The 57,671-nt window shown below is 53.5% G+C and carries 46 protein-coding genes and 1 tRNA gene (1 of these 47 cut by a window edge); 42 read left to right on the top strand and 5 right to left on the bottom strand.

From position 1 onward, the window contains the following. Positions 1-190 precede the first annotated feature (190 nt). From QZR17_RS01175 to QZR17_RS01135, 9 genes are all read left to right on the top strand, one after another. The gene (locus QZR17_RS01175) at positions 191-613 is read left to right on the top strand and encodes a hypothetical protein (protein WP_297126587.1); all 423 of its coding nucleotides are present in this window, start codon (positions 191-193) and stop codon (positions 611-613) included. A gap of 8 nt (positions 614-621) precedes the next feature. Then, positions 622-1,752, top strand: a complete 1,131-nt coding sequence (gene tgt, locus QZR17_RS01170) for a tRNA guanosine(34) transglycosylase Tgt (protein WP_297127135.1) — start codon at positions 622-624, stop codon at positions 1,750-1,752. A gap of 6 nt (positions 1,753-1,758) precedes the next feature. Further along, complete coding sequence (locus tag QZR17_RS01165; RefSeq protein ID WP_297126586.1) at positions 1,759-2,892, top strand: LptF/LptG family permease; 1,134 nt, start codon at positions 1,759-1,761, stop codon at positions 2,890-2,892. A 1-nt stretch (position 2,893) separates the two neighbouring features. Next, the gene (locus QZR17_RS01160; RefSeq protein WP_297126584.1) at positions 2,894-5,263 is read left to right on the top strand and encodes a hypothetical protein; all 2,370 of its coding nucleotides are present in this window, start codon (positions 2,894-2,896) and stop codon (positions 5,261-5,263) included. A 238-nt stretch (positions 5,264-5,501) separates the two neighbouring features. Beyond that, entirely contained in the window at positions 5,502-6,425 is a 924-nt protein-coding gene (locus QZR17_RS01155) for a transcription antitermination protein NusB (RefSeq protein ID WP_297126580.1), read from the top strand. Positions 6,426-6,460: 35 nt separating this feature from the next. Continuing rightward, positions 6,461-6,787: a preprotein translocase subunit YajC gene (yajC, locus tag QZR17_RS01150; protein WP_297126577.1), complete on the top strand. Its 327-nt coding sequence runs from the start codon at positions 6,461-6,463 to the stop codon at positions 6,785-6,787. 30 nt (positions 6,788-6,817) lie between these two features. Further along, positions 6,818-7,879: a hypothetical protein gene (locus QZR17_RS01145; protein WP_296164588.1), complete on the top strand. Its 1,062-nt coding sequence runs from the start codon at positions 6,818-6,820 to the stop codon at positions 7,877-7,879. Between the two features lies 1 nt (position 7,880). Beyond that, positions 7,881-8,480, top strand: a complete 600-nt coding sequence (locus tag QZR17_RS01140; protein WP_296164589.1) for a dephospho-CoA kinase — start codon at positions 7,881-7,883, stop codon at positions 8,478-8,480. Between the two features lie 2 nt (positions 8,481-8,482). Next, the gene (locus QZR17_RS01135; protein ID WP_070464379.1) at positions 8,483-8,902 is read left to right on the top strand and encodes a DUF5606 domain-containing protein; all 420 of its coding nucleotides are present in this window, start codon (positions 8,483-8,485) and stop codon (positions 8,900-8,902) included. A 66-nt stretch (positions 8,903-8,968) separates the two neighbouring features. On the opposite strand, the gene fmt is transcribed toward QZR17_RS01135, so the two are convergent. The 5 genes from fmt to alaS all read right to left on the bottom strand — a co-directional run bounded on the left by fmt (position 8,969) and on the right by alaS (position 16,044). Beyond that, the gene (gene fmt / locus QZR17_RS01130) at positions 8,969-9,949 is read right to left on the bottom strand and encodes a methionyl-tRNA formyltransferase (protein ID WP_297126572.1); all 981 of its coding nucleotides are present in this window, start codon (positions 9,947-9,949) and stop codon (positions 8,969-8,971) included. Positions 9,950-9,953: 4 nt separating this feature from the next. Continuing rightward, a complete protein-coding gene (locus QZR17_RS01125) occupies positions 9,954-11,678 on the bottom strand; it encodes a chloride channel protein (protein WP_297126569.1) in 1,725 nt (574 codons plus the stop codon). Between the two features lie 75 nt (positions 11,679-11,753). After that, complete coding sequence (locus tag QZR17_RS01120) at positions 11,754-12,359, bottom strand: L-threonylcarbamoyladenylate synthase (protein WP_297126566.1); 606 nt, start codon at positions 12,357-12,359, stop codon at positions 11,754-11,756. A 2-nt stretch (positions 12,360-12,361) separates the two neighbouring features. Continuing rightward, entirely contained in the window at positions 12,362-13,402 is a 1,041-nt protein-coding gene (locus QZR17_RS01115) for a 3-dehydroquinate synthase family protein (RefSeq protein ID WP_296158854.1), read from the bottom strand. 5 nt (positions 13,403-13,407) lie between these two features. Next, complete coding sequence (gene alaS, locus QZR17_RS01110; RefSeq protein ID WP_297126563.1) at positions 13,408-16,044, bottom strand: alanine--tRNA ligase; 2,637 nt, start codon at positions 16,042-16,044, stop codon at positions 13,408-13,410. A gap of 421 nt (positions 16,045-16,465) precedes the next feature. Here alaS and QZR17_RS01105 point away from each other — a divergent pair, with 421 nt between their 5' ends. The 33 genes from QZR17_RS01105 to QZR17_RS00945 all read left to right on the top strand — a co-directional run. Then, on the top strand, positions 16,466-18,349 hold the full coding sequence (locus QZR17_RS01105) for an amidophosphoribosyltransferase (protein ID WP_297126560.1): 1,884 nt from the start codon (positions 16,466-16,468) through the stop codon (positions 18,347-18,349). A 26-nt stretch (positions 18,350-18,375) separates the two neighbouring features. Next, entirely contained in the window at positions 18,376-19,458 is a 1,083-nt protein-coding gene (carA, locus tag QZR17_RS01100; RefSeq protein WP_297126557.1) for a glutamine-hydrolyzing carbamoyl-phosphate synthase small subunit, read from the top strand. Next, positions 19,455-22,682, top strand: a complete 3,228-nt coding sequence (carB, locus tag QZR17_RS01095) for a carbamoyl-phosphate synthase (glutamine-hydrolyzing) large subunit (protein ID WP_297126554.1) — start codon at positions 19,455-19,457, stop codon at positions 22,680-22,682. Before carA ends, carB begins: the two co-directional genes overlap by 4 nt. A gap of 269 nt (positions 22,683-22,951) precedes the next feature. Further along, entirely contained in the window at positions 22,952-24,559 is a 1,608-nt protein-coding gene (gene pckA, locus QZR17_RS01090; RefSeq protein WP_296120371.1) for a phosphoenolpyruvate carboxykinase (ATP), read from the top strand. Positions 24,560-24,849: 290 nt separating this feature from the next. Continuing rightward, positions 24,850-24,922, top strand: a tRNA-Pro gene (locus QZR17_RS01085). Between the two features lie 375 nt (positions 24,923-25,297). Further along, complete coding sequence (locus QZR17_RS01080) at positions 25,298-26,593, top strand: L-serine ammonia-lyase, iron-sulfur-dependent, subunit alpha (RefSeq protein ID WP_296164133.1); 1,296 nt, start codon at positions 25,298-25,300, stop codon at positions 26,591-26,593. Between the two features lie 39 nt (positions 26,594-26,632). Beyond that, positions 26,633-28,207 (top strand): bifunctional phosphoribosylaminoimidazolecarboxamide formyltransferase/IMP cyclohydrolase, encoded by a 1,575-nt coding sequence (purH, locus tag QZR17_RS01075; protein ID WP_297126551.1) that lies wholly within the window; start codon positions 26,633-26,635, stop codon positions 28,205-28,207. 19 nt (positions 28,208-28,226) lie between these two features. Beyond that, positions 28,227-29,246: a rod shape-determining protein gene (locus tag QZR17_RS01070; protein ID WP_296164137.1), complete on the top strand. Its 1,020-nt coding sequence runs from the start codon at positions 28,227-28,229 to the stop codon at positions 29,244-29,246. 69 nt (positions 29,247-29,315) lie between these two features. Next, positions 29,316-30,179, top strand: coding sequence for a rod shape-determining protein MreC (mreC, locus tag QZR17_RS01065; protein ID WP_297126548.1), 864 nt, complete (start codon positions 29,316-29,318; stop codon positions 30,177-30,179). Continuing rightward, the gene (mreD, locus tag QZR17_RS01060; RefSeq protein ID WP_297126546.1) at positions 30,176-30,703 is read left to right on the top strand and encodes a rod shape-determining protein MreD; all 528 of its coding nucleotides are present in this window, start codon (positions 30,176-30,178) and stop codon (positions 30,701-30,703) included. The genes mreC and mreD overlap by 4 nt, the downstream gene beginning before the upstream one ends. Continuing rightward, the gene (gene mrdA / locus QZR17_RS01055; RefSeq protein WP_297126544.1) at positions 30,700-32,541 is read left to right on the top strand and encodes a penicillin-binding protein 2; all 1,842 of its coding nucleotides are present in this window, start codon (positions 30,700-30,702) and stop codon (positions 32,539-32,541) included. The genes mreD and mrdA overlap by 4 nt, the downstream gene beginning before the upstream one ends. A gap of 4 nt (positions 32,542-32,545) precedes the next feature. Beyond that, complete coding sequence (rodA, locus tag QZR17_RS01050; RefSeq protein ID WP_297126542.1) at positions 32,546-34,024, top strand: rod shape-determining protein RodA; 1,479 nt, start codon at positions 32,546-32,548, stop codon at positions 34,022-34,024. Between the two features lies 1 nt (position 34,025). Then, positions 34,026-35,312, top strand: a complete 1,287-nt coding sequence (locus tag QZR17_RS01045) for an MFS transporter (RefSeq protein ID WP_297126540.1) — start codon at positions 34,026-34,028, stop codon at positions 35,310-35,312. 6 nt (positions 35,313-35,318) lie between these two features. Next, on the top strand, positions 35,319-36,317 hold the full coding sequence (locus QZR17_RS01040) for a glycoside hydrolase family 130 protein (RefSeq protein WP_297126539.1): 999 nt from the start codon (positions 35,319-35,321) through the stop codon (positions 36,315-36,317). Positions 36,318-36,401: 84 nt separating this feature from the next. Beyond that, entirely contained in the window at positions 36,402-36,596 is a 195-nt protein-coding gene (rpsU, locus tag QZR17_RS01035) for a 30S ribosomal protein S21 (RefSeq protein ID WP_296165370.1), read from the top strand. Positions 36,597-36,943: 347 nt separating this feature from the next. Then, positions 36,944-37,558, top strand: a complete 615-nt coding sequence (locus tag QZR17_RS01030) for a hypothetical protein (RefSeq protein WP_297126536.1) — start codon at positions 36,944-36,946, stop codon at positions 37,556-37,558. Positions 37,559-37,564: 6 nt separating this feature from the next. Beyond that, positions 37,565-38,479: a DUF2764 family protein gene (locus QZR17_RS01025; RefSeq protein ID WP_297126534.1), complete on the top strand. Its 915-nt coding sequence runs from the start codon at positions 37,565-37,567 to the stop codon at positions 38,477-38,479. Between the two features lie 36 nt (positions 38,480-38,515). After that, on the top strand, positions 38,516-40,309 hold the full coding sequence (locus QZR17_RS01020; protein ID WP_297126532.1) for a V-type ATP synthase subunit A: 1,794 nt from the start codon (positions 38,516-38,518) through the stop codon (positions 40,307-40,309). Positions 40,310-40,322: 13 nt separating this feature from the next. Continuing rightward, entirely contained in the window at positions 40,323-41,678 is a 1,356-nt protein-coding gene (locus QZR17_RS01015; RefSeq protein WP_296161762.1) for a V-type ATP synthase subunit B, read from the top strand. A gap of 22 nt (positions 41,679-41,700) precedes the next feature. Continuing rightward, entirely contained in the window at positions 41,701-42,345 is a 645-nt protein-coding gene (locus QZR17_RS01010; protein WP_288965379.1) for a V-type ATP synthase subunit D, read from the top strand. Positions 42,346-42,353: 8 nt separating this feature from the next. Next, entirely contained in the window at positions 42,354-44,198 is a 1,845-nt protein-coding gene (locus QZR17_RS01005) for a V-type ATPase 116kDa subunit family protein (protein ID WP_297126529.1), read from the top strand. Positions 44,199-44,247: 49 nt separating this feature from the next. After that, entirely contained in the window at positions 44,248-44,697 is a 450-nt protein-coding gene (locus QZR17_RS01000; RefSeq protein WP_297126528.1) for an ATPase, read from the top strand. 692 nt (positions 44,698-45,389) lie between these two features. Next, positions 45,390-47,483 carry a glycogen debranching enzyme N-terminal domain-containing protein gene (locus QZR17_RS00995; protein WP_297126526.1) on the top strand — a complete coding sequence of 698 codons (2,094 nt, stop codon included), beginning with the start codon at positions 45,390-45,392 and terminating at the stop codon, positions 47,481-47,483. 28 nt (positions 47,484-47,511) lie between these two features. Then, positions 47,512-48,774 carry a glycosyltransferase family 4 protein gene (locus QZR17_RS00990; protein WP_297126524.1) on the top strand — a complete coding sequence of 421 codons (1,263 nt, stop codon included), beginning with the start codon at positions 47,512-47,514 and terminating at the stop codon, positions 48,772-48,774. Positions 48,775-48,828: 54 nt separating this feature from the next. Continuing rightward, entirely contained in the window at positions 48,829-50,163 is a 1,335-nt protein-coding gene (locus QZR17_RS00985) for a glycoside hydrolase family 57 protein (RefSeq protein ID WP_297126523.1), read from the top strand. Positions 50,164-50,181: 18 nt separating this feature from the next. Next, positions 50,182-51,222, top strand: coding sequence for a branched-chain amino acid aminotransferase (locus tag QZR17_RS00980; protein WP_297126522.1), 1,041 nt, complete (start codon positions 50,182-50,184; stop codon positions 51,220-51,222). Between the two features lie 260 nt (positions 51,223-51,482). Further along, positions 51,483-52,313 carry an orotidine-5'-phosphate decarboxylase gene (pyrF, locus tag QZR17_RS00975; RefSeq protein WP_297126521.1) on the top strand — a complete coding sequence of 277 codons (831 nt, stop codon included), beginning with the start codon at positions 51,483-51,485 and terminating at the stop codon, positions 52,311-52,313. 12 nt (positions 52,314-52,325) lie between these two features. Continuing rightward, on the top strand, positions 52,326-53,402 hold the full coding sequence (lpxD, locus tag QZR17_RS00970) for a UDP-3-O-(3-hydroxymyristoyl)glucosamine N-acyltransferase (RefSeq protein WP_297126520.1): 1,077 nt from the start codon (positions 52,326-52,328) through the stop codon (positions 53,400-53,402). Positions 53,403-53,407: 5 nt separating this feature from the next. Beyond that, positions 53,408-54,802, top strand: coding sequence for a bifunctional UDP-3-O-[3-hydroxymyristoyl] N-acetylglucosamine deacetylase/3-hydroxyacyl-ACP dehydratase (locus tag QZR17_RS00965; protein ID WP_297126519.1), 1,395 nt, complete (start codon positions 53,408-53,410; stop codon positions 54,800-54,802). 7 nt (positions 54,803-54,809) lie between these two features. After that, positions 54,810-55,601: an acyl-ACP--UDP-N-acetylglucosamine O-acyltransferase gene (lpxA, locus tag QZR17_RS00960; protein ID WP_297126518.1), complete on the top strand. Its 792-nt coding sequence runs from the start codon at positions 54,810-54,812 to the stop codon at positions 55,599-55,601. Between the two features lie 10 nt (positions 55,602-55,611). Next, positions 55,612-56,235 (top strand): hypothetical protein, encoded by a 624-nt coding sequence (locus QZR17_RS00955; protein ID WP_296163092.1) that lies wholly within the window; start codon positions 55,612-55,614, stop codon positions 56,233-56,235. Continuing rightward, positions 56,232-57,110 carry a tRNA (adenosine(37)-N6)-dimethylallyltransferase MiaA gene (gene miaA / locus QZR17_RS00950; protein WP_297126517.1) on the top strand — a complete coding sequence of 293 codons (879 nt, stop codon included), beginning with the start codon at positions 56,232-56,234 and terminating at the stop codon, positions 57,108-57,110. Before QZR17_RS00955 ends, miaA begins: the two co-directional genes overlap by 4 nt. An 18-nt stretch (positions 57,111-57,128) precedes the next feature. Beyond that, positions 57,129-57,671 carry the 5' portion of an amidinotransferase gene (locus tag QZR17_RS00945; RefSeq protein ID WP_297126516.1) on the top strand. It continues 378 nt past the right edge of the window, so the window shows 543 of its 921 coding nt (coding positions 1-543); it begins with the start codon at positions 57,129-57,131; its stop codon lies beyond the right edge, outside the window.

The following is a 57,671-nucleotide window of genomic DNA, read 5'->3' as shown; positions in this document are numbered from 1 at the left end:
CGTGGCACTCAGAGTCATAACCCGCTTCCTCAAAATATCCGTTCCGAGAGGGAGGAGTTTTTAGTACCTTTGTGCTAGTAATAATAGCTCTGATCATCCTATGTGTCCAAATCATCCCACAGAGCAGTCGAGGGATATTGCTCCTGCTCTGAAGTATATCTGTGAGTCCTTGCACTGCGAGGCTAGGCTAATGTCGAGACGGCTCCTGCTCAGCGATGCTGAGTGCGAAACGTTGACGTCCGGTCCTCAGGAGCAGCTTCCTGAGGGAGCTTCCGGAGCGTTACTCTCTGTCGCAGTGGAGTCCGATCGACTCCGGAGCTTAGTAGACAAGTCTCAGGACCCATACAACCTTCATCTCATCCCATACTCCTTCCGGAGCAGCGGGGATGCGACGCTCCGCTCGGCGCTCTCGTGTGCTGAGCTGATCGCTGCTATGGAGCAGGGAGAGCTGGACCCGAGGGACGAGGGAGTGATAAAGGAAGTGAAGGGCTCGTTGGACGCCCTACGGGAGACAGTGGCGGTGGCTTCGATGACCGGACTGCCGATGCCGGTGATGTCAGCTGCACTGCACTTCTTCCTACAGATAGCGTATCGAGAGGAGAGACAGAAGTAAGGATGAGTATTTCACTGGATCTGCAGGCTCAGGACACAGGATCAGACGCACGTGCCGGTGTACTGCACACGCCACACGGAGACATACACACACCGATATTTATGCCGGTGGGTACGGTCGGCTCCGTCAAGGCGGTCCATATGCGGGAGCTTAGAGAGGAAGTGGGTGCGGAGATTATCCTCGGCAATACCTATCACCTCTACCTGAGACCCGGGACGGATGTGCTGAGGGCTGCCGGAGGGCTACAGAAGTTTAATGGCTGGGGAGGACCGATACTGACGGATAGTGGAGGCTTCCAAGTCTTCTCGCTCACCGATACGAGGAAGATGACGGAGGAGGGTGTCACCTTCCGTAGCCACATTGATGGGAGCAAGCACCTCTTTACTCCCGAGCGGGTGATGGACATAGAGCGACTGATAGGGGGCGACATCATGATGGCCTTTGATGAGTGTCCTCCCGGGACTGCTGATCGTCGCTATGCCAAGGAGTCGCTGGATCGCACCTTGGGATGGCTGGAGCGATGCTTCCGTCGCTTCCGGAGTACTGAGCCGCTCTATGGCTATGGGCAGGCACTTTTCCCGATCGTGCAGGGGGTCGTATACCCCGAGCTAAGACGCGAGGCGGCAGAGCGCGTTATTGAGTACGATGCTGATGGGTATGCCATCGGTGGGCTGAGCGTAGGGGAGTCCAAGGACGATATGCGCGCCATGATTGAGGTGGTCAATGAGGTACTCCCCAAGGATCGCCCTCGCTACTTGATGGGCGTAGGTACACCGCAGGACATACTTGATGCCATCGAGCGGGGGATAGATATGATGGACTGTATCATGCCTACCCGGGATGGTCGCAATGCAAGGCTCTACACCTGGAAGGGGACTATGAATATGCGTAATGCGAAGTGGAAGGACGACTTCTCTCCACTTGACCCCTATGGCACCTCTTCCGTGGATAGAGATTACACCAAGGCTTACGTTCGTCATCTCTTTGCAGCTGACGAGCTCCTGGCCCTGCAGATAGCGAGCATACACAACCTCGCCTTTTACCTCGACCTCGTACGGACTGCAAGGAAGCATATCTTGCAAGGAGACTTCAGCAGCTGGAAGTCGAGCGTATACGAGGACTTAGATCGTCGGCTATAAGCATATATGGGACGCAAAACCCGTGATAGGAGTGCCTGGTACTCTTTCCTGTCCAGGATGGGGATCCTGAGGATCGATCGCTATATCATTTGGCGCTTCCTCTCTACCTTCCTCTTCACCCTCGCCCTCATTATGGCGATTATTGTCGTGGTGGACGTGCAGGAGAAGCTGGATAACTTTATGAATCCTCTCCTGACGATGCGTGAGATCGTCGTCTACTATATTGCGCTGATCCCGTACTTTGCCATTCTGCTGGCGCCGCTATTCATCTTCATTGCGTGTGTCTTCGTGACGAGTAAGCTGGCAGCACGGTCGGAGATCATTGCGATGTCATCGGCGGGGATGAGCTTTAATAGGCTCCTTCGCCCCTATATGATTGCGGCGGCCATTTTGTCAGCCTGCTTTTTTATCCTCTCCAGTGAGGTGATCCCCTATCTCAATAGGACACGCATCGCCTTCACCAACCAGTGGGTGTACAATAAGGAAGTGAAGCAGGGGGACAATGTCCAACTGGCTGTCCAGCCTGGTGTAAACGCTTTCTTCAGCACTTACGACAAAGACAGCTATACCGGCTACAATTTCTCGCTCGAGCAATTTGAGGACAATACGCTCAGCAGTCGCTTGACCGCTCGACGCATCGAGTATCACCCTGACAGCGTCTATCACTGGACTGTCTACGACTATCACATAAGAGACTTTCATGGACTGGTAGAGAAGGATACGATGGGTGACCAGCTCGATACTCTGCTGATGATCACCCCGCAGGATATCCTCATCTCCCCTGAGGATGGGGAAAAGCTTACGACCGGTCAGCTCTATACTTATATCCAGGCGCAGGAGAAGAGGGGTATGGGGAATATTAAAAACTTTCAGGTCGAGTATCACAGGCGATTTGCCAGCATCCCTGCTGCATTCATCCTCACGCTGATCGGTGTCTGTCTCTCCGCACGTAAGGTGAAGGGGGGCATCGGACTCAACGTTGCCCTGGGACTTCTGATGGCTTTTGCCTACATCCTCTTCTACACCATCTCAGCCTCTTACGCCATCAGCGGGGCTATGTCTCCCTTTATGGCCGCTTGGCTCCCCAACCTGATCTTTATTCCCATTGCAATCTTCCTCTACTGGCGCGCCCCGAGGTGAGATGAAAAAGGGCACCTACAGGTACTATGGGGTGCTGCTTGGGCTCCCTCTTGGCACACCGATATTTACCTATAGGTGTGAGGAAGATGGTGCGTCTCCGGACGAATTGCTCGGCAGAGTGGTCCTGGTACCGCTGGGGGCAGGGAAGATCGTCTCCGGTGTGGTCTGGAGCTATCAGGGTATGGTCTCTCCTCTTCCGACCGGCAAGGTAAAGAGTATCCGAAAGGTGCTCCCCCATCCGACCATACCCTTGTCGGTGCGAAGGTTTTGGAACTGGGTCGCTTCCTACTATATGTGTAGCCTTGGAGATGTGCTTCGGGCTGCCCTGCCGGCTCCCTTCCGACCGGAGGGAGGACAGCGCTATGTGCTGCTGGATAGTACCACAGGAGACGAAGCCGAAGTCGTGCGAAAGGAGCTGGGGCGGTCATGCTTCTCACTGAAGGAGCTCAAGCAACTCTTTCCTCACGACTATACCGATCTCTACTCTTTGTGGTCTGAGGAGGGGAGTGTGATCCCATACGATAAGGGCATCGCAGGAAGCGGAGCCCCTGTTAGCGAAAGAGGGTGGGGCGTCGGTCCTCTTATCCATCAGCCCGAGACTTTAGAAGTGGTGAGGAAGTCGGTTAAGCGTAGTCCCCAAGTGCTTGAGGCACTCGATCGCTTAGCATTCGACCCAAATGGGAGCGATATCTTCTTCACTACTCTCGCTGAGGTCTCAGACTATCTTGGGGTATCAGCGTATGTAGTCGGGAGACTGAGAGAGTGCGGAGCCATTGAGGAGAAAGAGCGTGCTGAGGAGGGCTTCTCCGGTGAGACACCGGGCAGGGGATCATACCGAAATGGGATAATGCCCGACCTGACGGGGCATCAGATCCTGCTGCTCCATATGCCTCACTCCAGAGCTTGTGAGCGAGTGCCACTACGCCATCTCCACGAGGAGGTCACTCAGTCGAGAGGGCAGGTGTTGCTCCTCTTCCCTACACTAGAGAGGCTAAGAGAGGTTGAGGGAGAGATAAAGGAGGTCTTTGGGGCATCATACTATCCCTACCACAGCGGTGTCTCTCAGTCTGTTCGACAGCGATCCTACCTAGCGGCATGGCGCCAGCGATCCGGGCTCTTTGTGGGACTCCGGTCGGCAGTTTGGCTCCCTCTGGGATCTCTTAGCGAGGTGGTGGTGATAGATAGTGAGCATCGTGGGTATAGGCAATGGGAGCCGGCGCCACGCTTTACCGCCTCCGATGCGGTGCTGGTGCTTGCTGCTCTGTCCGGGGCTAAGTCCTTGATTGTCTCAGCTACACCCTCGGTGGAGTGTATGGCTCAGGTGCTGAGGGGAAAGTATGCCCTCCAGACGATAGCCCCCGAAGCAACGGGGGATAGGGTGTTGCTACAGACTATCAGTATGAGGGTCGCTTTTGATGACAATCAGGTCCAGGCCCGACTCCTCTCTGACTTGATGGTGAGCGCCATTAGGGACACAATAGCAATGAGAGGGAAGGTACTTCTGCTTTATCAGCGTACCGGGTATGCCCGATCCATCGAGTGCAGTTACTGTGGCGAGCAGATCCTCTGTCCCCGTTGCCACACTGCCTTAAGGCTCTCGTCAGATGCCAAGGTCATGGAGTGTCCTCTCTGCGGCTACAAGTCACCGCTCCCCACGAGTTGCCCTCACTGTGATCAACCCTCTCTCAGACCTATCGGGACAGGCATTGATCGACTGCAGGAGGCTGTGAGTCATTACTTCACCGGAGTACAGGTCGCTTTGGTGGAGTCTGGAGATAGGGTGCCGAGGGCAGATATTTTGCTCTGCCCGGACTACGACCCCCCTATCGGTCTCCTACACAAGGTCTCTATGGTGGGAGTAATCCAGCTTGATCTGCTCCTTACTCTTCCGGATCATCGGGCTGCAGAGCGAGCTTATCGGATGCTGACCACCTGTAGGGATGAGCTGCGAGATCGGAGCAAGCTGATCATCCAGTACTTCTCCAAGTCCCCCGCACTGGATGCGTTCTTAGAGGACGACTACGAGACCTTTATGGAGCACGAGATGGAGGAGCGCCATCAGCTGCTCTTCCCTCCCTTCTGTCGCATCACGGACATTGTGCTTGAGTCAAATAGTCAGGCTCTGGTCAGCAGGTTTGCGGAGCGTGTGGCAAGGGAGCTGTCCCGACTGCTTCCTGATATCCAGATCTTAGGTCCCACTCCACTGCCCGTCAATAAGCGAGGCGTATCATTTGGCTACCGGGTGACACTATTGATCCCCTTAGAGGTTGCGCTGTCTCCTCTCCGCACTTTCCTGAGTAGCACTGTGGAGAGCTGGGTAAGGTCCTCCGGCATCCGCTCCCTTCACTATTACTACGATGTAGATCCATAGTAGCTCATTTCTTTTACTGGTATTAGTGATCTCTAATACCGGTAAAAGAATTGACTAATATCGGTATTAGAGAAAGCTAATACCGATATTAGTTTCGAGACACTTTTGATCAGACCATCTTAGCGAAGGTCTTATAATAGTGAAAAGTGGTAACTTTGTCTCAATAAGAGATAGGACAAGAGATCGGAGGGGTCTCGCTTATCTCCCAGCTTGATTTTGGAACTAATAAGTTAGTGGAATGATCAATCGATCGCTCATTCGTGTCAAGGTACTACAGGTACTCTATAATTTTTATCATACGGAGTCGATGTCGATCTCGACTGCCCAGGAGACGCTGGAGGCTGCTATGGAGAGCGACTATAGGGTCTATCTCTACCTCTGCGGGTTACCACTGGACTTCTCAGACTTGGCTCGCAAGCTTATTGGGATCGAGGAGGGGAAGTTTTCCCCTGATCCGGATCGTCTCGCCCTGCTGAGGGCATTAGAGACCAATCCTGTGGTGGAGTACCTCGAGGGTGATCAAGACTTCGTCGTGCGACGGATGGCTACCTCTATCTTCCACAATCCCGATCTGAGTGAGCTCCATGAGATGGTGCTCTCAGAGACACTTGGCGAGCAGGCAGTGAGCGCTTCTCAGCTGGAGACCTTTGATGGAGCGCGCCAGTTCTATCGCGATCTGTATGGTACCAAGTATCGGCAGTCGGATAGAGTCTACGACATTCTGGAGACGACAGATGCCTTTGTCACCGATGCTGATCTGCCGGTGGTTTTCTCTTTCGTCACCAAGTTTTATAACGGACTGGATCCTGATAAGGAGGTCTCTAAGCTACTGCGTCCTAAGTTTGCCTCCAAGAGCGATGGTGAGTTTGGTCCGACTCTGCTGAGAGCTGCCATAGACAATAAAGAGGCCTACCGGGAGAAGATCAGTAAGTACTTCAAGGGCTGGGACGCCGAGCGGGTGAGCGAAGTGGACTACCTGCTTATGCAGATGGCAGTGGCTGAGGCCATCGCCTTCCCCACCATTGCCACGACCGTGACGATCAATGAGTATCTCAATCTTGCTCACTCCTTTAGCTCCGAAAACTCTTATGTCTTCATCAATGGCATCCTCTTTAAGCTCTTCACAGACCTAAAGGAAGAGGGTAAGATCATTGGAGACTAATGGCGGACTGTTTTTTAATCAATATATAGGATAATATGTTACAAGCAATACTTCTTCAGGCTCAAGCGCCTCAGGGAAATGCCTTTATGAGCATCATCATGATCGTTCTGATGATCGTGATCTTCTACTTCTTTATGATCCGCCCACAGACAAAGCGGCAGAAGGAGCTACAGAAAGCACGCGAGGCTATGAAGGCAGGCGACAAGGTGATCACCAGCGGAGGCATGTACGGCATCATCCGCGAGATCAATAAGCCCAGTGGTCAGGTCACCCTCGAGGTGTGGGATGGTGTCAAGGTCAAGGTGGATATCAATAATATCTTCTCTCTCGAGGAGGCAGGTAAGGACAAGGACGCAAAGTAAAGCCCTACCGGTATCACTTAGTCACCGATCATGAGAGGACTTAGACGCAGGCTGAGAGAGGGGCGCTTCACCGCCTACTTTATGCGAGATAGGCGGTGGGTGGCACTCTCTATCTGTCTGCTCATCTCTGTCTTCTTCTGGATCGTTGCAGCGATCGATGACCCGAGAGGCTATACCAAGGAGGTTGCTGTCCAGCTGGATAAGCCTATCCTCCCTACGAACTACCGGATGACAGACCTCTCTCAGTATCCTGAGGTGGTCTATGTCAAGGTCCATGCTAAGGGTGGCGCTCTGCTGAGGTATACCATCAATCAGGTCGGTCGATCCTCCTATAGAGTGCGCCCTACTGTGGATACTACTCAGCTGCTACCTGAGGGCGGTCAGTATCGCCTGAGAGAGGCGGACCTCAAGCGGCTACTCCTGAGCAAGCCTCTACACGATATCTCACGGATGGATCTCAATACCGCGACTGACGTCACGATCTTCCCGGAGGACATCTACTTCTCGTACGAGCCTCTCAGTGAGGGTAAGGCAGAGGTGCTATTTGGCAGCCAGATCGACTTTGGTGGTCATCGGAATTTTAAGCTCGCTGACACCATCAGCCTTGTCCCCTCATCGGTACGGGTATTTGGTGTCAAGAGTGATCTCAAGGACTTTATGGCTGCTGGGGGTGTCCTCACGACGGATACGATCGGGCTGAGGATAGACAACCCCGGGCGTGATACTATACGTGTTGCCGTAGTGACGCCATCCGGTATCGATGCGCGTCCCGACTCCGTCGACGTTATCCTGAAGACCAACGAGCTGGTTTACAACAGCTATACTACTTCCGACATCGAGATCCGCAATCTTCCATCCGGCTATGACCTGACTCTCCTTCCTATGCAGGTCACGGTGACCTATTTGGTGCCAAAGGACAAGGCGGGAGAGAAGACACTATTTGACCCAGGGCTCTATATCGATGCTCGCGATGCATTTGATGGAGCCAACAGAAAGTCCTTAGTGCTCCACGTCGACAAGGTCCCATCTCAGGTAGATATGATCCAGGTGGTACCTGACCGGCTCGACTTTATCCTCCGTGAGAGGAAGTGATATGAGTGAGCGACCTTTTGTCATAGGCGTCTGTGGTGGCATAGGCTCCGGTAAGAGTGTGGTGAGAAGAGTGCTGGGACTGCTCCTGGGTGCTCCCACCTACGACTGCGACGCCCGCGCCAAAGCACTCTACAGAGACCCCGTGGTCCGGTCTGAGATCACCTCACTTCTGCATGAGGACCCCATTGATCAGAGTGGCAAGCTCAATAAGGAGCTCCTCTCACAAGCTCTCCATAGCGAGCATCTCAGACCACTTCTTGAGTCAATCGTTCATCAGGCTGTCAAGGACGACTTTGCCCACTGGCTTAGACAGTCTGCGGAGCCTTATGCGGTACTGGAGTCGGGGATCCTTTTCTCCTCAGGACTGGATCAGAGTGTGGACTGCTCTATCGAGGTGGCTGCTGACGAATCCTTGCGGTCCATGCGAACCCGTCTCAGGGACCGGGACAATGGTGCCACTCAGTACAAGTCTATGAATAGTCTGCAACATAAGGAAGCTGATCTCAGAAGCCGTCTGGCAGACTGCACAATCTATAACAATGGATCTGACTCGCTAATCCATCAGTGCGAGCGGATCCTCACAGAAATCAATCATCGTTAGATATGAAACTATCAGAAATCGTCTCTATCTCAGGCAAGCCTGGACTTTTCCTCTTTATCAATAGCTCCCGAGTGCCCTACACTGTGGAGGAATTGGAGACCGGACGTCGGATGCCGGTCTTTGGCCGGGAAAAGATGAGCCTGCTCAGCAATATCTCTATGTACACTACCGAGGGGGAGAAGCCCCTAGCCGAGGTGATGCAGGGGATGTACGAGACCTTTGGAGAGGAGATCCCGGATGCACAGACTGTCTCTGAGAGTGCTGAGACACTCAAGACCTTTATGGATAAAGCTCTCCCCAATTGGGATCGGGAGCGGATCCATCAGAGCGATATCAAGAAGCTGGCTAAGTGGTATCAGATCCTGCGACAGAAGGGTATGGACTCCTTCCTGCTCACAGAGGAGGAAGAGAAAGAGGACTGAAGTACCTCTACATCGTTATACAAAAAAGCGGAGCACTCATCAGGAGCGCTCCGCTTTTTTGTATAACTATAGGAAAGTCCCGTGTGGGAAAGGCGAGTGGCCGAGGAGGAAAGCCCGTGTGGGCATCACCTTGCTGGAAGGCCACTGTAGCTCGAGTAGCTCTATGGTCCCCTTAGTGGTGCCTACAAATAGTCTCTTGCCGTCTGTCTCGAGGGGCTCACCAGGTGCGAGATCACGGCTAATCTGCCTCTCACCGATAGGGCTCACGCTTAAGATCTTGATCTCCACCTCTTCATCGGAGGTCTCATTATGGAATAGGGCTACTGCCTTAGGGTAGGGCGCCATAGCCCGCACACGTCTATCGATCTCCTCTGCAGACATCGTGGTGAAGCGGATGGTCTGCTCCTCCTTAAATATCTTTGGTGCCATCGGCAGATGAGAGACGTCCTCCGGCTGTGGCCGACCGAGCTGCTTCTTTGGCTCCCGAGACTGCTCTATTAGGTCGATCGTCTCCTCAATCACCTTTGCCCCAACGACCATAAGTTTGTCATGCAGGGTCCCCCCTGTCTCATCTGCTGATATCGGTACATGCTCCTGGAGAAGTACTCGCCCGGTGTCGATCTCCTTATCAAGTAGAAATGTGGTGACACCGGTCTCCCGCTCGCCATTGATCAGCGCCCACTGGATCGGTGCTGCTCCACGGTACTTAGGCAGGAGGGCAGCGTGGAGATTGATTGTCCCACGCGAGGGCATATCCCAGACCTCCTCGGGGAGCATCCTAAAGGCGACGACAATAAATAGGTCAGCGTCAATCTCTCGTAGGCGCTCTAGAAACTCCTCGTCGCGCAACCGCTCCGGCTGGAGAATCGGTACCTCGGGCAAGAGCTCCTGTGCGGTACGCTTGACGTCTGAGGGCTGGAGCTTATGGCCACGCCCCTTGGGCTTATCGGGCATCGTGACTACAGCAACCACCTCTCGATGGTGCTCTACGATCGATCGGAGAGAGTATGCGGCAAATTCGGGTGTGCCGAAAAATACGATTTTCATTTTCTTATTCGTCACCAAAGTTGAGGTTGAGTACCCTCCGATAGACGTTGAGGATAGCCGACTTAGAGATGAAGCCGACATACTTACCCTCTGGGGTCTCCACCGGGAGATTCCATAGTCCGGAGTCGTCAAAGATGGTCATCACATCCTCCATCTGCATATTCGTTTTGATTCGGATCCTTGGCTCTACCATAAACTTCTTCACACGGAGCCTCTCGTATAGGTCGGGGCGGAACATGATATTTCGGATGTTGTCGAGCATCACAATGCCCACTAAGTGGTCGTCATCGTCCAGCACCGGGAAGATATTGCGTTGGCTCTCCGTGAAGGTCTTCACCGTCTCACCGAGAGTCTCTTCCGGATGCAAGGTCTTGAATTTCTTCTCCACCACATCCTCCACGTCCATCAGTGTCAGCACTGCTCGGTCTTTCTCATGCGTAACCAGCTGCCCCTCTTCACCCAGTCGCATCGCGTAGATATTGTACTTCGTGAAGATCCGCATAAAGCCGTAGGAGATTAGCGACACCACCAAGAGTGGGAGGAAGAGATTGTACTGCCCTGAGAGCTCCGCAATGAGGAAGGTCCCGGTTAGCGGAGCATGCATCACGCCCGCCATCAGTCCCGCCATCCCCATGAGGGTGAAGTTTTGGTGGGGAAGGTAGGTCTCTATGCCGAGCTCACCGCATAGGTAGGAGAAGAAGAAGCCAAGGAAAGCACCCACAAAGAGGGTAGGGGCAAAGGTTCCCCCGCACCCGCCACCGGAATTGGTAGCCACTGTGGCGAAGATCTTCAGCAGCATAGCTGCTAGGAGGAAGAGGATAAAGCTCCGATGAGATGGGTCGGAGACATTCTCCAGCAGTGACCCCTCCAAGATACTCTCCGGATGATCGCTCATCAGCATCGAGATGATGTCGTACCCCTCCCCATAGAGAGGTGGGAGGAGGAAGATGAGGCTACTCAGGATCAGAGACGCAATCACAAAGCGGACGCTCCAGGTACTGATACCGCCAAGCTTACGCTCCAGCCAGGAGGAGCAACGGGTGAAGTAGAGTGACAGACCACCGCAACAGAGCCCGAGCAGAACCACGTATGGTAGTCTGTTGAGGGTAAATGCCTCCTCCGCCATCACCGGGAAGAGGGCACCCATACCGAAGATCAGGTAGCTAACCGTCGCTGCTGTCACGGATGAGATCATCAGAGGCATCACGCTGGTGAGGGTGAAGTCCATCATCAACACCTCGATGACAAATAGTAGCCCTGTGATCGGAGCCTTGAAGATCCCCGCAATCGCTCCAGCAGCACCGCACCCCACGAGGAGCATAAGGTTTCTGTGCTCCAGATGGAAGAGCCGACCTATATTGCTCCCTATGGCGGCCCCGGTAAGCACGATCGGTGCCTCAGCTCCCACAGAGCCTCCCAGCCCGATGGTGATAGACGAGGCAACGACAGAGGTCCAAGTGTTGTGGGGCTTCAGTCTACTCTGACGTCGGCTAATCGCATAGAGCACTCTCGTGATCCCATGTGAGATATTGTCTCTGACGATGTACTTCACGAAGAGGCCACAGAGGAAGATCCCCACCACGGGTGTGATGAGGTAGGAGAGATAAAGGTCGGTATGGGTATTCAGCCCGATCACAAAGTGCTGTATCGTGCTGACAAACCACTTCAGCAGAGCTGAGACGAGCGCACAAGCGACACCGGTAAGCAACGCCAATGCTGTTACCGGCATACCCCCAGGGAGATGCTTATGGAGCCAGTCGGAGAATGGCTTGCTTGGTCGTGACTTTACCTCTGTCGCCTGCATTTACCGGATCACCTTTACCTCGCCTCTCAGCCCCAGCTTGATGATGTTGGAGGCTACATGCTTCGTCTGCTCCTCCTGGCGATACCTCACGACATAGTCCACACCATTCCGCACTTCGTCACTGATATCCGCGAAGGCAGTAGGCGATGGCTCGCCAGAGATATTTGCCGAGGTACTTACGATGGGTCCGCCAAGTCGCTCACACATTTTCTTACAGAAGGGATCTCCCACCACTCGGATACCGGCGCTGCCATCCTCAGCGAGGAGGTTAGGAGCGAGACCAACAGCATCGGGATAGATGATCGTCAGAGGCTTCGTCGCCGTATCCATCATATCGTAGGCAATGTCTGGGATGGTCCGGACCACTTGTGCCAGCATCCCATCGCTTGACACGATAGAGAGGAGTGCCTTAGCATCATCTCTCTGCTTGAGGGCAAAGATACGGCTCACCGCCTCAGCATTTGTCGCATCGCAACCAATGCCCCAGATGGTGTCTGTGGGGTAAAGGATCAGACCACCGCGCTTCAGCGTGGCGACTGCCTCACTCAGGTCCTCCAGATCCCAGCGGGGCATTTCTTCTTGCTCTTCGTCTATTCTCTTCTTCATATCTATATCTGCATAAAGTCTCTGTAAAAGTCGATCGCCTCATCTAGCTCCTTTGGTGTAAAAAGCTCTGCGGGCGCAGGCTTACCGATGCCATCCAGCATCACCACCGGCACCCCATCCTCAGCTGAGCGGAGCTTCTTGTCCTGACGGGCAAGGGTGTGGATCTGCTCGTACTCTGTACAGAGGACGGAGACGGGAGTGAAGTGGTCTCGCACAACTCTCGCCAGCTGCATCAGCTCATTCTGGGGCAGCCGCTCCCTACGGAGCGATAGGTACCCCTCCATCACCAGACCAGCAGCCACGGCAATGCCATGAGGCACCGGCTCGCCTTTGCTTAGATGAAGCGCCTCCAAAGCATGCCCGAGGGTGTGTCCGAGGTTGAGGAACTGTCGTCTGCCACCCTTGTCCAGCGGGTCCGAGGCGACCACCTCTGTCTTGTAGTCTATACAGCGTCGGATGAGCGAAGGGGCTACCTCAGCTGTCCCCAACAAGTCATCATTCACGGAGAAGCCCGCCAGCAAGGAATACTTTAGGATCTCGCCCCAACCGGAGAGCAACTCCAGCTCAGGTAGTGTGGAGAGAAAAGCTGGCGCTATCAGTACCTCCTCGGGAGTGTAAAAGGTCCCGATGCCATTCTTCACGCCCTCAAAGTCTATCGCCGTCTTACCGCCAATAGAGGCATCCACATCTGCCAGCAGGGTGGTCGGGACATAGACCAGCCCCATCCCCCGCTTGTAGGTCGCAGCGGAGAGTCCCGCCACATCCAGCAGCGCTCCGCCTCCGATTGCTATCATTAGGTCTCCTCGGGTCGCACCCAGGTCTGTAAGTCCACTCCATAGTCGGAGCAGTTGCTCGGTCGTCTTCGCTTCCTCTCCGGGAGGAAGCTCAATGTCAGCAGGCGCTATCCCGATCCGATCAAGGCAAAGGTCGGCACAATTGCTCTCGGTTACCCAGATCGCTCGACGACCTGACGTCAGTGACCGAAGCCGGGTGCTAAGCTCCTCAAGGCTGTCGAAGAGTGTATGGTGGAGCGGAGACTCCATCGCATTTACTTCTTCTTAAGTCCCAGTTCTTCTAGGACAAAGTCAACCGCTTCAGGCAGTCCCTCAGGTCTCTTCCCGCCCGCTGTAGCAAGGGAGGGCTGACCACCGCCACCTCCTTGGATAAATTGACCGGCAGCCTTGACCAACTTACCGGCGTTGTATCCCTTCTTCACGAGGCCATCACTGATCAGCACAGTAAGGAGTGCCTTGCCCTCATCCTTGGACCCGCTCACGAAGACATAGTCGCCATCCAGCACCTGCTTGAGCCCAAAGGCAATGTCCTTCGCAAGAGCAGACGGGATTGCCACGTCGGGGCGGATTACCTTCACGCCGTCCACCAGCTCGTAGTGCTCCCGCAGACGACTGATCAGGCTCCCCTTCTCCCGATCGTAGGCCTGCTTCACCTCAGCAGAGAGGGTGTGATTCTCCTCCAGCACCTTCTTGATGGCCGAGATCAGATTGCCCCCACCGAAGTAGCTCTTCACGCTCTCGATCGTGTCCTCCAGCTCATGCACATAGTCGAGGGCAGCGGGGCCGGTGACAGCAAAGATACGACGTACTCCAGCTGCCACGGAGGTCTCCTGGGTGATGTGGAAGCTCCCCAGTACCCCGGTCGACGGGGCGTGGCAGCCACCACAGAGCTCGATACTGTCGCCGAATTGCATTACCCGGACGTACTCCCCGTATTTCTCTCCGAAGAGGGCAATGGCTCCCATCTCCTTTGCCTTAGAGATCGGCACATCGCGATGCTCAATCCGCTTGTAGTCTGCTTGGATCGCCTCATTGACCATCCGCTCCACCTCTCGGATCTCCTCCTTCGTCAGCTTCTCAAAGTGGGCGAAGTCGTACCGGAGTACACGATCGCTCACGAGGGAGCCCTTCTGCTCCGTCGTGTCCCCGAAGAGTGTCCTCAGTGCATGGTCCAGTAGGTGGGTGGCAGTGTGGTTGCGCTCAATATTATACCTACGCTCGCTGTCAATGGAGGCAAGAAAATCCTGATGGGGATCGGAAGGCAGCTTATCCACGAGAAGCATCGGCAGGTTATTCTCCTGGATCGTGTCGAGGACCTTGATCCTCTCCTGATCCACCTCCCCGATGAGAGTACCGGTGTCGCCCACCTGACCGCCCATCTCAGCGTAGAAGGGAGTCGTCTCGAGGACCACCTGATAGCTCTTCTTCCCATTCTGAGTCACTTGGCGGTAGCGGACAATCCGAGTCTGCGCCTCGTGCATCTCGTAGCCGACGAAGGTGGTCTCTGTCTCCTGGTCACCGATCCACTGCCAGTCGCCGGTCTCGGTGTGCTGAGCCTTACGGGCGCGCTCTTTCTGCTTCGCCATCTCGCTGTCGAAGCCCTTTAGGTCGGCCTCCATACCCTGCTCCTCGAGGATTAGCTCCGTGAGGTCTGCAGGGAAGCCATAAGTGTCGTAGAGCTCGAAGATGATCTCGCCGGGTAGCGTCTTCTCTCCCTTCTTCTTCGACTCATCGATATGAGACTGGAGCATCTCGATACCAGTGGAGAGGGTCCTAAGGAAGGCGCTCTCCTCCTGCTTCGTCACACGGGTGATCAGCTCTTGCTGAGCCACCAGCTCGGTGTAGTGTCCACCCATGCTCTCCACGAGGGTGGGGATGAGGCGGTACATAAAGGGCTCCTTAAGATTGAGGAAAGTGTAGCCGTACCGAACCGCACGCCTGAGGATCCTACGGATGACGTAGCCCGCTCTTGTACTTGAGGGCAGCTGCCCGTCAGTAATGGCAAAGGCTATCGCCCTTATGTGGTCAGCGATCACGCGCATAGCCACATCGGTTTTCTCCGACGAGCCGTAGGCCACACCGGAGATCTCTGCCACCTTGCCGATTAGAGGCTGGAAGACATCGGTGTCGTAATTGGACTTCTTCCCCTGCATAGCCATACAGAGGCGCTCCAGTCCCATACCGGTATCGATGACGTGGTGGGGAAGAGCCTCGAGGTGACCATCTGCCATACGATTGTACTGCATGAAGACGAGATTCCAGATCTCGATCACGAGTGGGTCGTCCTGATTGACGAGGTCCCTGCCGGGTATGCGAGCGATCTCTTCCTCGCTACGCAGGTCGATGTGGATCTCTGAGCAGGGACCGCAGGGACCGGTCTCGCCCATCTCCCAGAAGTTGTCGTGCTTGTCCCCATTGAGGATCCTCTTCTCAGGTAGTAGCTTTGCCCAAGCATCATATGCCTCCTGGTCCCGCTCCAGACCCTCCTGAGGCGCTCCCTCAAAGATGGTGACATAGAGCCGATCTTTAGGAAGCTGGTACACCTCCGTCAGTAGTTCCCACGCCCAAGGGATGATCTCTTGCTTGAAGTAATCACCGAAGGACCAGTTACCCAGCATCTCAAACATAGTGTGGTGATAGGTGTCGTGTCCCACAGCGGAGAGGTCGTTGTGCTTACCGCTCACGCGCAAGCACTTCTGAGAGTCGGTTACTCGCGGATACTTCCTCGGTGCATTCCCGAGAATGATGTCCTTGAATTGGTTCATCCCCGCATTGGTAAACATAAGGGTCGGATCCCCCTGCAGGACCATCGGAGCGGAGGGAACGATATGATGTCCTCGCTCTGCAAAGAAGTCAAGGTACATCTGACGGATTTCATTAACCGTTTTCATATCTACTAAGAAGTGTATCGGTGAGACCCCGTTCTTTACATTGGGGTCATTAGTTTCTATCTCACAAAGGTACTAATGAAAATGGATGCAAAGAAATGCACGACACACGTCCTAGGACTGCAGACCATAAGAGCGTTCATTTTCCTAATAATAAGTCCTTCATAAGCCCTGAAAGAATGAGCTGAATTCTTACAAAAAGTGATATGGATTTCCTTGGTCTCGGATTGCTCTCAACATTGGGTGGATCCACTCCCATCCCTAAAGGTTTACATGTGAAAATTGCTGCCGGTTCTTAGGTGTGCAAACTCAGGTGCTAGACTTTGGGGAATAGAGGCATTAAACCAGCACAATGGCATTATTTTCTCTACCTTTGCAGCGTAATCAGTAGTCTAAAATAATCAAGCGCCTCACATATATAGGTATGGAGCAACTAAAGCACGAGTGTGGAGTGGTACTCATCCGACTTCGAAAGCCTCTCGAGTATTATTGGGAAAAATATGGCACCAGACGCTATGGTCTCAATAAGCTCTACCTGATGATGGAGAAGCAGCACAATCGTGGACAGGATGGGGCTGGTGTCGCCTGTGTCAAGCTTCAGGCTCCTGTAGGTACAGAGTACCTATACAGAGAGCGTGCCCTCGGCTCAGGCGCCATTGCTGAGATCTTCAATACCATCCATCACTCCATTGATGAGGTCATCGCTGAGGAAGAGGCTGACGACCGCTTCTATGCTGAGTCGGCTCCCTATATTGGTGAGTGCTATATGGGGCATCTCCGCTATTCCACGACTGGGAAGTCCGGCTTGCAGTATCTCCAGCCGGCGCTGAGACGTAATAACTGGCGGGCTAAGACGCTCGCTATGTGTGGGAATTTTAATCTCACCACTGTCAAGGATATATTCAAGTACATTACCGCCCGCGGACAGCATCCTCGTGACACCTCCGATACGCGAGTGCTGATGGAGCTCCTCGGCCATCGTCTCGATCGTGAGGTGGAGCGGCGCTATGCGGATAGTAAGGCGAAGGGGCTCGAGGGGATGGACATCACGGAGGATATTGAGGATCATATCGATGCTCTGCAGCCTCTCAGGGAGTGTGGACCAATGTTTGACGGGGGATACGTCCTCTGTGGCATGACCGGTAGTGGCGAGATGTACGCGTTTCGTGACCCCTGGGGCATCCGTCCTGCCTACTACTACTACGATGACGAGATCTTCGTGGTCGCCTCTGAGCGACCGGTGATCCAGACGACACTCAACCTTACCTTCGACAAGGTGCATCAGCTCCAGAGAGGGCAAGCCATTGCTATCGACCGGAGTGGGGAAAAAGTTCATCTGGAGCAGGTGCTTGAGCCGGAGGAAAATAAGGCGTGCTCCTTTGAGCGGATCTACTTCTCCCGCGGAAGTGACATTGATATCTACCATGAGCGAAAGGCTCTCGGCAGCTATGTGGTTCCGGAGATCCTCAAGAAGGTGGATTACGACTTAGACAATACCGTCTTCTCCTTTATCCCCAATACGGCAGAGGTGGCTTACCAAGGGATGCTTCAGGGACTCGAGGACTACCTCGACCGGCGGAAGCAAGAGCTGCTGGAGATGCCGGAGAATAGGAGCTCGGAGAGGATCCACGACATACTCCGGAAGCGTATACGCTCGGAGAAAGTGGCGATCAAGGACATCAAGATGCGGACCTTCATCACCGAGGGGGCATCACGCAATGAGCTGGCGGCTCACGTGTACGATGTCACCTACGGGTCTATACGCAGGGGTGAAGACAATCTCGTCGTGATTGATGACAGCATCGTCCGGGGTACGACTCTCAAGGAGAGTGTCATCCGCATCCTCAATCGACTCGGTCCGCGTAAGATGGTGATCGTCAGCTCGGCTCCCCAGATACGCTACCCCGACTGGTATGGTATCGCTATGAGCCGGATGGATGAGTTTGTCGCTTTCCGCGCCGCCATATCACTCCTTAAGGAGCGGGGTATGGAGGATCGGATCACCGAGCTCTATGAGAGGATTAAGTCCCTTATGGGGAGCGAGGAGGTACGACGGACCAATTTTGTTAAGGAGATCTACGAGCCCTTCACTGTCGAGGAGCTCAATCAGCAGATGATTAAGCTGATGAGACCCGCCGAGGTCACTTGCCCGATAGAGATTGTCTTCCAGAGCATCGAGGGTCTCCACAAGGCGATCCCGGATAATCCGGGGGACTGGTATTTTACCGGAGACTACCCGACACCGGGCGGTATGCGCTTAGTTAATCAAGCCTTCCTCGACTATTACGAAGAGGACTACAGAAAATAAGAGATACACGAAACCATATAGCGACCATGAAAAAGAAAGGTAAGCTCATCTTACAGGACGGGACCTGCTACGAGGGGACACTCTTCGGTGCCACTGATAAGAGTGTCAGCGGGGAGGTTGTCTTCAATACCAGTATGACTGGCTACCCCGAGGCCCTGACGGATCCCTCATATATGGGTCAGATGCTTGTCTGTACATACCCGATCATAGGCAATTACGGATTCCCTCCAGAGGATGTAGACCCCGCCACCAATCTGGCTCTCTACCTCGAGAGCCGGAAGCTCCATCCACTCGCACTTATCGTGCACGACTATACCGATGACTACTCTCACTGGAATGCCGCAGAGTCTCTCTCAGAGGCTCTCGAGCGCCATGGCGTGGTCGGACTCTCCGGTGTTGACACGCGGGAGCTTACCAAGGATATCCGTGATCATGGTCCGCTCATCGGTAAGCTGGTGGTGGACGATCAGGATATAGACTTCTTCCAGACCGACGAGGTAAACCTCGTCGCTGAGGTCTCCACACCGGAGGTGATCCACTTACCTAAGAGTGGTGCCAAGCGAGTGGTCCTCGTGGACTGTGGCGCGAAGGAGAATATTGTCCGGATGCTCCTCGACCGCGATGTTGACCTCACGATCGTCCCCTGGGACTACGACTTTACCGAGATGGATTATGATGGTCTCTTCATCAGTAACGGTCCGGGTAATCCGATGCAGTGCACCGCCCTCATTGACCATATACGACAGGTCATTGAGAGCGGTGCAAAGCCTATAGGAGGGATCTGTATGGGAAATCAGATTATGGCTCTTGCCATTGGTGCCAAGGTGAAAAAGATGAAGTTTGGTCACCGCTCAGCAAATCAGCCAGTACGTCTCTGTGGCACAGATAAGTGCTTTATTACCAGCCAAAATCATGGATTTGCCGTTGATAGTGACACTCTCCCTGCCGGCTGGCGTCCCTACTTCGAGAATCTCAATGATGGCTCCAACGAAGGTATCATCCACGAGTCAGGGAGGTACTTCGCAGTCCAGTTCCACCCCGAGTGCCACGGAGGCCCGATGGATACCGAATTCTTTTTTGATGACTTTATTAAGCTCCTAAACTCGTGAACGTAAAGAAATACAAGAAGATCCTCCTCCTCGGATCCGGTGCCCTCAAGATCGGTGAGGCGGGCGAATTTGATTACTCAGGATCTCAAGCCCTCAAGGCTCTCAAGGAAGAGGGAATACACACCGTCCTCGTCAACCCCAATATCGCCACAGTACAGACGTCTGAGGGTATTGCTGATACGATCTACTTCCTCCCCGTCACCCCGTACTTTATTGAGCGAGTGATCAAGAAGGAGCGCCCCGATGGCATTATGCTCTCATTCGGAGGACAGACTGCCCTCAACTGTGGTGTCGCCCTCTACGAGAAAGGGGTCCTCCGGGACTATAATATAGAGGTCCTCGGGACTCCCGTCCAGGCCATTATGGATACCGAGGACAGGGAGCTCTTCAGCGAGCGTATGCACGAGATCGGGGTCCACACCATCTCCAGTGAGGCATGTGAGGATATAAAGCATGCCCGCGAGGCAGCTAAGGAGCTCGGCTATCCAGTCATCATCCGTGCGGCCTACGCCCTCGGTGGTATGGGGAGTGGCTTTTGCGACAACGAGGAGGAGCTAAATGCTCTCTGCGAGCGAGCTTTCTCCTTCTCCCCTCAGGTACTGGTCGAGAAGAGTCTCAAGGGGTGGAAAGAGATTGAGTACGAGGTCGTGCGCGATAAGTATGACAATTGCATAACGGTCTGCAATATGGAGAACTTCGATCCGCTCGGCATCCATACCGGTGAGAGTATCGTCGTCGCTCCCTCTCAGACCTTGACTAACTCGGAGTTTCAGAAGCTCCGCGACATCGCCATCCGTATCGTCCGCCACATAGGCATTGTGGGGGAGTGCAATGTCCAGTACGCCTTGGACACCCAGAGCGAGGACTATCGTGTCATCGAGGTCAATGCTCGTCTGAGCCGCTCCTCAGCACTCGCCTCCAAGGCCACCGGCTATCCGCTCGCCTTTGTGGCTGCCAAGCTCGGTATGGGATATGGTCTTCATGAGCTGAAGAATAGCGTCACTCAGACCACTTCTGCCTTCTTTGAGCCGGCACTCGATTACGTCGTCTGCAAGATCCCCAGATGGGATCTCAGCAAGTTTGCCGGTGTATCGCGTGAGATCGGCTCCAGCATGAAGTCAGTAGGCGAGATTATGGCCATCGGTCGCACCATTGAGGAGGCTATACAGAAGGGGCTCCGGATGATCGGCCAGGGAATGCACGGCTTCGTCGAGAATAAGGAACTGGTCATCTCGGATATAGATAAGTCTCTACGGGAGCCTACCGACAACCGCATTTTTGTCATCAGTAAGGCTTTCCGAGCAGGGTATACGATCGATCAGATCCACGACCTGACAAAGATCGACAAATTCTTCCTCCACAAACTGCACAATATCATCGATACGGCTGAGGAGCTGGAGACCCTGTCACAGATCAGCGACATCTCGCCTGAGCTGATGAGGAGGGCAAAGGTACAGGGCTTCTCCGACTTCCAGATCGCCCGCGCGGTGCTCAAGCACACGATCAAGGATATGGATGCGGCTCAGCTGGAGGTCCGAGAGCTTCGAAAGAGTATGGGTATCACTCCGGTGGTGCGCCAGATAGATACTCTTGCTGCAGAGTACCCTGCCAAGACCAATTACCTCTACCTGACCTACGATGGTCATCGTCACGATGTCTCCTTTGAGGATGGGGACAAGAGTGTGATCGTGCTTGGCTCAGGGGCGTACCACATCGGTAGCTCGGTCGAGTTTGACTGGTGTGGCGTCTCTGCCCTCAATACAATCAAGGAGGAGGGCTACCACTCCATCATGATCAATTACAACCCCGAGACCGTCAGCACCGACTACGACATGTCAGATAGGCTTTACTTTGATGAGCTGACTCTGGAGCGGGTGCTTGACATCATTGACCTGGAGCAGCCTCATGGCACGATCCTATCCACTGGTGGTCAGATCCCCAATAACCTCGCTATGAGGCTCCACCGCTGTGGCTGCAAGGTCCTCGGCACTCAGCCGGAGGATGTCGACCATGCGGAGGATAGATACAAGTTCTCCGAGATGTGCGACAGCTTGGGCATTGATCAGCCTGCATGGAGCGAGCTCACCTCATTTGACGACGTCAAGAGCTTTGTCGATAAAGTGGGCTATCCGGTGCTAGTGCGTCCCTCCTATGTCCTCAGTGGTGCAGCGATGAATGTCTGCTCCAACGAGGAGGAGCTTCAGCGCTTCCTCCGTCTTGCCTCGGATGTCTCCCAGGAGCACCCAGTGGTGATCTCCGCCTTTATGGAGAATACGAAGGAGATCGAGATGGATGCCGTTGCAGACAAGGGCGAACTGGTCGCCTATGCGATCAGTGAGCATATAGAGTTTGCCGGTGTGCACTCCGGAGACGCCACTATCCAATTCCCTGGACAGAAGATCTACATCGAGACAGTGCGCCGCATCAAGCGCATCACCCGTCAGATCGCCAAGGCACTTAATATCTCCGGACCATTCAACGTACAGTACCTCGCCCGTGGAAATGAGATCAAGGTGATCGAGTGCAACCTCCGAGCCTCGCGCTCATTCCCCTTCGTCTCCAAGGTGCTCAAGATGAATCTCATCACTCTGGCAACGAAGATCATGCTGGGCAAGCCGTACGACAAGCCTGAGAAGAGTGTCTTTGATCTCGACTATGTCGGTGTCAAGGCATCTCAATTCTCCTTCTCTCGTCTCCAGAGGGCTGATCCTGTCCTAGGAGTGGATATGATGTCCACCGGAGAGGTAGGCTGTATCTCCTACAGCCCCTCCGAGGCACTCCTCGAGTCGATGCTTGCCGTGGGGCAGAAGATCCCCGAGAGAGGCGTGCTGATGTCCACAGGTGGAGCTAAGCAAAAGGTCGATCTCCTCGAACCGGCTCGCCTACTGATCAAGCGCGGACTCAAGATCTACGCCACCGAGGGCACCTGCCGCTTCCTTAATGAGAATGGTGTCCCTGCTGAGCTCTGCCACTGGCCAAGCGAGGAAGGGAAGGAGCCACAGGCCCTTGATCTGGTGCGAGATCACAAGGTAGATCTGGTGGTGAATATCAATAAAAACCTCACCCCGAGAGAGCTGACCAACGGCTACAAGCTACGTCGTGCAGCCATCGACCACAATATCTCCTTGGTGACTAACGCCCGTCTCGCTGCTTCCTTCATCGAGGCATTCTGTGCCAAGGACGTGGACGACATCGAGATTATGAGCTGGGACGAATTCAAGTAACGAAAGGTCTAGAATACTGATTGCAAAGGGCATCTAATCGCTGATTAGTGCCCTTTGCTTCATATGGAGACGGAGGTAATAAAAGAGTAAATTAAATGCAACCGGATTGTATTGATGAAATAATTCGCTAAATCCTTGGTTAAGCTACTATTTTAGATTATCTTTGTCGTGCAATAAGGGGATGCGAGTGGAGTGCCGGTTGCTCCCCCTGCTGCTATCAATAGAGTGTAAGAAAGAAGATAAACTTTATACGAACACAACATTAAATTATGGCAAACATCGACTTAAGCAAGTACGGCATCAAGGGTGTCAAGGAGATCATCCACAACCCATCATATGACCGTCTCTTCAAGGATGAGACCGATCCGTCTCTCGAGGGTTACGAGAAGGGACAGGTGAGCGAGCTGGGCGCTGTCAACGTAATGACAGGCATCTACACCGGTCGCTCTCCTAAGGATAAGTTCTTCGTCGTAGACGAGACCTCCAAGGATACCATCTGGTGGGATAGCGAGGAGTATCACAATGACAACCACCCCTGCTCCAAGGAGACTTGGGATGTAGTGCGCAAGCTTGCCACCGACGAGCTCTCTGACAAGAAGCTCTACGTCGTGGACGCTTTCTGCGGTGCCAATGAGGACACCCGCGTCAAGATCCGCTTCATCGTCGAGGTGGCTTGGCAGGCACACTTTGTCACCAATATGTTCATCCGTCCCTCCAAGGAGGAGCTGGAGAACTTTGGTGAGCCGGACTTCGTAGTCTACAATGCATCCAAGGCAAAGGTGGACAACTGGAAGGAGCTCGGCCTCCACTCCGAGACCGCTGTTGTCTTCAACCTCACCAGCCGCGAGCAGGTGATCCTCAACACCTGGTATGGTGGTGAGATGAAGAAGGGGATGTTCAGCTACATGAATTACCTCAATCCTCGTCGTGGTATGGCCTCGATGCACTCCTCTGCCAATACGGATATGAATGGCGAGCATACCGCCATCTTCTTTGGTCTCTCCGGTACCGGTAAGACCACCCTCTCCGCTGACCCCAAGCGTCTCCTGATCGGTGACGATGAGCACGGATGGGATGACGATGGTGTCTTCAATTACGAGGGTGGCTGCTACGCTAAGGTGATCAACCTGAGCAAGGAGGGTGAGCCTGCCATCTATGGAGCCATCCGTCGTGATGCACTCCTCGAGAACGTTGCTGTAGACAAGGAGGGTAAGATCGACTTCGCAGACAAGTCTGTCACTGAGAACACTCGTGTCTCATACCCGATCTACCACATCGACAACATCGTGAAGCCGATCTCCAAGGCCGGTCACGCTGAGCGCGTCATCTTCCTGACCGCTGATGCCTTCGGTGTACTGCCTCCTGTATCTCTCCTTGATGACGCTCAGACTCAGTACTACTTCCTCAGCGGATTTACCGCTAAGCTCGCTGGTACAGAGCGTGGCATCACCGAGCCCACCCCCACCTTCTCAGCATGCTTCGGCGCAGCCTTCCTGACTCTGCACCCCACCAAGTACGCCCAGGAGCTGGTCAAGAAGATGAAGGCTCACAATACCAAGGCCTATCTCGTCAATACGGGATGGAATGGTACCGGTAAGCGTATCTCTCTGAAGCAGACCCGTGCAATGGTAGACGCTATCCTCGATGGCTCTATCGAGAATGCACCCACGAAGAAGATCCCTTACTTCAATCTCACGATCCCCACAGAGCTGCCCAACGTAGACTCTAATATCCTCGATCCGCGCAGCACCTACGATAGTGAGGCTGCATGGGAGGAGAAGGCTAAGGACCTCGCTGCTCGCTTCATTAAGAACTTCAAGAAGTTTGAGACCAACGACCACGGTAAGTCTCTTGTACCTGCCGGTCCCCAGCTCTAAGCAGCTTGCATCACAATAGCCTGAGGCGCTACATCATCGCGTCTCTCGCCTAAGCACTGAGAGATCCCAGCACCATATATCGGTGCCGGGATCTCTTTTTTTTATACCACTATGTCCTAAGGCGACACCCGAAGTCTCCTTACGATCCGAGACCATGCCCATTATCCCGGAGAGGGTGGGCGATAGGGTGGGCGATAGGGTGAGCAAAATCGTGAGGATCCGGGTGAAATAGACTGCTTGGGGCTTGAAGTGTGAGGAAAAAAGTGTACCTTTGCCACCACTTAAGAGTACGGGATGTAGCACAGTTGGTAGCGCGCCACGTTCGGGACGTGGAGGTCGACAGTTCGAGTCTGTTCATCCCGACAGATTTCTTGGTCGAGAAAGTATGTCCGCACACTTTCTCGACCTTTGTTTTCTTGACCCTATCCCTTCAGAGAGAAGTCTAATACCGATATTAGTTCGACCTAATACCGGTATTAGACTTCTCTAATATCGGTATTAGTGATGAGGGTAAGCTCTGAGAGGTGAGACAGGTGCTTTATGAACCTTCTTCTTATTGGCAACCAGTCTATTAATGCTGTAAATACCCAGCTCCTTTGCGAAGCCAGGATTACTATGGTCGGACTTGATGCATACAGCTAGATTATGTATCACAGCTGATCCATTAAGTCGTTTAATTGGGCTATCTTTGTAAGGTCATAGAGGGTGTAATCCTTCTCTCATAAGCAACTATCACTCATGGAGACAATTAAATCAATATATAAGATAGGTAAAGGTCCCTCGAGCAGCCACACAATGGGCCCGAGACGGGCTGCACTGATGTTCCTAGATCGCCTGAGTGGAGGCACGCCGGCGAGGTTTAGGGTCACTCTCTACGGATCCCTTGCAGCCACAGGTAAGGGGCATATGACAGATGTAGCCATCCTCGAGGTGCTGGAGCCCGTTGCCCCTACTGAGATCGTATGGGAGCCACAGACGGTTAAGCGCTTCCACACGAATGGTATGTACTATGAGGCGCTGGATAAGGAGGATAAGCTCATCGACTCTTGGACTGTCTACAGTGTCGGCGGTGGAGACTTGGCTAATGAGGAGTTTGATGAGAGTAGGGCGAGTGAGGTCTACCCCCACAACCGTATGACGGATATCCTGGCTTACTGCTTCGATGAGCACTTGTCACTCTGGGAGTATGTGGAGCGTTTTGAGGACTCATCGATATGGGATCACTTGGGGGAGGCTTGGCAGGTGATGCGATCTGCAGTAGAGCGGGGTCTCGACAATGACAGCATCCTCCCCGGAGGGCTCAATCTCCGCCGTAAGGCCGGCGAGTACTATGTGCAGGCCAATAACTACAGCTACTCTACCAAGTCTCGCGGACTAGTGTACGCCTACGCCCTGGCTGCAAGTGAGGAGAATGCGGGTGGTGGTCAGGTATGCACCGGTCCCACCTGCGGCTCGTCGGGGGTGATGCCGGGAGTACTCTATCACCTCAAGGTATCCAAGGAGATACCGGACAAGATGATCCTGAGGGCTATGGCTACGGCGGGGCTCTTCGGCGCTATCTGTCGCACAAATGCCTCTATTTCCGGAGCGGAGGTGGGCTGCCAGGGTGAGGTGGGCGTTGCCTGCTCGATGGCTGCTGCCGCTGCCAATCAGCTCTTTGGAGGCAGTCTCAATCAGGTAGAGTATGCAGCCGAGATGGGGCTTGAGCACCACTTGGGACTGACCTGTGATCCCATCTGTGGTCTCGTGCAGATCCCCTGCATCGAGCGTAACGCCTTTGCAGCGGCAAGAGCACTGGATGCGAATGTCTACGCTTCGTTCTCCAATGGATTTCACCGAGTGTCTTTTGACCAAGTGGTAGAGGTGATGCGACAGACGGGTCACGACCTCCCGAGCCTCTACAAGGAGACCTCCACCGGCGGTCTCGCTACCAGCTACAGAAATCCCATCGCTCGGCTCGGTAAGGAGATATCGTACAATAGAGAGGAGGCGGAGAAGTCAGAGGAGGGCCCCAAGTTGTCCTTTTTTATGTAAGTTTGTCTGCTTCTGAGAAAGAATAATCACAATCCACATATGACGAGATCATCAGAGAGTCGCAAGCCTATCCGCAGAGCGCTTGTATCGGTATACCATAAAGAGGGGCTGGAGAAGCTCCTGAGACAACTGGGGCAGAGTGGAGTGGAGATCCTCTCCACGGGTGGCACCTATGACTATGTCACCAGCCTTGACCTTCCCTGTACCAAGGTGGAGGACCGCACCGGTCTTCCCTCCATCTTGGGTGGGAGAGTCAAGACCCTCCATCCGGTGGTCTTTGGCGGGATCCTTACTCGCCGAGGTAACGAGCAGGATGATAAGGACTGTCATCGCTTTGACATTGATCCGATAGACCTTGTGATCGTCGATCTGTACCCCTTTGAGGCTACTGTCGCCTCTGGTGCTTCTCATGAGGATATCATAGAGAAGATCGATATCGGTGGTATCTCTCTGATCCGTGCAGCCGCCAAGAATTACTCCGATGTGGTGATCATCCCCTCAGCTAAGTATTACGATGAACTCACTGCCATACTCAGCGAGCAGGCCGGTGAGACAACGCTGGAGCAGAGGCGACACTTTGCACGTGCTGCCTTTGAGGAGTCCTCATCCTACGACACTGCGATCCATAATTACTTCCTCTCCATGGACGATCCGGCAGACGAGTCGGAGGATCTCCTCCCTGAGGAGCGTTTCTCTCTCTCTATGGAGGGATGTCAGCCCATGAGGTATGGCGAAAACCCTCATCAGCGGGCTGCTTACTATGGTAAGGGCTTTGATGAGCGCTTTGACTACCTCCACGGCAAGCAGATCAGCTACAATAACCTGCTGGATGTGGATGCTGCAGTGCATATGATCGAAGAGATGGATGAGCCCGCCTGTGGCATCGTCAAGCACAATACGCCCTGTGGACTGGCAGTCCGAGAGACCATACGTGACGCCTATTTGGCTGCTCTTGCGTGTGACACTGAGTCGGCCTTTGGTGGCATCGTAGTGCTCAATAGACCGGTCGATATGGAGACTGCGGAGGAGCTACATAAGCTCTTCATCGAAGTCCTCATTGCTCCCGAGTATAGCAGGGAGGCACTGGAGCTACTGACACAAAAGAAAAATAGGATCATCCTGAGAGACAAGATCGGCAAGGACAAGTATCCTCTACAGTACCGATCTGCCCTGGGTGGCGTACTGGTGCAGGAGCGTGATACGCTTGTGGACCAAGCTAAGGATCTCACTGTGGTCACTCGTACGTCTCCCTCCGAGAGCGAGACGAAAGATCTCCTCTTTGCGATGCAGGCGGTAAAGTACTGCAAGAGCAACGCTATAGTCCTCGCCAAGGATCGTCAGATCTTGGGTGCCGGCTACGGTCAGACCTCTCGGGTGGAGGCGCTGAGGCAAGCGATCAGCAAGGCAGCAGCGATGGGCTTCTCTCTCGAGGGATCCGTCATGGCTTCTGATGCTTTCTTCCCCTTCCCCGACTGCGTAGAGATAGCTCATGAGGCGGGCGTGGTTTCCGTCATCCAGCCGGGCGGGTCTATACGCGATCAGGAGAGTATAAGTTATTGCGATGAGCACGGTATGTCCATGGTGACCACCGGTCATCGTCACTTTAGACACTAACTTTTTTACTAAATACAGGATGGGCTTTTTCTCACTGACAAGGAAATTAGCCGTAGACTTAGGTACTGCTAATACGGTCATCATAGAGGATGGCAAGATCATCATCGATCAGCCAAGCTATGTGACGCTCAATAAGAAGACTGACAAGGTAGAGTGGGTCGGTGCTGAGGCGTATCGTCGCTTCGAGAAGGAGAATAATGATCTCTCCACTGTCCGTCCACTTAAGGATGGCGTGGTCGCTGACCTGGATGCCTGCGAGTATATGATCCGCGGGATGATCCGGATGGCTACGACTAAGAAGCACTTCTTCCCCACCTCACTGAAGGTCGTTGTCTGTGTTCCCTCTGGTAGCACGGATGTAGAGATACGTGCCGTGCGCGATGCGGCTGAGAAGGCCGGGGCCAACGAGGTGTACCTCATCCATGAGCCAATGGCTGCAGCGATCGGTATTGGCATCGATGTGATGGAGCCTACCGGCAACGTGATCGTAGATATCGGCGGTGGCACGACGGAGATCGCTGTGATCTCACTGGGTGGCATTGTCAATAATAAGTCGATCAAGGTGGCGGGAGACGAATTCACCAACGATATCGTTGACTATATGAAGGTCGAGCATAGTATCCGCATCGGTGAGCGCACCGCTGAGGAGATCAAGAAAAATGTCGGCTCTGCTCTCGATCAACTGGACAATGAGCCTGATCCCTATACAGTCGTAGGGCAGGACTTGGCGAGCATCCTGCCTAAGACGGTGGATGTCAATTACCATGAGATCTCTACATGCCTCGATAAGTCGATCACCAAGATCGAGACAGCTATAGGAAACGCTCTAGACGACACTGCCCCCGAGCTGTATGCAGATATTTTCAATAACGGTATCTACCTTGCTGGGGGAGGTGCACAGCTGAAGGGGCTTGATAAGAGACTTCAGGCTAAGTTTCAGATCCCCTTCAAGATCGCTGATGACCCCTTATACTCCGTCGCCAACGGCACTTTCATTGCTCTTCAGAACTCCGATAAGTACACTCTGCTCTTTAAGTAACTCATACGGCACCTCCCTGACTACTAGATTAGGTAGGGTGGGTTGCCTCTCAAGCCGTGCATCGTCTTAATGGATCGCCTCGTCGAATTTCTCCGGTCCAAGAGACATCTCCTGATTTTCCTACTCCTCGAGGTGGTTGCCTTGGCACTCCTCTTTAGTGGCAGTAGGTACCGGTCTAGTGTCATGCTGAGCTCTGCCAATGACCTTACTGGTAGGGTGATGGAGACGGCACAGACTGTCCGTGCTTACACCGGACTTGAGGAGGCAAATGTGGAGCTGCTCCATAGGAATGCGATACTGGAGCGGGAGGTACTCCGGTTGCACAACCAGCTGGAGCGTCTCTCCGTCGACTCCCTCTCCTGGCAGCGCCTGGGGCGTGACACACTGGAGAGACCCTTTCCTTACCACTACATAGTAGGCAGGGTTGTGGGGATGGTGCTCTTTGACAAGAGCAATTATCTGACCTTGGACATCGGCAAGCAGGATGGCGTAGCAGTAGATATGGGGGTCGTAAGCACAGATGGAGTGGTCGGTATCGTGCAGGCGGTGAGCGACCATTACTCGAGAGTGGTACCGGTGATCAATAGTACCTTTGGGATCAGCTGCAAGGTGGATGGCTCTGACCTTGTGAGTGTACTGAAGTGGGATGGACAGGATATCAATCACTCTCTGCTGACTAATATCCCCAAGCATCAGTCGCTGGAGCCGGGGAGATCGGTCTTTACGAGTGGGTACTCTGCTTCTTTCCCCTCCGGCTTGTCTGTAGGGACAGTGGTAGGTCCGGGGAAGTCACCTGACGATAGTTTCTTTGCTTACCGAGTGGAGCTATCCACGCACTTTGCCTCTCTGAAGTACGTCTATGTGCTACAGTATGAGAATCGTCAGGAGAGAAGTGTGGTTGAAGATCCAGTCCCAGATAGACGATCTCTATGAGTAAGTACACCCTACGACTTGGTATCCTCTCCCTCGTGCTGATACTCTTGCAGGTGGTACTCTTTAACCACCTGCTACTCTTCCAGTACTTCTTGCCGATCCTCTACCTCTACCCTCTTATCAAGATGCCGTACCGGTCGGAGCCGTGGGTACTGACCCTCCTTGCCGCTTGCATAGGACTATTTATTGACCTGATGATGAATACACCAGGACTCAATATGGCCTCCTCCGCACTAACGCTCTACCTTCGCCCTAAGCTGCTGGGGGCGCTGGTGGATAAGGACGATCTTGACAATTCGGACGAGGAAAATCCGCTAATCACTCCCCGCCTGATGAGAGCAGGAGCTTACCTACTCTTTATCCTGACCCTCACACTGGTGCAGATCAGCTCGATATTCCTCCTTGAGTTTTTCTCCACCGGACTCTTGGTGCACACATTACCCTACATTGGCGGATCCGTTGTGATAACGGTGCTGCTTTTTATGATCTTTGATGCACTCTTGATGCCGCGTAGGAGGGGATGAGACCATCACATAGTAGGTATAGTGAGCGTAGCTTTATCATCGTAGGGGTGATGACGCTGGTGGTTATTGTATATGTGGCGAGACTCTTCTATGTCCAGGTGCTCTCTCCGGAGTATAAGCTAGCAGCGGAGAATATTGCCTTTTACCACCGAACCCTCTATCCGTCACGCGGTCTGATGCGTGATCGCAACGACAGTCTCGTCGTCTATAATACCGCTACGGCAGATGCCAAGGTCATTATGCGACAGATGGAGGACTTCGATAGTCTTGCCTTTTGCCATATCCTGGACATAGATATCCAAGACCTACGTGAGCGTCTGGAGCAGGTGAAGGATCGGGAGTCCAATAAAGGGTACTCTCCCTTTGTACCGCAGACTATTTTCTCCCAGATAACCTCAGTGGAGGCAGGACTATTAGAGGAGCAGCTATACAAGTTTCCCGGTCTACTCATCGAGCACCATACCTCTCGGGCGTATACATACTCTGCAGGGGCTCTTCTGCTGGGCAATATCGGTGAAGTCGGTCCGGGTGACATAAAGCGAGATCCCTATTACACGCCCGGAGACTACGCCGGCACGACCGGTCTGGAGAAGAGCTATGAGCGATTCTTGAGAGGAAATAAAGGGACCTCTATCCTCCTCAGGGATGTCCATGGTCGGGTGCAGGGTCAGTACGAGGAGGGAAAGTATGATCAGGAGCTCACCTCCGGGCATAATCTCAAGTTGAGCATTGACATCAAGCTACAGGCCTATGGTGAGCAGCTGATGCAAGGCAAGAGTGGAGCGATCGTCATGATAGAGCCGAGTACAGGAGAGGTACTAGCTCTGGTTTCCTCCCCCACCTTTGATCCATCTCGCTTATTGGGAAAGGAGCGGGGAAAGAACTACCAGTCTCTCGCCACTGATCCTCTCAAGCCTCTCTACAACAGAGCTATACAGGCCGCCTATCCCCCCGGATCGACCTTCAAGACCGTGCAGTCAGCAGCCTATCTGCAGGAGGGATGCATTACTCCGGGTACTATGTACTCCTGTCATCGTGGCTACCCACTGCTCGGGGGGCGCCCCCGATGTCATGGCCACGGATCTCCACTGGATCTCAGGCACGCCATTGCCACCTCTTGCAATGCCTATTTTTGCTGGGGTCTGAGGGCTTTTTTAGACGATAGATCCCGCTACGCTACCGTGGAGGAGGCTTTTGATCACTGGCGAGACTATATCGTCAAGATGGGCTTCGGGCATAAGACCGGTGTGGATCTGCCGGGAGAGAGCCGTGGCTATATCCCAAGCTCTGCCGTATACAATAAGCTCCATAATGGGCGCTGGACATCGAGCTCAATAGTCTCCATAGCGATCGGTCAGGGTGAGATCCTTGCCACACCGTTACAGATAGCCAACTTCGGTGCTGTGGTAGCTAATAGGGGTCACTACTATACCCCTCACTTGGTGAAGGAGATCGATGGTATGCCTCAGGACTCGCTCTATATCGAGCGTATGGAAACAGGGATCAGGCCTGAGTATTTCCGAGTGATCGCCGAAGGAATGCGTATGGCGGTGATAGGCGGGACCTGTCGTAAGGCAAATCTATCCGACTTTGCCATCTGTGGTAAAACCGGTACGGCTGAGAACCCTCACGGCAAAGACCACTCCCTCTTCCTTGGCTTTGGTCCCATGGAGGAGCCCAAGGTCTCCATCGCTGTCATGGTGGAGAATGGAGGCTTCGGTGCCACCTATGCTGTTCCGATCGGTAGACTTATGCTCGATTACTATCTCCATGGTGACTCTATTACTCCTTCGTCGATTAGCTACGAGAAGGCGATGTTGTCCTCAGTAATTAGATGAGCGTATGACTAAGAGACTATCCTCCGGGACTTCGATGGGACTGAGGCACCGGGCTGACTGGTTGGCTATCTTGCTTTACCTAACCTTAGTAGTGATCGGATGGCTCACCATCTATGCAGCCGATGGCACTTATACCATCACCGATACTTCCTTTAGTATTGAGGGTAGGGCACTGTCTCAACTGATATGGATCGGGATCTCTGCCGGCGCAGCGATTGCCATACTGCTTATAGACACCTTCTTCCTGAAGCAGTCTGCCCCTGTATTCTACTTCGCCATGATCGGTCTCTTGATCGTGACAATCTTCATCGCTCCGGACATCAAGGGATCACGGTCGTGGTTGGTGATCACCGACTCTGTGAGGCTACAGCCGGCGGAGTTCTCTAAGCTCACCACCGCCCTAATGCTGGCATGGTGGATGTCGAAGTATAACTTTAGCCTCGAGCGCACTCGTGATCTGGCGATCGCTTTTGCCATCATCATTGCCCCGATGCTGATCATCGTACTTCAGTCAGAGACAGGATCCGCATTGGTCTACGCTGCATTCATCATCATCCTCTACAGAGAGGGGCTGAGTAGTGCTGTCCCGCTCTTTGGCGTTTTCTGCGCTCTGCTTTTCGTGCTGGAGCTCAGGTTTGCCGAGTCGGTTTGGGGCGTTACCCCGGCCGGGCGATTGGTTGTCCCGCTACTGATCTATCTCGGTGTGGTGCTCTCGGCACAGGCTTACTGCGAGCTTGACCGAGCTTGGTTGGTCGGCTTGGTAATTGCCCCCTCGCTGATGATTATGGCTGCAATCCTCTCCCTGTGGATGAGTGTTGACTTCTCGATCTTTGCCATCCTTGCGCTGGTGCTTCTGCTGGTATGGGTGGTCTTACAGGCTTATGGTCATAGAGGTCGACATATCGGTCGGCTGATCACCTTTGCCGGGGTGAGTGTGGCTATGTACGCCGGGGTGGGTTACTTTTTTGACAATATCCTCCAGCCCCACCAGCAGACCCGTATCCTCGTCTCTCTAGGACTTAAGGACGATCCTGCCGGTGCCGGCTACAATGTGCATCAGAGTCTTATTGCGATCGGCTCCGGAGGCCTGCTCGGTAAGGGGTACCTGCAGGGGACTCAGACTAAGCTCTCCTACGTGCCCGAGCAGACAACGGACTTCATATTCTGTACCATCGGGGAGGAGGAGGGCTTCATCGGCTGCTTAGTTGTGTTACTCCTCTTCCTCGCCCTGATCTGCCGTATCATTTACATTGCAGAGCGCCAGCCAGAGACCTTTGCTCGCGTATACGGCTATGCGGTGGCATCTATACTCTTCTTCCACCTCTTGGTGAATGTGGGGATGGTGATCGGTCTCGTCCCAGTGATCGGCATCCCGCTCCCCTACATCAGCTATGGCGGATCATCGTTGCTAAGCTTTACCCTGCTCTTATTTGTACTCTTGAGACTGGATGCCTCGCGTATGCCGGTCTCCACTCTCCGATAATATGAGGAAAACGGACACCAAACTCAATCCTATCTCGTGGGTCTCCACAGTCTACTTCGCCATGGGGCTCCCGATGGTCATGCTCTCGGACGTCTCGCTGCTGCTCTTCAAGGACATGGGCATCCCGGATAAGGAAATCACCTTCTGGGCTTCACTTCTGATCCTTCCGTGGAGCCTAAAGCCTTTCTTCAGCCCGGTAATGGAGCTCTTCGGGAGTAAGCGGCAGTACGTCTTTATCTCTGAGATTATCTCAGCGCTTATGCTTGGCCTGATCGCGGCATCACTTGGCTTGGAGGAGTCTTTTCCGCTACTGCTCTTACTGATGGCTGTGATGGCACTCTCAGGGTCGGTGCATGACATAGCAGGGGATGGGATCTATATGGAAGCGCTCACGCCTACGCTTCAGAGCAAGTTTGTCGGGTGGCAGGGTGCCTTCTACAACATCGCCAAGGTGCTGGCCAAGGGCGGACTGGTCTATCTCGTGGGCTACCTCACTACCTCTATTGGGATTGTCCGCTCTTGGCAGAGTATGGTACTGGTGGCAGGCGGGCTGATGCTGTTACTCGGAGTGTGGCATATGGCAGTATTACCCCATAGTGAAGCCCCTGTAACGGATGAGAAGCGATCTCTCAGGGCGACTCTGCAAGGGGTATGGGAGATCTTCGTTAGTTTCTTTGAGAAGAAGCACATCTGGTTTTACCTGCTTTTTATTTTCCTCTACCGCTTTACTGAGGGGCTGGCCATTAAGGTGGCGCCTCTCTTCCTGAAGGCCGGCACCGAGCTCGGAGGACTGGGGCTGACAAATAAGGACTTTGGACTCATATACGGGACGCTGGGGACGATAGCCTTTATAGGAGGAAGCATATTGGCCGGGTACTACATAGGTCACTATGGTCTACGGAAGGTACTTTTCACTCTGGCAGTGATCTTCAATCTCCCCTTCATCATCTTTTTCCTCCTTGCGTTCTTCCACCCGACCAATCTAGTATGGCCAGCGGTGGGGATCGTTGTGGAGCAATTTGGCTATGGTTTCGGATTCGTCGGTCTAACGCTCTTCATGATGCAGCAGGTGGCACCAGGACCACATCGCATGGCACACTATGCCATTGCCAATAGCTTGATGAATCTCAGCTACATGATTCCCGGTCTAGTCAGTGGCACGATCAGCGATGCGGTAGGGTACAGCTCATTCTTCCTCATTGCGGTCATAGTGTCCATACCTGGGCTGATATGCGCAAAAATAGTACCTTTCTCCTATGATGGAGATGGTAATAAACTCACTAAATAAATGAATATGGATAATATCAAAATTGCCGGGAGGTCTCTCCCCAATATGCCTTGGGAGGATCGCCCTCAAGGATGTCATGCTCCACTCTGGAGATACAGCAAAAACCCCATCATCGGTCGGCATGAGACACCGACAAGTAACAGTATATTCAATAGTGCAGTCGTCCCATTCAAGGACGGGTATGCCGGGGTCTTCCGCTGCGACGACACCAATCGAAGGATGCGTCTCCACGTGGGATTTAGTCAGGATGGTCTCTTATGGGACATCTCCCCGGATAAGATTGTTTTCGACTGTGATATCCCTGAGGTGGGGGAGTGGGTCTATGGATATGACCCTCGGGTGACAGAGATTGATGGTCGCTACTTTGTCTCGTGGTGCAATGGCTATCATGGACCCACCATCGGGGTGGCTTGGACGGACGACTTCCGGACCTTCCATCAGCTGGAGAATGCATTTCTGCCATTCAATCGCAATGGCGTCTTCTTCCCACGTAAGATCAATGGCCGCTATGCTATGCTCAGCCGGCCGAGCGACAATGGTCATACCGCCTTCGGGGACATATTCTACAGCGAGTCACCGGATCTGGAGTTTTGGGGACACCACCGCCATGTGATGTCACCGGCTGACTTTGAGGTAAGCGCATGGCAGTGTCTCAAGATCGGAGCTGGACCTATCCCTATCGAGACTTCGGAGGGATGGTTGCTCATATACCATGGTGTGCTCAGGAGCGCCAATGGGTATGTGTACGCCTTCGGCTCAGCACTCCTTGATAAGGATCAGCCCTGGAAGGTGACTGCACGGAGTGGGGCATACCTTATCTCTCCACAGGAGCTGTATGAGTGTGTCGGGGATGTACCCAACGTCTGCTTCCCCTGTGCTGCACTCCACGATCCGGATAGCGGACGCATTGCCATTTACTATGGATGCGCCGACTCTGTCACCGGCATCGCCTTTGGGTATATCCCTGAGATAATCGATTTTACGCGGAGGACAAACATCCTATAGTATTGGGAATACCAATTAAATAGGTTACCTTTGCAGGCGAAGCGGGGACATATGGATCCTCGTGGACATTGAAAATATTACTATATGATCATTGTACCGGTAAGCCAGGGCGAAAATATCGAGCGTGCCCTGAAGAGATTCAAGAGGAAGTTTGACCGCACAGGCACTATGCGTCGTCTGCGCGATAATCGCAACTTCCGTAAGCCCTCCGATATTCGCCGTCGTAAGATGGAGAAGGCTCGCTACGTAGAGAATATGCGTAGGGAGATGACGGAGTGATACTCTCTGTCGACAGACAAGGAGAGTAGACCATGTAGAATACATATAACACTGAGGAGGTGTAAATACATAGAGAGGCAACGGCTATTTTCCGTTGTCTCTCTTTTTATTGCATCTTATCTCGAGAAGCACTGTAGAAAAACCTGCAAGACTGGGCATTCATCTCCTTCACGACCATTGCAAAATGGCCCAAAACAGGAATTCTATGCAAAGTCGCATCAATAAGATAAAACGAGGGTAGCTATCATAGGAATTATTTGTAGGTTTGCCGATATTATGCGTGAAGTCGTTCACGTGTAGTCATAAAGTAGGATAATAAGATTAGCAACTATATCGAGTGAGTTCGTATGGACGACAAAGTACAAGAACTGGCGAGTAAGATCTACAAGGATGGTATCGCCAAGGCTGACTCTCGCGCAGAGGAGATCGTAGCAGTAGCAGAGGAGAAGAGAGACAAGATCCTTGCTGAGGCTGAGGCAAAGGCTAAGGAGATTTTATCCAGAGCAGACAGCGAAGTGGCCGGGCTACGTGAACGCTCCCTTAGGGAGCTTCAGCTCTCGGCTGATCGTGCCTCGGATGCACTGAGGACGGAGATCGGTGATATGATCAATGATCGTGCTGTCAGCGAGGGTGTTGACCAAGCATTTGCCGACCCTGAGAGGCTCTACGATGTAGTACTCAGGCTATGCCAAAAGCTTTTTGACGAGGGGAGCAATAGCGTCACTGTCTCTACAGAGGATGGTGAGGCTCTCAGGAAGTACTTTATGAACCATGCCTCCGGGATCCTTGCGAAAGGACTTGACATCAAAAGTGTCCAGGGTAGGGCGGCATCATTTGCCATCTCACCAGCCGATAAGGGCTACGAGGTCGTGGTAAGCAAGGAGGCCCTGACGGAGTACTTCAAGGACTTTATGCGGCCTCAGCTTCGGGAGGCTCTCTTCACGGCACCTGACAAAGAGTGACCCTCTATGGCTGAGTATTATGCCTTAGGAGCAGGTCTGCCGACACTGAGACCGGAGATAGGGAAGAATCCCCCACTCACTCTGAGGGAGTTTGTGGAGACTCTTCGCGGGCAGCTTACCCGCCGAGATGGTCAGCTCCTGGACCTGTTGCTCCTCAGTGAGGACAACAGAGCGCTCGTGGCTCTACTCTATGATCGACCGATCCCCGAGCCGCAGGTCCCATACGTAGTAGGGCCCGACAGGCTACGCAAGTTGGTCGCTGCTGCAGAGAGAGGTATGATTACCTCAGAGATGGTGGGAGAGGAGCTACACTTTGATCCGAAGACCTATCCCTCCTATCTGGTGGACTTCATGTACGAGTATCGCCACGATCAAGAGATTGACCGTCCAGCAGAGCATTTCTACGAGGATATCTTAGATAATTATTACTTCCGCTACGTAATGAAGCGGGGGGATGAGTTTGTCCGCACCTGGGTTAGCTTTGATCGCTCCATACGCCTTGTGCTGGCAGCTATTACGATCAAGCGCCACGACCTTGACGCTCGTAGGCTGATCGTCGGTGATAGTGAGCTGGTGCGGCTCCTCAGGAGTGGCAACTGGCATGATATAAGCTTCCTCGAGGAGGGAGAGGTGGTGCAGAAGGTGCTACAGATCTCCGAGGAGGAGGATCTCTCCGTCAGGGAGCATCGCATTGATCAGCTGAAGTGGGATTACTTGGATAGTCTCACCTTTGCTGACACTTTCTCCATAGATACCATGCTTGCCTACCTGCTTAAGCTGCAGATGCTGAGTCGCTGGAGCTCTCTCGATGCAGAGATAGGCAAGAGTCGCTTCAGAGAGATCATCGATCAGCTCAATCACGAGAGCCGGTCAGACCTTGAGAAGTTTCGGGCAGAGGCCAAGAGACATAACCGCCTCTAAGCTTAGGGATAGACAACAATATAAAACGATATACAGATGAAAACTACAGGTAAGGTGGTAGGGTTGGTCTCCAACCTAGTGACTGTAGAGGTAAATGGTCCTGTCGCACAAAACGAGATCTGCTTTGTCATCCTCGAGGATGGCTCAGAGCTGATGTCTGAGGTCATCAAGATCGAGGGGATCTTGGTGGATGTGCAGGTCTATGAGAGTACCCGCGGACTAAAGATCGGCGACCAGGTCCGGTTTGAGCAACATATGCTTGAGGTGACCCTCGGTCCAGGACTGCTCTCTAAGAACTTTGATGGTCTCCAGAATGATCTGGATAAAATGACTGGGCTCTTCCTCAAGCGTGGAGAGTATACCGATCCTCTCGATCGGGACAAGAAGTGGGACTACGAGCCGACTGCTAAGGTAGGCGACACTGTCGAGGCTGGATCCTGGATAGGTCTTGTGGAGGAGAATCATCAGCCCCACCGGATCATGGTTCCCTTTACCTTCAAGGGGATGTATACGGTCAAGAAGCTTACCCCGAAGGGCCAGTACACCGTGGACGATGAGATGGCTGTGCTGACGGATGAGAGTGGAGTGGATCACTCCATCACCATGACTCAGAAGTGGCCCGTCCGCCAGGCGGTGCCCTGCTATGCCGACAAGCCGAGACCCTTTAAGCTGCTTGAGACAGGGATCCGCTGCATCGATATCTCCAATCCTATGGTAGAGGGGGGGACTGGGTTCATCCCGGGAGCCTTTGGTACAGGTAAGACGGTCCTCCAGCATGCGATCTCAGAGCAGGCTGAGGCGGACATCGTGATCATGGCTGCGTGCGGTGAGCGAGCCAATGAGGTGGTTGAGATCTTTAAGGAATTCCCTGAGCTCGAGGATCCTCACACAGGTCGCAAGCTGATGGAGCGCACGATCATCATTGCCAATACCTCCAATATGCCGGTATCGGCTCGTGAGGCGTCAGTGTACACCGCTATGACGATCGCTGAGTACTACCGGACTATGGGACTGAAGGTGCTCCTGATGGCAGACTCCACCTCTCGCTGGGCTCAGGCACTCCGTGAGATGTCCAATCGCATGGAGGAGCTACCTGGACCGGATGCTTTCCCAATGGACCTCTCGGCTACTATTTCGGCCTTCTATGCACGTGCCGGTTATGTCCATCTGAAGAATGGGGAGACTGGGTCGATCACCTTCATCGGTACTGTTTCCCCTGCCGGTGGTAACCTCAAGGAGCCGGTGACCGAGAATACCCAAAAGGTGGCCCGCTGCTTCTACGCCCTCCAGCAGGATCGCGCAGATAAGAAGCGCTACCCGGCAGTCAATCCTATCGACTCCTACTCGAAGTATCTGGAGTATCCGGAGTTTCAGAAGTACGTCGCTGAGGCTGCTTCGCCCGACTGGCTGGAGATGGTCGGTCAAGTCAAGCACCGTATGCGTCAGGGACTGGAGATCGCTGAGCAGATCAATATCCTCGGTGATGATGGTGTCCCTGTAGACTACCATGTCACATTCTGGAAGTCTGAGCTGATCGATTTCGTCATCCTCCAGCAGGATGCCTTCGACGCCATCGATGCTATGTGCCCTCTGGAGCGCCAGCAAGAGATGCTAGCTCTCGTAATCAATATCTGTGAGAGCGACCTTACGTTTGAGGACTTCAACGAAGTCTCCGTCTTCTTCAAGGAACTGATCAACGAGCTGAGGCAGATGAATTACTCCGAATTCCGTAGCGAGGACTACAATAAGTACCGTGAGCGGGCTAAGAAGATGGTCGAGACACGCCGTGTGGACAAGTCTCACGTAGTAGAGGAAATGGCTAACGCCTAAGGGTAGACTGATTATGACTAAGAAAGCATTCCAAAAGATATACACCCACATCTCCGACATCACCAAGGCAACCTGCTCTCTGCGTGCTACGGGTGTGGGTAATGATGAGCTGGCTCTCATCGACGGTCGTGTGGCTCAGGTCGTCCGACTGGAGGACGATGTGGTGACACTGCAGGTCTTCTCCGGGACGGAGGGCATCCCGACCAATGCCGAGGTGACCTTCCTCGGCAAGGCTCCTGCCCTAAAGGTGGGTGACTCTCTCACCGGACGCTTCATGAATGCCTACGGAGAGCCCATCGATGATGGTCCGATCATCGAGGGCAAGGATGTGGAGATCGGAGGTCCGTCAGTCAATCCTGTCCGTCGTGAGCAGCCCTCAGAGTTGATTACGACCGGTATCTCCGGCATCGACCTCAATAACACCCTCGTTACGGGACAGAAGATCCCCTTCTTCGCCGACCCGGACCAGCCCTACAATGAGGTGATGGCAACCGTGGCGATGCGCGCTGAGTCCGACAAGATCATCCTTGGCGGTATGGGACTGACGAATGACGACTACCTCTACTTCCGCAATACCTTTGCCGAGGCAGGAGCGCTCGATCGTATCGTCTCCTTTATCAATACCACCGAGGACTCGTCTATTGAGCGTGTGCTGATCCCTCATATGGCCCTCACAGCAGCAGAGTACTTTGCAGTGGAGAAGAATGAGAAGGTGCTCGTCCTCCTGACGGATATGACCAACTATGCTGATGCGCTGGCCATCGTCTCCAATAAGATGGACCAGATCCCCTCCAAGGACTCTATGCCCGGCTCCCTCTATTCCGACCTAGCAAAGGTCTATGAGAAAGCAGCCCAATTCCCGTCTGGTGGCTCCATTACCATCATCGCTGTGACAACGCTGTCGGGGGGAGACATCACTCACGCAGTTCCGGATAACACCGGATACATTACAGAGGGGCAGCTCTATCTCCGTACCGACAGCACTATCGGCAAGGTCATCGTCGATCCCTTCCGCTCCCTATCACGACTGAAGCAGCAGGTGATCGGGAAGAAGACCCGTGAGGATCACCCTCAAGTGATGAATGCCGGCGTCCGCCTCTTCGCTGATGCCTCCAATGCTCAGACAAAGCTGGAGAATGGATTTGACCTCACTGACTATGACGAGCGTACGCTCGACTTCGCCAAGGAGTACGCCAATGACCTCCTCGCCATTGACGTCAATATCAATACCACAGAGATGCTCGATACGGCATGGCGGCTCTTCGCTCGGCACTTCACCCCTGCTGAGGTGGCGATCAAGCAATCTCTTGTCGATAAGTACTGGCCACAGGATGTGGAGATGGTCGGTCACTCTCAGGAGGAGGCGTAATCCCGGTGAGTACGACTGAGGTATGGCTGTAAAATTTCAATACAACAAAACCTCTCTCCAGAGGCAGAAGAAGGATCTCCAGCTCCGAGAGCGAATCCTCCCTACGATCAAGAGTAAGGAGAGTGCGCTTCGTCTCGAGGTGCGGCGGGTCAAGAAGGAGGTCGAGGATCTCGAGGCTCAGGTAGAGCAGAGCATCGAGAATTTCGACACCATGACTGCCCTCTGGAGTGAGTTTGATCCCTCTCTTGTCCGAGTGGAGGATGTCCATCTCGAGACACGCAAGGTGGCCGGCATCCCGGTTCCAGTGCTGGGTGAGGTAGACTTTGAGGTTCGCCCTTTTAGTCTCCTTAATACCCCCTCCTGGTATATGGAGGGCACGCAGCTGATCAAGGATCTCGCCACCGTTGGCATCCAAGCAGAGGTCGGACGCCTGGAGCTGGACATCCTGCAACATGCCAGACGTAAGACGACGCAGAAGGTCAACCTCTTCGAGAAAGTTCAGATCCCCGGTCTCAAGGAGGCGATCCTGAAGATCAAGCGCTACCTCGAGGACGAAGAGTCGCTCTCCAAGGCGTCTCAAAAGATTATGCGCGCTCACCTCGATGAGGAGAAGGAGAAGCGCCGCAACGCCATGGAGGCAGAATCAGAAATGGAAGCAATAGTATGATAGAGACGATGAATAAGTACTCGTTCCTGGTTTTCGAGCCGGAGTACGAGGCGTTCCTACAGAAATTGCGCTCCTTAGGCGTGATCCATGTCCGACAGAATAAGGATCCAAACGAGCTCGACCGCATCAGAGAGGTAAAGGCTCGGCAGGACGAGCTGACCGATCTGCGTAAGAGTCTCGGCTTCCTCAAGGACCAGCATCCCCTGCAGAAGGAGCAGACTCCCGATAGCATCCGGCACATAGACTTTCCTGAGGAGACCCTGACGGACTATGACACTTACTTAAGTCAGATCAGTGACCTTGACGCCCGTATCAGGGAGAAGTCGAGGATCCTCTCTGAGCTCAAGTCCCAAGAGCATGAGCTCTCATACTGGGGCGACTTTGACCCCACACTGATCTCTAAGCTGAGGGGCAAGGGGGTCCATATGACTTTCTGGACCGTCCTCTCTCAGAGGTACAATAAGGAGTGGGAGGAGCTCTACCACGCTCAGATCATTCAGACTGCCGGTCGCTCCACCTACTTCGTCACCATCACCTCTGAGGACGAGCCGGAGCCGGAGCTTGAGTTTGCCGAGCGGGTCCGTCTACCCGACCGATCCATTAGCTCTCTGAGGGTAGAGAGACAGAGTCTGGAGGAGGACCTAAGGCTCCTGACGGACTCAAAGCTCTACTTAGCACACCACGATCAGATACTCGATAAGCAAGAGGCCCGCCTCGCCGATACCTATCAGATGGACAATGCCTACTATCAGGCTGATCGCCTCTATGACGATCGCCTGATGGTGCTGGAGGGCTATGTCCCCGCCAAGCAGGATGCCGCCATGCAGGCAGCACTCTCAGAGGAGGGTATCGCCTACGTCCAGGAGGAAATTGTCTATGGGGAGGATGTGCCCATCAAGCTCTCCAATAGTCGCTTTGGCAGGGCCTTTGAGCCTCTGGTAAAGATGTTCTCCCTTCCTAATTACTGGGAGTTTGACCCGACACCCTTCATTGCGCCCTTCTTCATGCTCTTCTTTGGTATGTGCTCGGGAGATGCAGGATACGGGTTGGTAGTGCTGATACTGGCGACGATCTTTAAGCGCAAGGTGGGTGAGAGTGCCAAGATGTACCTAGAGCTCTTCCAGTGGCTCGGTGGAGCTGGCGTGGTGATGGGATTCCTTGCCGGCACCTTCTTCGGCATCTCACTCATCGAGGTCCCCTTCCTCAGTTCGATCAAGGACTTCTTCCTCTCGTCGGACAACCTGATGGTGATCTCCCTAGCGCTGGGACTCGTCCAGATTCTATTTGCGAAGTATGTGGCTGCCTTCAAGGTTAGGCACCAGAGCGGCACCCGCGCTTCGCTCGCCAGCTTCGCTTGGCCAACATTGGTGATCTTCATCGGGCTTGTGGTCGGGTTACCCGCCCTCAGCATTCAGCTGCCACAGTGGCTTGAGTACACCCTCTGGGGCGTTGTAGGGCTCTGCGTCTTAGCAGTCTTCTTCCTCAACTCTCCCGGCAAGAGCGTTTTTGTCAATCTTGGCAAAGGGCTGTGGGACACCTACAATACTGCCTCGGGGCTTCTGGGAGATACCCTATCCTATATCCGCCTCTTCGCCATCGGTCTGACGGGAGGTATCCTCGGTGGGGTCTTCAATACCCTCACGGAGACTGTTACCTCCTCTATGCCCATCTGGGCAGCGATACCGGTAGGACTGCTGATCCTCGCTTTTGGCCATGGGCTCAATTTCTGTCTTACTATGATCAGCTCGCTCGTCCATCCGGTCCGACTGACCTATGTAGAGTATTTCAATAATTCCGAGTACGAGGGAGGGGGGACGCCTTACACTCCTATTGAGGAGAAAGTCTCCAAGTGATACATTATTCTTGACAAAACAATAACAAACTCAATAAGTAAATCAATTTATGTCTACTACACTTCTAATGGCCTACCTGGGTATCGCACTGATGGTCGGTCTCGCCGGTATCGGTAGCTGCTATGGTCTCTCCTTCTGCGGTATCACCGCTATCGGGGCGATGCGCAAGGATCCCTCCAAGATGGGTCAGTACATAGGTCTCTCAGCGCTTCCCTCCTCCCAGGGTCTCTATGGATTTGTGGGCTGGTACTTCGCCAGCCAGCATATCGCAGCAGATATGTCTGTACTCGCAGCCACTGCCATCCTGCTTTGCGGTCTACTCCTCGGATCGGTAGGTCTCCTATCAGCTATGAAGCAGGGTAAGGTCCTTGCTCATGGTATTGCTGCCACCGCTGATGGTCACAATGTATTTGCCATCTCCATGGTCGAGGCGGTCTTCCCCGAGCTGTACGCGATCCTCGCGCTCCTCGTTACCCTCCTGACCATGTTCTCTCTCTGATAAGTAGAGCCTAATCAATTCTCAGTAAGGGATGTGTCCTGTAGCGGGATGCATCCCTTTTTTTATCTACAAAAGGGTCCATAGAGGGTGGCATCCTGAATAGAGAGGAAACGAGATGGGACTCTCGGAACAATAGTCTCGTGGGATATACAGGTGGGGTGAGCTGTCAAGGACCTCAGGTTCGTCCTTATCAAACACACCAAGTAGCCAAACTGCTTAGCACGGACCTAGATCAGAGATCGCAGCTATTTTCCGACTCCGAGTGTCCGACATCATCGGATAGAGAAAATCCCCTCCTTAATCTAATACCGATATTAGAGAAGACTAATACCGATATTAGGCGTTACTAATATTGGTATTAGAGTTTTTCCAGAAACAGGGCTTTTAATGGCGGACACCTTACATGGTAACTATGGGTAGAAAAACCACCATATCCCTATCGAAAATTATTGCGAGAGTGTGGGGAGTAGCTATCATGTATCCGATAAGAGAAGTAAGAGCCGAGTCTATTGATTGCCAAATAGCCGTTTGTCCCGTTATAAATAGCGAGGAAATCTAAATTGTTTGTATATTTGAAGGGAGGAGGGAGGAAGGCACCGATCACGTCCTAAGGAATCACAGATATGCTGGGGGAAGGAGGTACCTTACTGATATGCCGGATGTCAGACCACGTCACGAAAGTAGCAGAGTATATGAGTTATCAGAAGTTTGATCGTCGTATCATGACCAACTTGGGGACTGCGCTACCCCTCGAGCTTCTTCATGCCAATAGTCGTGGTGCTTACCACTGCTCATCGGTCGTGGGATGCAATACGCGTAAGTACCATGGGCTACTGGTGGTGCCGTCGGAGAGCGATCCCGATGTGCTCCTCTCATCTATGGACGAGACGGTGATCCAGCACGGGGCAGAGTTTCACCTCGCCGTGCATAAATATCATGACGGGACCCTATGTCCAAACGGGCATAAGTATATCCGCGAATTCTCCGTTGAGGAGTGCCCCCGGACGATTTATCGCGTTGGTGGGGTAGTTCTCTCTAAGGAGATCGTCTTCTCGTCTAAGATCAATCAGCTCCTGATCCGCTACCGCCTCTTGGAGGCGCACTCTGAGACGACCCTGAGGCTCATGCCGATGCTAGCTTTCCGTACCGTGAGGGAGCTGACACATATCAATGACAAAATCGACTGGAGTTACACCAGCGAGGATCATGGGGTATCCCTTTGCCTCTATAAGGGGATGCCTCGTCTCTATATGCAGCTCTCCAAGTATGATGCGGTATGGCACCAGGAGCCGACATGGTATAGAGATTTCTTTTACGACAGAGAGGCGGAGCGGGGCAATGCATGTGTCGAGGACCTGCCAGTCCCTGGTTTCTTCTCCCTTAATATCCGCCGTGGTGAGGATATCATCCTATCTGCATCTGATCGCGCCATTGACCCGGAGACTCTGGAAGTGACGTTTGAGGAGGCCCTCCGGAGCTATGGTGTGGCCGATACCTTTGCTACTTGTCTCAGACGCTCAGCACGGCAATTTTACTACGAACCTCGACCGGGAAAGTCTTACCTCAAGGCTGGATACCCCTGGTATGGGGTCCGCCTGAGGGACGAGATGGTGGGGCTCACAGCGTGCAGCTTCGGTATCGGTGAGCCTGAGCTCTATCAAAAAGTAATGGACACGGCTCTGCCTGCGATCTGGTCTTATCTCGATGAGGGAGAGGAGGATTCGGTGATCGAGGACATCTGGCAGCCGGACAGCCTCCTCTGGGTAGCCAATGCGATCCAGGACTACTATCGATGGGCAGGTAAGGAGGAGACGAAAAAGAGATATGGTGCGACACTCAGACGAGCGATCCGCTACATCAGGGAGGGTCGTGTCCCCTTGCTGGAGATGCGGCGAAATGGCCTGCTATACGCCGATCCGGGAGAGGATCGGCGGCCGATCACCTGGATGGGAACGATCATCGACGGGGCAGCAGTTGTGGATCGGCGTGGCTATATCGTGGAGTATAATGCTCTGTGGTATAATGCCCTCTGCTTCTATCGTTTCCTATATGACCTGCAAGAGGACGAGGAGGTGACGGAGCTGATCGATCAAGTACGTGAGAGCTTCATCCGGACCTTTGTCAATGAGCATGGCTACCTGCTCGACTACGTGGCTGATGGTCGTCCGCTCGACTGGAGCGTCCGTCCGAGTCAGATCATCGCTGTGGGACTAACCTACTCACCTATGTCTCGCAAGCTGCAGCGATCGGTCCTCGACTATGTGACCAAGGAGCTACTGACCCCTAAGGGGCTGCGCTCGCTCTCACCGGTCAGTCCACTCTACAAAGGCTACGCGGGGGGCAATCAGAGAGAGCGCTACTACGCATATGTACAGGGTGGTGCGTGGCCCTGGACCCTTTACTATTACCTCAGTGCGTATCTGAAGCTCTTCAAGCGGACCGGCCTCTTCTTCGTAGACCGAATGCTTATCCCCTTTGAGGAAGAGCTTAGCCTCAATGGCATCGGCACCATCTCGGAGATCTATGACGGGACTCCGCCCTACAGAGGGCGGAGTGACCTCTCCTTCATGATGAGCGTCTCGGCCATACTCCGCATCGTCAATCGTATGGTGGAGTACAAGAGTATCTGGGATGAGGAGGGAGACCTCTATGACTCCTTCCTCAGTATGACCTCTCACCACTCCTCCTCGCCTGACCAAGGTCGTGGAGGCGCTGATGAGGAGGCAGCAGTGACGGAGGAGTCTGAGCGGGGAGATAAGGCTCTCGACACAGAGCGTAAGGAATAAGCACCATTAGCAGGACAGGAGTAATCGTATGAAAGCACTTATGCTTGGCTGGGAGTTTCCCCCTCACATCTCCGGAGGTCTCGGGACTGCTACCTATGGCATCACCAAGGGACTTTCCTCGCAGGAGGATATGGACATTACACTCATGCTGCCTGCACCATCCGGAGATGAGGACAGCTCGTATATGAGTATCATCGGAGCCAGCGAGGTGCCGATCGTCTATCAGGATCCCTCAAGAGAGTACCTCGAGGAGCGGATCGGTCGCGTGATGAGCCCGGAGATGTATTATCACCTGAGGGATCACATCTACGCAGACTTTAGGTACATGCTGACGGACGATATAGGGTGCATCCAATTCTCCGGGAAGTATGGGGACAACCTTATTGATGAGATCAATAACTACTCTATCGTAGCAGGTGTCGTTGCCCGTGCCGATCGCTATGACCTTGTACACGCTCACGACTGGGTGACCTATCCTGCCGGGATTCACGCTAAGCAGATCCTCGGAGTACCACTCGTGATCCATGTACACGCGACAGACTTTGACCGCAGTCGTGGCAACGTCAATCCCACTGTCTATGCCATTGAGAAGGATGGTATGGACCATGCCGATCATATTATGTGTGTGAGCGAGCTGACCCGTCGGACAGTGATCGAGAAGTATCATCAGGATCCCGCCAAGGTGACCGCCGTGCACAACGCCGTGATCCCTCTCGAGGAGTCAATCCTCAATATCCCGGATAAGCGAGGTGTTAAGGATAAAGTGATAACCTTCCTCGGTCGACTGACAATGCAGAAGGGACCTGAGTACTTCGTGGAGGCGGCAGCACGTGTGCTGGCCAAGAAGAGAGATGTGCGTTTCGTGATGGCCGGAAGCGGAGACAAGATGGATGAGATGATCCGCCTGGTAGCGGAGAAGCGCATCTCGGACCGCTTCCACTTCACAGGCTTTATGAAGGGTCGTCAGGTGTATGAGGTGTACCATGCCAGCGATGTCTACGTGATGCCCTCTGTATCGGAGCCCTTTGGGATTACCCCTCTCGAGGCGATGCAGTGCGGCGTCCCCTGTATCATCTCTAAGCAGTCAGGATGCTCTGAGATACTCACCTACGCGATCAAGCTCGACTACTGGGATGTAGATGCTATGGCGGACGCGATGTACGCTCTCGTCACCTATCCTGCTCTTCACGATCTCCTCTCTCAGAGGGGTCTGGATGAGGTAGCCGGGATCACTTGGGATAAAGTGGCGCTCAAGATACGTGGTCTCTACGATCAGGTCCTTGGACGGTGATGATACCCCCTGATACCTTTTTTGAATAACCTGCCAGATAGATAAACTCTTACTATGGATAAGAAAAAACTCTGCCTCGTCTTTCAGCTGCATCAGCCTTTCCGCCTGAAGCGCTACCGATTTTTCGACATAGGTAATGACCACTACTACTTCGATGACTTTCTCAACGAGCAGTATATGAGGTCTGCTGCCGAGCGATCCTATTTGCCGGCTAATAAGATGATCTACGACCTGATCCAGGAGTCAAAGGGTAGGGTGAAGGTCGCTTTCGCTATCTCCGGAACTGCTTTGGATCAGATAGAGATGTACACGCCGGAGCTAATCGACAGCTTCCGTAAGCTCACTGAGACCGGATGCGTGGAGCTACTGGCAGAGCCTTACGCCCATAGTCTATCCTCTCTTGCCCCGTCCAAGGCGGAGTTTAAGGGTCAGGTGGGGATGCATGTCACGGCTCTCAAGGCGATATTCAATTACGAGCCAAAGGTGCTACGCAACACCGAGCTCCTCTATGATGACGACATTGCTCTTGCAGTCTCGGAGATGGGATTCCACGGAATGCTTACCGAGGGTGCTAAGCATGTGCTGGGATGGAAGAGTCCCGACTTCGTCTACCAAAGTGCAGTAGTGCCTGAGCTTCATCTCCTGATGAGGCATGCCGCTCTGTCGGAGGACCTCTCTCGACGCTTCTGCGATCAGAGCTGGGACGAGTATCCGCTGACAGCCGACAAGTACGCCTCTTGGCTCGCTGATCGGGGCAAGGGGGAACAGGTGACCTACCTCGATATGAGCTACGATGTGCTTGGTAATCTATGTCCTGCCTCATCGGGGATCTTCGACTTCTTCCGAGCACTACCGGAGTACATCGAGCGAGCCGGGCTGGAGATGGCGACACCATCCGAGGTCTTTGCTCAGCTCCAGCCGGAGGATGAGATCAGCGTCCTGGACACCATCTCTTGGTCCGAGGAGGAGAAGACAACAAAGTCCTGGCTCGGCAACATCCTCCAGCAGGAGGCCTTCGGTAAGCTGGTGGAGTGGACAGAGCGGACCCGTATGAGTGGCAATAGGAGGATCAAGCAAGACTGGGCCTACCTCCAGAGCAGTGACCACTTCCTCTATATGTCCACAGCTATGGAGAATAAGGACTCCGGTCTCTATAGTCCATACAGCAGTCCCTACGATGCCTTCAATAACTACATGAATGTGCTGAGCGACTTCCACCTCCGCGTAGAGGAGGAGTACCCCAGCTCGATCGAGAATGAAGAGCTCAATGCACTCCTCAAGACGATCGAGAACCAGGGCGAGGAGATCACAGCACTACAGGAGGAGCTCCATAAGCTGAGAGCGGAAAAGCCAGTCAAGCGTACCAGTACCACCAAAAAAGCAAAGTAAGAGCAAGAGAGCTAAGCAATGCCACAAGAAGAGACCAACTGGGAGTCACTGACTTTCGGTTATTATCCTACGGACTATAACGTTCGGAGCTATTACTCTAGGGGGGTGTGGAGCAGGCCTGAGCTGTGTGCCGACCCAACGGTGGCGGTTCATCTCGCAGCCACGGGGCTTAATTATGGCCAGCAGGCCTTTGAGGGACTCAAGGCCTTTCGATGTCAGGATGGTCGAGTCTGTCTCTTCAGACCTGAGGAGAATGCTCGACGCCTACAAAACTCCTGTGCCGGGATTATGATGCCCGAGGTGCCGGAGGATCTTTTCTTAGAGGCATGCCAATTGGTGGTGAAGCATAATAGCCGCTTTGTGCCTCCCTACGGCTCAGGTGCTGCCCTCTACTTAAGACCTCTTGTGATAGGTATGGGACCTCATGTCGGTGTGAGCGAGAGCAGCGAGTACCTCTTCTCGATTTATGCTTGCCCAGTGGGGCCATACTTCAAGCGTGGTGTCACCTCTGTACCAGTAGTGATCCAGCGATCGTATGACCGGGCGGCTCCGCGAGGCACAGGGAGGTTTAAGGTGGGCGGCAACTACGCTGCCTCTTTCCGTGCGATGCATGAGGCGTATGAGGAGGGCTATCGAGGGGGATGCCTTTTCTTAGATCCGCAAGAGAAGAAGTTCATTGACGAGTGTGGATCGGCCAATTTCTTTGGGATAAGGGGGAAAACATACATTACCCCGCAGTCCAAGTCGATCCTCGCCTCTGTGACCAACGATAGTCTGATGACCATCGCTGGCGATCTAGGGTTAACAGTGGAGCGACGACCCGTCCCTGTGGAGGAGCTAAGTACCCTTGATGAAGCCGCTGCCTGTGGTACTGCCGCTGTGATATGTCCCATCAGCAAGATAGTCGACCTCGATACAGGTAGGATATACGACTATGGCGATGAGCCGGGCCCGGTCTGCCGTGAGCTCTACGACCACCTCACCGGCATACAATCCGGCAGACTTCCCGACCGTCACGGCTGGCTGACTGAGGTCGATCTGCAGCCCGGGGCAGAGTGAAATCCATCACCAATATTATATCAATGCCCCGTCTTTAACTCTGTACGGAATTGTCTTGACCTTATCGTAGTGCATCTCGCTTTGCATTAGCCTCATAGCTCTTTTCTGTGCCTCTGAATATCCCCTTTATATGGTCCGTACTACTATACATCCAGTTACTGCAGATTTAGCCCAATCGGTGGTACTAGGGGACGAAAGCTGCGCAGCAGATTTGGGCAAAAATCATTACCTTTGCCCGAATGCAATACGGATACTGAGAAATGAATAAGCAGAAACTTATTGACCAGATCAGACGTAAGAAGTCCTTCCTCTGTGTCGGTCTGGATAGTGACTCCACTCTACTTCCTCCTCATCTCCCTCAGACTGCTGAGGGAGTCTTGACTTTCAATAAAGCGATCATCGATGCTACGGCAGACATTGTCGTGGCATATAAGCCCAATGAGGCATTCTATGAGCCATTAGGCGCTGAGGGCTTGGAGGTACTCGGGAAGACTATTGAGTATATTCATAATAAGTATCCTGAGATTATGGTGATCCTCGATGCCAAGCGAGGGGATATCGGTAATACCTCGGCACAGTATGCGCGAGCTGCCTTCGAGGAGCTGGGAGCGGATGCCGTCACCACTGCTCCCTATATGGGTCGAGACAGCATCTCTCCTTTCCTAGCGTATAAGGACCGCTGGACGGTGCTCCTTGCCCTTACATCCAATGCCGGCTCGGCAGACTTCCAGCACTTGAGATTGGAGGGTGGACGGCTGCTCTATCAGGCTGTCCTAGAGACAGCGACCTCGTGGGCCAGTGATGAGCAGCTGATGTTTGTCGCTGGGGCAACACAGGCGACGCTCTTCAGTCAGATCCGCGAGATCGCTCCCGAGTATTTCCTCCTCGTACCCGGTGTGGGTAAGCAGGGCGGATCACTCGAGGAGGTGTGCAGCTATGGCATGACTAGTGAGTGTGGTCTTATAGTAAACTCATCACGCGGTATTATCTTTGCCTCCAAGGGGGAGGACTTTGCTGAGGCAGCGCGAGCAAAGAGTCTCGCCTTGCAGGTGGAGATGGAGTGCGAGCTTAGGAAGCATCACGTTATTTGAGAAGACAAGCTTATGAGATATACAGCTCAGGAGGTGGCCGACTTCCTTCATGGGGTGGTCGATGGAGACCCTAATGTGGAGCTTCATGACTTTGGCGGGATAGAGAATGGGAAGGCAGGGACACTGACTTTCCTCGCTAATCCTACCTATGAGCATTACCTCTATACGACTAAGTGTAGTGCGGTGCTGGTGCAGGCTGACTATCAGCCGACCTCTGAAGTGAAGGCGACCCTGATCCGTGTAGCAGACCCTTATGACAGCTTGGCAAAGTTGTTGAGCGTGATCCGCGATGGGTCCGAGCCGGAGGCGGGGATCTCGCAATTTGCCATTGTGGATCCGTCTGCTGATGTGGATCCGACAGCTTCTGTGGGACCTTTTGTCTATATAGGTAGGAACAGTAAGGTGGGTCCCCGTACGATCGTCCGTGCTCAGGTATACATAGGTGAGGACTGCCTCGTGGGGGCGGACTGTAAGATCTATCAGCAGGTGACGATCAGCAACCGAACGATCGTCGGAGACCGATGCATCCTTCACTCGGGAGCGGTCTTAGGGGCAGATGGATTTGGATTTGCCCCCACTGCTGAGGGATGGGACAAGATCCCCCAGACCGGTAAGGTAATCCTTGAGGATGATGTGGAGATAGGGGCTAATGCCTGCATTGATCGTGCGGTCCTTGACGCAACGATCATACGGCGTGGGGTAAAGATCGACAACCTCGTCCAGATCGCCCATAATTGCGAGGTGAAGGAGCATACTGCTATTGCTGCTCAGTCCGGCGTTGCCGGCTCGACAACCATCGGCCAGTGGAATCGACTGGGGGGACAGGTGGGTATAGCCGGTCATCTTAAGACTGCCGATCGTGTGACCTTTGGGGCTAAGACAGGCATTATGGCGAGCATTGAGGAGGAGGGTAGCAGCTGGTTTGGCTACCCCGGGAGACCTTACGTCAAGGCGATGCGAAGCGCTGCCGTGGTCGATCGTCTTCCTCTGTTAGATAAGCAGATCTACGACCTCTCCAAGGAGGTGAAGCGCCTGAGAGAAGAGCTGGATAAGCTAAGAGAGATTAGTAAGACAAAAGACGGAGAGTGATCGAAATGGCGTACCAACACACCCTGGGAGGATCGTTTGAGCTGGAGGGTAAGGGCCTACACACCGGGCGGTATATCCACCTCAGAGCCTTGCCAGCGGAGGAGAATCACGGCATCCGTATCTGTAGGACCGACCTGCCGAGTAAGCCTATCTTGCCCGCCCTCGTCCGGTATGCCACTCAGTCCGATCGCTGCACGACATTGAGAGATGGGGACTTCTCTGTCTGCACTATCGAGCATATGATGGCAGCGCTGTCGGCTATGGGGGTAGACAATTGCCTCATCGAGCTAGACGGACCTGAGGCACCGATCTTGGACGGAAGCGCTAAGCCTTACGTTGATAAGATCGGCGAAGTAGGTCTCGCGGAGCAGAGCGCTAAAGCAAGAGTCTACAAAGTGCAGCGTAAGATCGAGGTCTTTGATGAAGCATCGGGTGCAAGGCTGACACTCCTTCCGGATGATACTTTCGCTGTTGATGCGCTGATCTCTTACGACTCTCCCATCCTGACTCATCAGTATGCGTCCTATGAGATAGGAGATGACTTTGCCGGTGAGATAGCCCCGGCGAGGACTTTTGTCTTCGTGAGAGAGGTGCAGGCTCTGGTTGCTAATAATCTGATCAAGGGTGGGGATCTGGACAATGCGCTGGTGATCTACGATCGTCAGCTCGCTCAGACCGATCTCGACAAGCTCTCAGATGAGCTTGGGGTGGATCACAGTGACGCCTCTACGCTTGGTTACATCAGTCACAGACCACTTGCTTACCCAAATGAACCTGCACGACACAAGCTCCTCGACGTGCTGGGAGATCTGGCACTTGCAGGCTGTCGGATCATGGGACGTGTGATTGCCACAAAGCCGGGTCATACCATCAATGGCAGGCTTTGTATGAAGCTCTTTGAGGAGATTGAGGGGGAGGAGTCCCTCCCCCCCGCTGTCGACCTAAGTGCAAAGCCACTACTCGACACCCGTGAGATTATGCGGATATTGCCCCACCGCTACCCGATGCTCATGGTGGATAGGATGTTAGATCTCACTGTCGATCAGGCTATAGGACTAAAGAATTACTCTGCCGGAGATCCTTTCTTCGTGGGACACTTCCCCGGTGAACCCATTGTCCCCGGGGTGCTGCTCGTGGAGTCGATTGCTCAGATTGCGGGGATCCTCGTACTCCACATAATGGATGAGCCAGGACCACACTCGACCTACCTAGCACGCATTGAGAATGCCCGATTCAGACAAAAAGTAATGCCTGGGGATACGGTGATATTTCGTGTCAAGCCTCTGGCACCTGTACGTCATGGATTTGCTCGAGTACGTGGTGTGGGCTACGTAGGGGACAATATCGTCTGCGAGACAGAGGTGGTGGCCAAGGTGGTGGCTAATAACGAGGGTGAATGATAGGAAAATGACAGAAGAGAAGAATATATCTATCAGCCAGCTGGCACTTGTCAATGCCGGAGCGGTATTGGGAGAGGGTGTCCGGATCGATGCTTTTGCAATTGTTGAGGACAATGTGGAGATAGGTACCGGGACGCATATCCATGCCGGGGCAATAGTCAGGTCTGGTGCCAGGATCGGCTGCCACTGTGAGATCCATCCCTACGCAGTGATCGCCGGGGTGCCTCAGGACCTGAAGTTTAGGGGCGAGGAAACGACCGCTTACATAGGTGATAGGACGGTGATCCGTGAGTATGTCACCGTGAGTCGTGGTACCGCCTCACGTGACAAGACCGTCATAGGTAGCGACTGCCTCATTATGGCCTATGCACATGTGGCACACGACTGCGTACTTGGAGATCACGTGATTATCGGTAACGCATCGCAGATCGCCGGTGAAGTGGAGATAGACGACTGGGCAATCCTAAGCGGTTCAGTCTTAGTGCATCAGTTCACCCGCATCGGACGTCATAGTATGACGCAGGGAGGCAGTAAGGTGACTAAGGATATACCTCCCTATGCTGTGGTAGCACGTGAGCCGATTGCCTTCTGTGGGATCAATCTGGTCGGTCTCCGTCGGAGGGATTTTACTGAGGGCGAGATCAGCCTCATCGGCGATGCCTACCGCATCCTCTATGCTCAGGGACTTAATGTGAGCGATGCCTTAGAGGAGATTAAGTCGTCTCTGGATGACACTCCAGAGCGACGCAGAATACTGGACTTTATTCGTAACTCCAAGCGCGGAATAGTGAAGGGCTGAGACTCTGAGTATGATCTATCGTTTTGTCATCGTTTCTCCGGAAGCTCGATCCTTCCGTCGAGACCTCAGGATCGGCAGTGAGGCCACCTTTGGCGATCTGCGCAACGCACTCTACGATGAGATCGGCTACTCTCCTGTGGAGCCAAGTCTGATCCATATTACTGACCATACTTGGAGTCAAAAGGTGACGATCTATGAGGTGGAGCCACCCCACAGCCGCTCTGATGAGGATGTGTTCCTTATGGAGCGCACGCGTCTCTCTGAGCTCCTTGACACTGAGCGACAGCGACTAATGCTATTCTATGACCCTGACCGGTCGAGGGCATTTTACATAGAGCTACGCGAGATCAGCTCCGGTAGTCTCCCTTCTTCCTATGTCCTTTCTCGATCAGAGGGAGAGCCGCCACTCCAGAGATTGCCGGAGGAGGTCAAGAAAAAGGAGGAGCCGAAGGTCAAGTCCGTCGACGCTGAGGTTGTCGAGACAGGAAAGAAGAAGCTGAATGAGGAGTCTACTCCCGATGAGTATGGGAGCGATGCCTTCGACAGCACAGAGATCGATCCTGAGGGCTTTGGCACCTCAGATGAGTCGGGGGAATTTGACAACGAGGTCCCCACTGAGGACTTTCCCCTTTGACGAAAGATAAGCGGCTGATCATCCTGACCGGACCTACCGGAGTGGGTAAGTCCGCTTATGCCGTAGAGCTGGCTCGTTCGCTCTCCATACCTATCATATCGGCTGACTCCAGGCAGCTCTACAGAGGGATGAGCATCGGGACCGATGCCCCCTCTCCTGAGGCTATGAGTGAGATCCGTCACTACTTCGTGACTACGCGTGAGGTCACCGAGCCCTACAATGCATACGACTACGCAGCAGATGCCCTCGCAGTCGTTGATGAGGTACTCACGACTCATGATACCGCTCTTGTCGTTGGCGGATCGATGATGTACATTCAGGCGCTCCTCTACCGGATGGATCCTATCCCTGAGCCGGATCCTGAGGTAAGGCGACAACTGTGGGAGTGCTTTGAGGCTCATGGGATCGGTCCCATCAAGTCCCGACTGGCGGAGGTGGACCCTCAGTACCTCGCCTCCGTGGATGGCAATAACCACAAGCGGATGATCCGTGCGCTGGAGGTCTGGCTTACCACCCACCGTCCCTTTTCCTCTTGGCACACCCATACTCCACGCATCTTTCCATATGAGCATGAGGTATGGGGTCTATTTCGTCCCCGTCCTATCCTCTATGAGAGGATCAATCGGCGGGTGGACCAGATGTTTCAGAGCGGGCTTGTCGAGGAGGTTCGTAGTCTACTCCCATATCGGGACTGCAATGCGCTTAATACCATCGGGTACAAGGAGGTGATCCAATATTTGGATGGCCAATGCTCGCTGGACGAAGCAATCCATAGGGTGAAGAAAAATAGCCGAGTGTACGCTAGGAAGCAGATCACATTCTTTGAGAAAATACCGGGCATCAGGCTGCTAAACTTGGAGGAGAAGGAGAATTAATCCTATATTTGCCTTACTATGATTGACTTAAAGATATTAGACGAAGTAGGAGAGCTGGATACGGTCGTGGCCGGTGTCGCTTTCCATAATGGTGAGCCTCCGGCACTGGAGGAAGCTTACGACGCCAAGACGTACCACACCATCCTTCACGACCAATATCCTCTGGATGAGGATCTCAATCGCGAAGTGGAGGCATTTGTCTCACTGATGGAGAGGGAGGGCGTGACTGTCTTGCGCCCCGGTCGACATAGGGGTATGCAACAGATCTTTGCTCGGGATGTGGGGTTTGTCATCGGAGATACGTTTGTCCGTGCCAATATCATTGCGGATAGAGAGCAGGAGATGAAGGCGTACGATGCGATCTGGTCTCAGATCGAGCCGGATAAGATAGTGACGGCACCCGATTACGTCTCAGTGGAGGGTGGCGATGTGACGCTACTTAGAGATGGACGGATACTCTTGGGATGCCACCTGACAACCGACTTCGACCGCTACAGCACCGCACGAACCAACAAGTATGCCATAGGCTTCCTCAAGGGTCTTTTCCCTGGACGAGAGATC

It is taken from the genome of uncultured Porphyromonas sp. (genome assembly GCF_900541275.1).
Taxonomy (GTDB): domain Bacteria; phylum Bacteroidota; class Bacteroidia; order Bacteroidales; family Porphyromonadaceae; genus Porphyromonas_A.
The sequence above is the reverse complement of the archived record's forward strand: the minus strand, read 5'-3'. Positions and strand labels throughout refer to the sequence as shown.

What these genes read in the sequence shown, in the direction of transcription:
- QZR17_RS01175 (WP_297126587.1), top strand. Translation starts at nt 191, where the DNA reads ATGTCGAGACGGCTCCTGCTCAGCGATGCTGAGTGCGAAACGTTGACG.
- QZR17_RS01165 (WP_297126586.1), top strand. Translation starts at nt 1,759, where the DNA reads ATGGGACGCAAAACCCGTGATAGGAGTGCCTGGTACTCTTTCCTGTCC.
- QZR17_RS01160 (WP_297126584.1), top strand. Translation starts at nt 2,894, where the DNA reads ATGAAAAAGGGCACCTACAGGTACTATGGGGTGCTGCTTGGGCTCCCT.
- QZR17_RS01155 (WP_297126580.1), top strand. Translation starts at nt 5,502, where the DNA reads ATGATCAATCGATCGCTCATTCGTGTCAAGGTACTACAGGTACTCTAT.
- yajC (WP_297126577.1), top strand. Translation starts at nt 6,461, where the DNA reads ATGTTACAAGCAATACTTCTTCAGGCTCAAGCGCCTCAGGGAAATGCC.
- QZR17_RS01145 (WP_296164588.1), top strand. Translation starts at nt 6,818, where the DNA reads ATGAGAGGACTTAGACGCAGGCTGAGAGAGGGGCGCTTCACCGCCTAC.
- QZR17_RS01140 (WP_296164589.1), top strand. Translation starts at nt 7,881, where the DNA reads ATGAGTGAGCGACCTTTTGTCATAGGCGTCTGTGGTGGCATAGGCTCC.
- QZR17_RS01135 (WP_070464379.1), top strand. Translation starts at nt 8,483, where the DNA reads ATGAAACTATCAGAAATCGTCTCTATCTCAGGCAAGCCTGGACTTTTC.
- fmt (WP_297126572.1), bottom strand. Translation starts at nt 9,949, where the DNA reads ATGAAAATCGTATTTTTCGGCACACCCGAATTTGCCGCATACTCTCTC.
- QZR17_RS01125 (WP_297126569.1), bottom strand. Translation starts at nt 11,678, where the DNA reads ATGCCGGTAACAGCATTGGCGTTGCTTACCGGTGTCGCTTGTGCGCTC.
- QZR17_RS01120 (WP_297126566.1), bottom strand. Translation starts at nt 12,359, where the DNA reads ATGAAGAAGAGAATAGACGAAGAGCAAGAAGAAATGCCCCGCTGGGAT.
- QZR17_RS01115 (WP_296158854.1), bottom strand. Translation starts at nt 13,402, where the DNA reads ATGGAGTCTCCGCTCCACCATACACTCTTCGACAGCCTTGAGGAGCTT.
- alaS (WP_297126563.1), bottom strand. Translation starts at nt 16,044, where the DNA reads ATGAAAACGGTTAATGAAATCCGTCAGATGTACCTTGACTTCTTTGCA.
- QZR17_RS01105 (WP_297126560.1), top strand. Translation starts at nt 16,466, where the DNA reads ATGGAGCAACTAAAGCACGAGTGTGGAGTGGTACTCATCCGACTTCGA.
- carA (WP_297126557.1), top strand. Translation starts at nt 18,376, where the DNA reads ATGAAAAAGAAAGGTAAGCTCATCTTACAGGACGGGACCTGCTACGAG.
- pckA (WP_296120371.1), top strand. Translation starts at nt 22,952, where the DNA reads ATGGCAAACATCGACTTAAGCAAGTACGGCATCAAGGGTGTCAAGGAG.
- QZR17_RS01080 (WP_296164133.1), top strand. Translation starts at nt 25,298, where the DNA reads ATGGAGACAATTAAATCAATATATAAGATAGGTAAAGGTCCCTCGAGC.
- purH (WP_297126551.1), top strand. Translation starts at nt 26,633, where the DNA reads ATGACGAGATCATCAGAGAGTCGCAAGCCTATCCGCAGAGCGCTTGTA.
- QZR17_RS01070 (WP_296164137.1), top strand. Translation starts at nt 28,227, where the DNA reads ATGGGCTTTTTCTCACTGACAAGGAAATTAGCCGTAGACTTAGGTACT.
- mreC (WP_297126548.1), top strand. Translation starts at nt 29,316, where the DNA reads ATGGATCGCCTCGTCGAATTTCTCCGGTCCAAGAGACATCTCCTGATT.
- mreD (WP_297126546.1), top strand. Translation starts at nt 30,176, where the DNA reads ATGAGTAAGTACACCCTACGACTTGGTATCCTCTCCCTCGTGCTGATA.
- mrdA (WP_297126544.1), top strand. Translation starts at nt 30,700, where the DNA reads ATGAGACCATCACATAGTAGGTATAGTGAGCGTAGCTTTATCATCGTA.
- rodA (WP_297126542.1), top strand. Translation starts at nt 32,546, where the DNA reads ATGACTAAGAGACTATCCTCCGGGACTTCGATGGGACTGAGGCACCGG.
- QZR17_RS01045 (WP_297126540.1), top strand. Translation starts at nt 34,026, where the DNA reads ATGAGGAAAACGGACACCAAACTCAATCCTATCTCGTGGGTCTCCACA.
- QZR17_RS01040 (WP_297126539.1), top strand. Translation starts at nt 35,319, where the DNA reads ATGGATAATATCAAAATTGCCGGGAGGTCTCTCCCCAATATGCCTTGG.
- rpsU (WP_296165370.1), top strand. Translation starts at nt 36,402, where the DNA reads ATGATCATTGTACCGGTAAGCCAGGGCGAAAATATCGAGCGTGCCCTG.
- QZR17_RS01030 (WP_297126536.1), top strand. Translation starts at nt 36,944, where the DNA reads ATGGACGACAAAGTACAAGAACTGGCGAGTAAGATCTACAAGGATGGT.
- QZR17_RS01025 (WP_297126534.1), top strand. Translation starts at nt 37,565, where the DNA reads ATGGCTGAGTATTATGCCTTAGGAGCAGGTCTGCCGACACTGAGACCG.
- QZR17_RS01020 (WP_297126532.1), top strand. Translation starts at nt 38,516, where the DNA reads ATGAAAACTACAGGTAAGGTGGTAGGGTTGGTCTCCAACCTAGTGACT.
- QZR17_RS01015 (WP_296161762.1), top strand. Translation starts at nt 40,323, where the DNA reads ATGACTAAGAAAGCATTCCAAAAGATATACACCCACATCTCCGACATC.
- QZR17_RS01010 (WP_288965379.1), top strand. Translation starts at nt 41,701, where the DNA reads ATGGCTGTAAAATTTCAATACAACAAAACCTCTCTCCAGAGGCAGAAG.
- QZR17_RS01005 (WP_297126529.1), top strand. Translation starts at nt 42,354, where the DNA reads ATGAATAAGTACTCGTTCCTGGTTTTCGAGCCGGAGTACGAGGCGTTC.
- QZR17_RS01000 (WP_297126528.1), top strand. Translation starts at nt 44,248, where the DNA reads ATGTCTACTACACTTCTAATGGCCTACCTGGGTATCGCACTGATGGTC.
- QZR17_RS00995 (WP_297126526.1), top strand. Translation starts at nt 45,390, where the DNA reads ATGAGTTATCAGAAGTTTGATCGTCGTATCATGACCAACTTGGGGACT.
- QZR17_RS00990 (WP_297126524.1), top strand. Translation starts at nt 47,512, where the DNA reads ATGAAAGCACTTATGCTTGGCTGGGAGTTTCCCCCTCACATCTCCGGA.
- QZR17_RS00985 (WP_297126523.1), top strand. Translation starts at nt 48,829, where the DNA reads ATGGATAAGAAAAAACTCTGCCTCGTCTTTCAGCTGCATCAGCCTTTC.
- QZR17_RS00980 (WP_297126522.1), top strand. Translation starts at nt 50,182, where the DNA reads ATGCCACAAGAAGAGACCAACTGGGAGTCACTGACTTTCGGTTATTAT.
- pyrF (WP_297126521.1), top strand. Translation starts at nt 51,483, where the DNA reads ATGAATAAGCAGAAACTTATTGACCAGATCAGACGTAAGAAGTCCTTC.
- lpxD (WP_297126520.1), top strand. Translation starts at nt 52,326, where the DNA reads ATGAGATATACAGCTCAGGAGGTGGCCGACTTCCTTCATGGGGTGGTC.
- QZR17_RS00965 (WP_297126519.1), top strand. Translation starts at nt 53,408, where the DNA reads ATGGCGTACCAACACACCCTGGGAGGATCGTTTGAGCTGGAGGGTAAG.
- lpxA (WP_297126518.1), top strand. Translation starts at nt 54,810, where the DNA reads ATGACAGAAGAGAAGAATATATCTATCAGCCAGCTGGCACTTGTCAAT.
- QZR17_RS00955 (WP_296163092.1), top strand. Translation starts at nt 55,612, where the DNA reads ATGATCTATCGTTTTGTCATCGTTTCTCCGGAAGCTCGATCCTTCCGT.